Source organism: Sphingopyxis sp. (assembly GCF_036261875.1).
In the GTDB taxonomy this organism is placed as follows: Bacteria; Pseudomonadota; Alphaproteobacteria; order Sphingomonadales; family Sphingomonadaceae; genus Sphingopyxis.
In genome coordinates this window covers 1-56566 of the sequence record NZ_DATAJZ010000003.1, presented here as the reverse complement: position 1 = coordinate 56566, position 56566 = coordinate 1, and the positions used below count along the sequence as shown (strand labels likewise).

Genomic DNA, 56566 nt, shown 5'->3' with positions numbered 1-56566 from the left:
CGTCCTCCAACGGCCTCGCCAGCCTCGTCGACTTCGATCTGCGAGCCGAGAAAATATTCGAGATTGCCGCCGGGGCCAAAGATTGGCGCCACCAGCACGGCATTGCGGAAGGGCGTCCCGTCTTTCCGGTAATTGAGGATCTCGACGAGCGCCGGCCTCTGCTCCCGGATGGAGGCCCGCAAGGTCTCGGTCAGTTCAGGTTCGGTATCCGGCCCGGAGAGAAAGCGGCAATTGCGCCCAAGGATTTCGTCCGGCCCATAGCCGGTGAGCGCCGAGAAGGCAGCGTTGCACTCAACGATCGGATTGTCAGGTAGGCGCGGGTCGCTGATCACCGCGGCGATCGGGCTGGCCGCGATCATTGTCTTCAATGACATAGTATCTGCCTGCTCTCCCCTGGGTGCCCCAAGGGACATGTTGCGACACTTCCCCTCGCTCATGCAAGCCTGCGTCGATGACAATTGCGACGAACCGGAAAAAATCGCGCAGGACGCCTCGCACGTCGATAGCGCGGACATCCTTGCAGGCGGAGGTCGGACATTGTCCGTGCCACATCGGTGACCGCGAGGCCATGGTCTGATGCGGGTCGCGATCATCGGAGCCGGCATTGCGGGGCTCGCCTGCGCGCGTCGGCTGCGCGACGCAGGTCTGGAAGCCACGCTGTTCGACAAATCCCGCGGCATCGGCGGCCGCCTCGCGACCCGCCGCGCGGATCCTAGCAATCCCGAGGTCGCATTCGATCATGGCGCAACCCATTTCACGGCACGCTCGGAAGGCTTTACCAGGCTCGTAGCAGCGTGGGAGAAGGCAGGCCTCGCCGCGCGTTGGCCGGCCGCCGGCGCGGACAGCTGGGTCGGCACGCCGACCATGACCACGCCGCTCAAAGCTCTCGCGGACGATCTCGATGTCCGCCTGTCGCGACCGGTCACAGCCCTGACCAAATCGCCCGCGGGCTGGACGCTCCACAGCGAGGCAAAACGGCTCGGCAAATATGATGCGGCGGTGATCGCCATCCCCGCCGAGCAGGCAGCGCCGCTTCTGTCGCTTCACGATTTCGAGATGGCGCGCGCGGCCATGGCGGTGCGCTACAATCCCTGCTGGACCGCGATGTTCGCCTTCGATGAGCGGATCGAGGAGCTTCCCGATTTCCTCCGCGGCGCCGGCTCGCTTGTGACCGCTGCGCGCGACAGCGCGAAGCCCGGCCGCGCGCCGGGCGAGCGGTGGGTCGTGCAAGCCGACTGGACTTGGTCGGAGGCACATCTCGCCTGCGACGGCGCGAGCGTGGCGCCAGCGCTTCTCGCCGAACTTGGCAAGATCGCCGGACGCGACATGCCCACCCCAAGCCATATCGCGGCCCATCGCTGGCTATTCTCGCAGCCCTCGGGACAGGATCTGAAGCTGCTCTGGAACCCTGCCATTGGTCTCGGCGCCTGCGGCGACTGGCTCTATCACGGCTTTGCCGAATATGCGTGGCTGTCGGGCCATGTACTCGGCGCGGCGATTGCGGCAGAGGCGCCGCGATGATGCGCGCGATCGTAATCGGAGCCGGCATCGGCGGCCTCGCCCTCGCCATCCGGCTCCAGTCGGCGGGCCTCGATACGCTGCTCGTCGAAGCGCGCGACCGCCCGGGCGGCCGCGCCTATGTCTTCGAGAAGGATGGTTTCACCTTCGATGCCGGGCCGACGGTGATCACCGACCCGGCCTGCCTCGCCGAGCTCTGGGAGCTGAGCGGCCAGCGGCTCGAGCGCGATGTCGACCTCGTCCCGGTGTCGCCCTTTTATCGGCTGAGCTGGCCCGACGGATCGACCTTCGATTATGGCAATGACAAGGAGGCGCTCGCCCGTCAGATCGCCGCGCTCGATCCCGCCGATGTGGCGGGATATGAGCGATTTCTTCGCTATTCCGCGTCGGTTTACGAGGAAGGCTATGTGAAGCTCGGCGCCGTGCCCTTCCTCGATTTCCGCTCGATGCTGAAGGCGGCACCCGCGCTCCTGCGGCACCGGGCCTGGCGCTCGGTCTATAAAACCGTCGCGAGCTATGTTCGGAGCGAGAAGCTGCGCGAGGCTCTATCCTTCCACACCTTGCTTGTTGGCGGCAACCCGATGGCGACGAGCAGCATCTATGCGCTCATCCACAAACTCGAGCAGGATGGCGGCGTCTGGTATGCGCGCGGCGGCACCAATCGGCTCGTCGCCGGCATGGCCGCGCTGTTCGCGCGTCTCGGCGGTACGCTGAGGCTTGGCGATCCCGTCGCCCGCATCGAAACTAAGGGCGACCGGGTGACGGGCATCGTGACGCGGAGCGGGTTTACCGCACGCGCCGATCTTGTCGCCTCGAACGCCGATCTCATGCACAGCTACCGCGACCTGCTCGCGCATCCGCGCGGCAAGCGCGAGGCGAAGCGCCTTGCGCGCAAGAGCTGGTCGCCGAGCCTCTTCGTCCTCCATCTGGGGGTTCGCGGTACCTTCCCCGAAATACCCCATCATATGATATTGTTCGGTCCGCGCTACCGCGGGCTTCTCGACGACATCTATCGGAACGGCACCCTCGCCGAGGATTTCTCGCTTTACCTTCATCACCCGAGCGCAAGCGATCCGGGCGTGGCCCCCGCGGGCCACAGCAGCTTTTACGCGCTTGCGCCGGTTCCCCATCGCGGCCACGCCTCGCTCGACTGGGAGGTCGAAGGGCCCAAATTGGCGAAGCGCATCATCGCCGAGATCGAGCGGCGCCTGATCCCGGACCTTGGCGAGCGGATCGTCACGCAAATCCAATATGCCCCGCCGGACTTCGAACAGGATCTCGCCGCGCATCTCGGGAGCGCCTTCAGCCTTACGCCAACACTGCTGCAGAGCGCCTATTTTCGGGGGCACAACCGCGACGCGCGCATCGAGAACCTCTATTTTACCGGCGCGGGCACGCATCCCGGCGCGGGTATTCCGGGGGTCGTCGCGAGCGCGAAGGCGACGGCGAGCCTCATTCTCGGCGACTTCGGCATCAGAACTGCGGCAGCCCGCGATCCGGGCGCTCGCGACCGAATATTCTCCGGGCGTGATGACACGGCAGGAGATGTCATGCCCGGCTGATCGCAAGGACATTCCGGTTCTGCCGGCGGCCAGCGCCTTGCGACCCGCGTCTGGCCGCGGCGGGGGGCGGTGATTGCTCACCGCCCAACCTTCCCCTTGCTCGCGCTCGCAAAGCGGCTCTTCATTGCCTGAACTGCCCGAAAGGTCATCTTTTGCGGAGGTCGGAGCCTGCCAGATGAGGAAATCCGCGATCGCCCGCACCCCAGCCCGCCAAAAAGGGAACCGTCGCCATGCCGCCCGCCATATTGTGGCTCCGTCAGGACCTCCGCATCACCGACCATCCGGCGCTCCTCGCGGCGATCGCCGAAGGTCCGGTCATTCCGCTCTACATATTGGACGACGAGAGCCCCGGAACGCGCGCGATCGGCGGCGCGCAGCGCTGGTGGCTCCATCACAGCCTCACCGCGCTCGATGCGAGCCTTCGCAAACGCGGCAGCCGGCTCGTCCTGCGCCACGGCCCTGCCGCCGAAATACTCGAACGCGTCGCGGCGGAAGCCGAGAGCACAAGGGTTCACGCGACCCGCTGCTACGAGCCTTGGTGGCGGCGCTGCGAAGACGCGCTGGACGCCAGGCTTGCGCTGCGGCTCCATGACGGCAATTATCTCGCGCCGCCCGAGAGTATCACCAATGCGCAAGGCGCCCGCTACCGCGTTTTCACGCCTTGGTATCGCGCGCTTCTGGGGCGCATGCCGCCCGCCCTTCCCTATGCGGCGCCCGACCATATTCCGGCGCCTGGCGTCTGGCCGGCGTCGGACAATCTTGCCGATTGGGGGCTGACCCCGACCAGCCCCGACTGGACCACAGGATTTGGCGACTGGAGCCCGGGCGAGAAGGGCGCCTGGCGGGCGCTGCGCGACTGGCTGCCGCTCGCCGGCGACTATAAGTCCCGTCGCGATTTTCCCTCGCTCCCCGCGACATCGCGGCTGTCGCCGCATCTTCATTTCGGCGAAATAAGCCCCCGGTCGATCTGGCATGCGCTCGGCGAGCGCGACAATGCGGGTGCCGAAACCTTTCGGTCGGAGCTCGGCTGGCGCGAACATGGCATCAATCTCGTCGACCAGATGTCCGATTATGGTGATCGAAACGGGCGCCCCACCTTCGATAATTTCGGCTGGCGGAGCGGCCCCGAAGCCGACCGGGACTTTGCTGCCTGGACCCGGGGACGGACCGGCTACCCGGTGGTCGACGCGGGCATGCGCGAGCTCTGGCACACGGGCTGGATGCACAACCGCGTGCGGATGGTCACCGCCTCCTTCCTCGTCAAACATCTGCTGATCGACTGGCGCCGCGGTGAACGCTGGTTCTGGGACACGCTGCTCGACGCCGATCTCGGGTCGAATGCAATGAACTGGCAATATGTCGCGGGCACCGGCGTCGACGCGCCGGTCTTCTCGCGCATCATGTCGCCGCTGCTCCAGAGCGAGCGGTTCGCGATGGGCGATTATGTCCGCACCTATGTTCCGGAGCTTGCACATCTGTCGGATGCCGAGATCACCGCCGCCCATGGACAGGAGGCCGGGGTGCCCGCCTATCCCGCGCCGCTTATCGGCCATGAGGCGGCGCGGGCGCGCGCCCTGACTGCCTGGGAAGCGCTGCGCAGCTAGCGAACGAGGACCACCAAGCTAGTCGAAGGCGGCGCTTGCCACGCCGTGGCTGTTGTAAACAGGGCCTTCGCGCGACACACCGAACTTGCGGCTTGAGGAGGAACGTACACCAAACGCGCCGATATGCCCCAGCATTCCCCTGTACTGCGGCCCGGCCAGATGCGCTGCGAGCGCCGCTTCGCCGTCCCATTCCTCGAACACGTGGATGCGCGTCGCCACATGCGGATCAAAGGTCCAGGCGTAAGCGAGACAACCCGGCTGGGCGAGCGCGCCTTCGATCCAGCCGCGCGCACCCGCGAGCGCGTCCCCGCGCGTCTCGGGATCGATATCGATGACCGCCTGGATCAGGATCTTCATGACTGCACCTCACTTCTTGAAAGCTGCGGCAACGGCCGAAACCGCCGCTCTGTAAACAGCCACCGGCCATCGATTCGGCGGCAGACGTCGTCATAGATGCCAAGGGTCCGGTGAAGGGTGCCGTCGCGCAGGAAGACTTCCTCGGTGTAGGACCGCATGGCCGCGGTCTCGCCATGGACCTCGATCGAACCCGGCCAGGCGCGAAAGACGATGTCGGGAAAAGCGCGCATCGCCGCGCGCCAGGTGTCGACGATCTTCGCCTTGCCCTCGAATATCCCGAAACCCGGAAGCGACCATCGGCCGCCTTCGTCCCAAGTCGCGGCCCAGGCCTCGCTGTCGGCCCGGTTGACCGCATCGGCATAGGCGTCGAGCAGGTCGCGAAGCGCCAGCCGGTCTTCGAACGACCCCTCAAACGGCATGGAAGCCCCCTTTTCGCCCGGCTGCGTCGATGGTCCAGCCTGCCGCCGGTTTGCCTGCAGCCGATGGGAGGGAGAACTGCCGTTATCGCTAGCGGCGATGGGCCGCGGAGGGCGGGCCGGATAACCCGCCCCAAAGGACAGGTCGCCCCGGCGGGGCGGCGCGCCTAATTTCATGCCCGTCCTATCCCCCCGGGACGAACATTCGAAACGGAATGACCAATGGCTATTTCCCGTATCTCTCTTTCGCTCGCCGCAGCAGCGCTCGCGCTCGCCGGCGGCATTGCAGCCGCCAAGAACCCGATGGTCGGCGGCGCCGCGATGTATGAGACCAAGACCATCGTCGAAAATGCCGCCAATTCGAAAGATCACACGACGCTGGTCGCGGCGGTCAAGGCCGCTGGCCTCGCCGAGACCCTTTCGGGAGCCGGCCCGTTCACGGTCTTTGCGCCTACCAACGCTGCCTTTGCCAAGCTTCCCGCCGGCACCGTCGATACGCTGCTCAAGCCCGAGAACAAGGCGATGCTGACGGGCATATTGACCTATCATGTCGTGCCGGGCCGCCTGACCGCGACCGATATTGCCGCGCAGGCCAAGGCCAATGGCGGCAAGGCGGTGCTCACCACGGTGCAGGGCGCCATGCTCACCGTCTGGGAGAAGGATGGCAGCTGGTATGTGAGCGACGCCAAGGGCGGCACGGCGAAGATCGGCCCTGCCGACGTTCTTCAGTCGAACGGCGTGATCCACGTCATCGACGGCGTGCTGCTTCCCGCCTAATGACCTGTCGGGGCTGCGCGACGCTTGTTAGCGCAGCGCGGCCCCGACAATCAAAAGCCCTCAAAGCCAGCCCGAAAGCTCGCTCCTTATCAGGGCGGCGAGCATATCCATCCCGACATCGCTATCGTTGAGACAGGGCACATAAGCGAAATGGCGTCCGCCGGCGGCAAGGAACTGCTCGCGTCCGCGGATGGCGATTTCCTCGAGGGTTTCGAGGCAATCCGCGGCGAATCCCGGCGCGATCACGGCCACCGACCGGCCTTCGCGCCCTAGCGTTTCGAGCATCATGTCGGTTGCCGGCGTCAGCCATTTGGCCTGGCCAAAGCGCGACTGAAAGCTCGGAATAACATTCTTCCCCAGAACTTCGCCCAACCGACGCGCGGTCTTGAGGCACATGCAGTGATAGGGATCGCCGAGACGAAGGGTGCGCTCGGGCATGCCGTGGAAGCTCGCGACGATCGTATCGGGCATAAAGTCGAGGCCGCCGATCGCACGTCCGAGCGACGACGCCAGCGCCTCGACATGGCGATCGTCATCATAATAGGGCGGAAGGACACGCAGCGCCGGCTGCCAGCGCAGGCGCGCCATATGCGCCTGGACGGCATCGCCAACGCTCGCGGTCGTTGCGGCGCAATATTGGGGATAAAGAGGCGCAACGAGAATGCGGCGACATCCTGCCGCAAGAAGCGCGTCGATGCCGTCCGCGATCGAGCTGCTGCCATAGCGCATCGCATGCGCAACCACCGCACCACGTCCGAGCGAAGCCTCAAGCGCCCTTGCCTGGCGGCGGGTGATCGCGGCGAGCGGCGAGCCTTCTGAAGTCCAGATTTCGCGGTAGGCATGCGCGGATTTCCGCGGCCGAACCGCAAGGACGATCCCGCGCAGGATCGGTTGCCAGATCAGCGAAGGCAGTTCGACAACGCGCCGGTCGGAAAGAAATTCCGCGAGATAGCGCCGAACCGCACGGCTCGTCGGCGCGTCGGGCGTCCCGAGATTTACGAGAAGCACGCCGATGCGGTCGACCGGCACGGCGGGGTGACCCGTCGGCAATCGGGCGGGATCCGCTTCTTCGTAACGTTCCCCGATTCTGGCCGTTACCAGAGGCCCTTCGACAGTCATTGCAATCTCCGCGGACAAGACGCCTCGCGGCGACCATGCCGCGCGATGTGGATCGCATGTCTCCGACTTGCCCCGCGCCGCCAAGCTGCACCAAGGGGCAGACGGGATGCCATTTCCCGCCTCCCGGCAGGCCCCCGGGACCCGGCACCGCCCTGGCTGCCGCGACACGTCAGCCGACGTTCCGAGCGGCACCCTCGCTCTTGAAACGGCAAAACGGCTTTCCTAACTCATTCCCGGACGCGGGATTTTCCGCGTCCTAGGACAGAGAGAGCGCCGGCTCTAAGTCCCGGCGCATCTCATGCCCGAATTGCTTCAATCAGGAGGATTTGGAAATGAGAACCGATTTTGACTTCACCCCCTACCGCCGCTCGACGGTGGGCTTCGATCATCTCTTCGACCTGCTCGAGAAGGGGCAGCGCGGCGAGACGTCGGACGGCTTTCCTGCTTTCGACATCGTGCGCGACGCCGACGACCGTTTCCGCGTCACGCTGGCGGTGCCCGGTTTCAAGGCCGACGAGATCGAGATCGTCGCGCAGCAGAACCAGCTCAGCGTCACGGGCAAGCCGGCCGAGGAGGATGCGACACGCGCCTATCTCCACCGCGGCATCGCCCGCCGCGCGTTCGAGCGTCGCTTCCAGCTTGCCGACTATATCGAGGTCGGGCGCGCGAGCTTCGCCGACGGGCTGCTCACGATCGAACTGAGCCGCGTCGTCCCAGAGGCGATGAAGCCGCGCAAGATCGAGATCGGCAGCAGTGCCGGCAAGCCGCAGCGGATCGAAGCGCCGATGGATAAGGCGCTCGAAAGCGCCTGAGTTCGACAAGGGAGGCACGCCAACGGCGTGTCTCCCTCTCTTGCTGAAGCGCGATCGCCTCAGACCTGCTCCGGCGCGCCGCGTGTCCCTGGAACCGCCAGGCTAATCAAGCGAGTGAATGATGTCCGCCGCGCGCCACTCGGCGGGCCCGATCAGGGCGTCGTGCGCGATGCGGACCGAGTGGAGCGCGGCTTCGATCTGGCGCCTCCACATGGCAAGAAAATCGAACAGCACCGGGAAGTCCGGCGGCAGATCATAGTCCTGCCAGACGAAGAGCTGGAGCAGCGAGGGATGATCGGGCCGGTAATAATGGATCTCGGCGGTTGTCAGCCCATAGCTGTCCAGCTGCGCGATCAGCGCCCGGTCGGTCATGGCGCGCGCGCCTCGCCGCCGTCGAGCGACCGGAGCGCGGCGAGCACATCGTCGACCGGCACGGCGCGGCGCGCGCCGGGCGGCTTTCGGAGCGCGGGCTTGTTGCGGACCGCCGAGTGGTCCGATGCCCAGGATGCCAGAAGTGCGCGCTTGACCTCCGGCTCGAGGCTCGGGTGACGCGCCACGTCGAAGGGGTGAAGAAAACGGGAAAATGGCTCGGACATGATCGTGCCTCCTTCGTTATAGCCTTTCCTTTCCTGTCGTGCGGCAGGCTGCCGCGACCAGAGATTTTGGAAAGGAAGCGAGTCGAGTCAAGAGGTGTCAGCCCCTTGATAAGGGGCATTTGTTTTGCGCTGGCGCGAATGCGAAAAAATTTTCGTCGACCCTCTTGAAGCAAAAAATTCCGCTTCCTAGCTCATCGGCGCCGCGCGTCCCGGACAGGCGCGCCGGCTTGTCATATCGTTATGCAACATGGAGGTTATGCATGCATTTCCGTCCCTTGCACGACCGTGTGGTCGTCCGCCGCATCGAAGCCGAGGAGAAGACCTCGGGCGGCATCATCATCCCCGACACCGCCAAGGATAAGCCGCAGGAAGGCGAAGTCGTCGCCGTCGGTCCGGGCGCCCGCGCCGAGGACGGCACGGTCACCGCACTCGACGTGAAGGCCGGCGACCGGATCCTGTTCGGCAAATGGTCGGGCACCGAGGTCAAGATCGACGGCGAGGAACTGCTCATCATGAAGGAGAGCGACATCCTCGGCGTCATCGAGCAGGCCGCGGCGCTCAAGCAGGCGGCGTAACGCCCATTCATCACCCACTGAAAGGACAGCAAGAAGGAGGTCAAAATGGCTGCCAAGGAAGTGAAATTTGCGTCGGACGCGCGTGATCGCATGCTGCGCGGCGTGGATACGCTTGCGAATGCAGTGAAGGTCACGCTCGGCCCCAAGGGCCGCAACGTCGTGATCGACAAGAGCTTCGGCGCGCCGCGCATCACCAAGGACGGCGTCACCGTCGCCAAGGAGATCGAGCTTGCCGACAAGTTCGAAAATATGGGCGCGCAGATGCTGCGCGAGGTTGCGAGCAAGCAGAACGACAAGGCCGGCGACGGCACGACCACTGCGACCGTGCTCGCGCAGGCGATCGTCCGCGAAGGCTCGAAGGCGGTCGCCGCGGGCATGAACCCGATGGACGTCAAGCGCGGCATCGATCTCGCGGTGAATACCGTCGTCGAGGACCTCAAGGCGCATGCCAAAACGGTCGAGGCGAACAGCGAGATCGCGCAGGTCGCGACGATCTCAGCCAATGGCGACGAAGAGGTCGGCAAGATCCTCGCGGAAGCGATGGAGAAGGTCGGCAATGAGGGCGTGATCACGGTCGAGGAAGCGAAGAGCCTCGCGACCGAACTCGAGACGGTCGAGGGCATGCAGTTCGATCGCGGCTACCTCAGCCCCTATTTCATTACCAATGCCGAGAAGCTGAAGGTCGAACTCGACGATCCGTACATCCTCATTCACGAGAAGAAGCTGTCGAACCTGCAGGCGATGCTGCCGCTCCTCGAGAGCGTCATCCAGTCGGGCCGGCCGCTGCTGATCATCGCCGAGGATGTCGAGGGCGACGCGCTTGCGACGCTCGTCGTCAATCGCCTGCGCGGCGGGCTCAAGGTCGCCGCCGTCAAGGCGCCGGGCTTTGGCGATCGCCGCAAGGCTATGCTCGAGGATATCGCGGTGCTCACCAGCGGCAATGTCGTCAGCGAGGAACTCGGCATCAAGCTCGAGAGCGTCACGATCAACATGCTCGGCCGCGCGAAGAAGGTCGTCATCGACAAGGATAATACGACGATCGTCGATGGCGTCGGCGCGAAGTCGGATATCGACGGCCGTATCGCGCAGATCCGCCAGCAGATCGAGACGACGACCAGCGACTATGACCGCGAGAAGCTGCAGGAGCGGCTTGCCAAGCTCGCGGGCGGCGTCGCGGTGATCCGTGTCGGCGGCGCGACCGAGGTCGAGGTCAAGGAGAAGAAGGATCGCGTCGACGACGCACTCCACGCAACCCGCGCGGCCGTGGAAGAAGGCATTCTTCCCGGCGGCGGTATCGCACTGCTCCGCTCGCTGAAGGCGCTCGAAGGCCTCAAGGCCGCGAACGACGACCAACAGTCGGGCATCGACATCGTCCGCCGCGCGCTCCGCGCGCCGGCGCGCCAGATCGCCGACAATGCCGGCGAGGATGGTGCCTGGATCGTCGGCAAGCTGCTCGAGAGCGACGACTATAGCTGGGGTTTCAACGCCGCGACCGGCGAGTATCAGGACCTCGTCAAGGCCGGCGTGATCGATCCTGCGAAGGTCGTACGCACCGCGCTGCAGGATGCCGCGTCGGTCGCTTCGCTGCTGATCACCACCGAGGCGCTCGTCGCCGAGCTGCCGAAGGAAGAGAAGGCCGCACCGATGCCGGCGATGGACTTCTGACAGACCGGGGGCGGCGGGCCACCGCCGCCCCCGCATTTCCATACCGCCCTATTCACCCAACCACCGCGCACCGCGCCACGCCTCGTCAAGCGAGCGAAGGGCATTTCTGCGTTCGGGGGTTCACCCCAGGTCCGTGCACGAAACGGGCTTCCAACCGGCGATCTGCCCCAAGGGACATGTTGCGACGCCATGCTGCGCTCGGGCATGCGCCGATCCGGCGGTCCACCTCCCTCTCCTCCCCTCCCGGACCGCCAACACTTCGCCGTCAGGAGGCCAAGACCATGCTTCACGTGCCCCCTTCCAGCCCCACCGTTGACGGCGCGATACCCCCCGAGGTTCTCGCGTCGGTGGAGACGCTGCTGCGCTGGGTCGGCGAGGATCCTCATCGCGAAGGCCTGCTCGACACACCGAAGCGCGTCGCGCGTGCCTGGAAGGATTATTGCCAGGGGTATGACGAGGATCCGGCGGTGCATCTCTCGCGCACCTTCGAAGAGGTCGGCGGCTATGACGAGATCGTCTTGCTGCGCGACATCCCTTTCCAGTCGCATTGCGAGCATCATATGGCGCCGATCACCGGAAAGGCGTCGATCGCCTACCTCCCCCGCGACCGCGTCGTCGGCATCTCCAAGCTCGCGCGCGTGCTGAACGGCTATGCGCGCCGGCTGCAGGTGCAGGAGCGGCTGACCGCCGAGGTCGCCCGATGCATCTGGGACAATCTCCGTCCGCACGGCGTCGCCGTGGTGATCGACGCCCAGCATGGCTGCATGACCGGGCGCGGCGTGCGCACGCCCGGCGTCGGCATGGTCACGAGCCGGCTCCTCGGCTGCTTCCTCGACGACCAGCGGAGCCGCAAGGAAGTGCTCGCACTGATGGGATATTGATGCGCCGGTCGAGAATCCGGACCGGTCTCGCGAGCGTTACCCGCCCCCATGAGGCGCTCGCCGGAATTCTGTGCGGCGCCGCCTCGCGCGGGTCTCCTGCCGGGATTGCACCGACATGACGCGGTCTCCACAACCATCCGACGATCTTGGTCATCTTCCGAACAGCTTGCGTGGGCAGCCGGACGAAGCGGGTCATTTCGGGAAATTCGGGGGCCGCTTCGTCCCCGAAACGCTCATGCCCCTCATCCTCGATCTGGAGCGCGAATATCGAGCCGCAAAGCGCGACCCGGCCTTCCAGGCCGAGTTCGACGACCTGCTCGAACATTATGTCGGCCGTCCCAGTCCGCTATACTTCGCGCCGCGCTTGACGTCCGCGCTCGGCGGCGCTCAGATCTGGTTCAAGCGCGACGAACTCAATCACACCGGCGCCCACAAGATCAACAATTGCGTCGGCCAGATCCTGCTGGCGATCCGGATGGGCAAGACCCGCATCATCGCGGAAACGGGCGCGGGCCAGCACGGGGTGGCTACTGCAACCGTCTGCGCGCGCTTTGGCCTGCCCTGCGTCGTCTATATGGGCGCCGCCGATATCGCGCGCCAGGCGCCCAATGTCTTCCGCATGAAGCTGCTGGGCGCCGAGGTCGTGCCCGTCACGGCCGGCGCCGCGACCCTCAAGGACGCGATGAACGAGGCGCTGCGCGACTGGGTCACCCATGTCGAGGACACCTTCTACATCATCGGCACCGCAGCCGGTCCCCACCCCTATCCGGAGCTTGTGCGTGATTTCCAGAGCGTGATCGGAAGGGAAGCGCGGGCCCAGATGCTGGCCCGTGCCGGCCGCCTACCCGATCTCTTGGTTGCCGCGATCGGCGGCGGATCGAATGCGATCGGTCTCTTTCACCCGTTCCTTGACGACCCGATGGTGAAGATGCTTGGCGTCGAGGCGGCCGGCCATGGCCTCGACAAGGAACATGCCGCCTCACTGGCCGGCGGGCGTCCCGGCATTCTTCACGGCAACAAGACCTATCTGCTGCAGGATGACGACGGGCAGATCGTCGAAGGCCATTCGATCAGCGCAGGTCTCGATTATCCGGGCATCGGCCCCGAGCATGCATGGCTCAAGGACATCGGGCGGGTGGACTATACCTCCGCGACCGACGCCGAAGCGCTCGAAGCGTTTCAGCTGCTTTGCAGAACAGAGGGTATCATCCCGGCGCTTGAGCCCAGTCACGCCGTCGCCGCGGTTGCCAGGATCGCGCCGACGATGCCGAAAGATAGCATCATCATCGTCAACATGTGCGGACGAGGGGACAAGGACATATTCTCGGTGGCCCAGCATCTCGGCGTGGAACTTTGAGCGCGACGAAAGGTAGGGGCACGGGACATGTGATCGAAGACACTGGCGCAACAGATTTCGGATCTATGAGGGACGGATGATGATAAGGGTGTTTCTTGTAGAAGACGATCCGCTGGTGGCGATGATGCTTGAGGGGTATCTCGACGTGCTTGGACACGAGATCGTAGTAACCGCAGCGACCGTCGCGGAGGCACTGGATCTCGTCGCGAAGCAAGATTTCGACCTCGCAATATTGGATGTTCACCTTGCCGATGGCAAAACGAGCGAGGCGGTCGCTGCCGCGTTGAGCGATGCCGGGAAGGCGTTCATAGCGACGAGCGGAGATGCGACGATCATGGCGGCTGAATTTGATGGCCGGCCAGTTCTTCGCAAACCTTTCAGGATTGCCGAGCTCGAACGGGCAATCGCCGCTATAACGGGGTAGCCCGCGGTCACAGGCCGGAGCCTGCTCGACGGTCGTTATTCGGGCGCGACTTGGTGACGGGCCATGTGCGGCATGAAATCCATCTTGCCTATGGCAACACCTGCGTTGCGCAGCGGCGCGTAAGCCATCGTCACATGAAAGTAGAAATTTGGCATGATCCAGTCGCGGACTCAAAGCCGCGATTGCAGCCGCAGCATTCTCGTGGCAGATTGTCGTCGATGGGGTCGTTTCGTACTTTTTTGATCATCCTTTGGCTGGCGCTGGCCGCCTACACCGCTGTAGTCATTTCCCGCCATGGCCTTGGATTGTTACCGATCTTTTTCGGAGACGTGGCGAAGCTGGGATGGCCCGGGCAGTTCAACCTCGATTTTCTCTGCTTTCTCATCCTCTCTGCTCTTTGGACGGCTTGGCGGAATGGATTCAGTGCGATCGCCCTGCTCCTCGCGCTCATCGCCTTTTTCGGAGGCGCGGGTTTCCTGCTTCCCTACCTCGTCTTTCTCACAGTTCGTGAACGAGGAAACATGCCCCGGGTGCTGATCGGCGCGCGAACCCGAAGAGATGAGCCTTACAGCGGACGATGAGCGCGACGGCATTTCGTCGTCATCGAACGAACTGCGCTTCTCGCGGCGCCGCTTGGCCGATAGCGGTCAGGCGGCTATCAAGCCCGAACCCAAGAAAGCCGACATTCCGCAGAGACCGGCGCGAATAATCCTTGGATGCGGTTCGGGTTTAGACCCAAGGAAACAAAGGGCGGGCTCACTTCCCCGCGCCCGCCCTTCCCTTTTTAGCTCAGAATTCGCCGGCGACCCCAATTCGCGCGGCCGTATTGTGACGCCCAGCGTAAGAGACGCCGGCCGTGAATGCGAACGGGTTGTCGGTATTGAACCGGTGCGCGATCGACGCGCCGGCCGCCTGTTCGCCGCGGAATGTGGCAAGGTTGAACGTATAGCTCGTCCGTCCAGGCTCCGACGGCATCGTCGCCGCGACCAGCGCAACCGCGGCGGCGGTTCCGCGCTGCGCCTCGCGGCGGTCGCGGTCGGTGATCGCATAAAGGTCGCCGATCTGTGCACTGTGCGTCGCGGCAAGCGACTGGAGCGCGGGAAGCGCGGTTCCGGCCATGCTTTCCAGCGACATCAGCCGATTGTCCTGCACATTGTTCACCGTCTGAATCGCCGCAATCTGGTTGTCCTGCACCATATTCTGCGACACGGCGGCATCGGCGGTGATGTGAGCCGCCGCCGCGGCGGTCGCGACCGTCTGGACCTGACCGACGTTCGCCGCATCGGTCGCCGCGGTGCCCGCGGCGACGTTCACGATACGCCGCTGAAAGCCCGCCGAGCCGACCGACACGGTATTCGCCTCATCGGCAACCGAGCTGGAGCCGATCGCAACCGAGTCCGCCCCCAACGCTTTCGCGTTCACGCCCAGCGCGGTCGCCCCGAGGGCCGTGGTCTGACTGTTCACGCCCAAGGCGACCGAATAGCCGCCATTGGCGAAGGCCCCCGACCCCGTCGCCGTGTCACCCTCCTTGATCGCGCGCGCGCCATAGCCCGTGGCAGTCGAGAAATCGCCCCCGGCAGCCGCGCCTTGGCCGAAAGCGGTGCTTGCAAGGCCGCTGGCAAGGCTGTCGCGACCGACTGCGGTCGCATTTTGCCCGCCTGCCGCGGCGTTGGCGCCGATCGCCACCGATGCCGGCGACGCGATCGTGTCACGACCAATGGCGATGCTGCCATCGGCCAGCGCATTCGCATTGTTGCCGATGGCGATGGCCGACAAGCCAAAGGCGCTGGAGGCTTTGCCCAAGGCGACAGCGCCGTCGCCGATCGCCTGATTGTCGGCGCCGATCGCTACAGCGCCGGTCCCGGTCGCGACATTCGGATCGCCGATCGCGACGGCGCCGTTGCCGGTGGCAGTCTGTCCCTGTCCCAGCGCGACGGCGCCATTACCGCTTGCGGTGCTGCCGTCGCTTTGCAGGCTGCTATCGCCGCTGTTGCCGCTGCGCACCGCCGAGTTGGCGATCGCGGTCAGCGCCGCGGCACCCATGGCGGTATTCAATTGCCCCACATTGACAGCGTCGGACACGAGCGTCCCTGCCGCGACATTGGTGATCTGGCGCTGGAGGCCGGCGTTGCCAACCGATATGGTCGCACCGCGGTCTGCGACCGATCCCCAGCCCAGCGCAACCGACTGGTCCGCGGTCGCGCTGCTGCCCGTGCCGACGGCGGTCGAGCGCGTTTCTTCGGCAGCGGCGATGAATCCGACCGCCATCGCTTCGTTGCCCGTCGCCTTGGCCCCGCTTCCATAAGCGGTGGCGCCCGGCGCCGAAGCTTCGGCGCCAAGCCCGCACTCGAGCGTATTTTCGGGGTCGTCGGGCGTGCCGAGAACGCCATCGGCCCCCGCGTTCTGAACGCACGGGACGGTCGCCTGTGCATAGGCGTTCGGCGCGGCGCCGACGGCAGCAAGGATCGCAAGGGGCGCGGTCGCGCCAATGAGGGTGGTCATGCGTTTCATATCGATCTTTCCTTATGGATCGGCGCAATGCCGATCGGTTTCCGGGCGACCCCTCGCAGCGACCTTTGGTGGCGCCTTGTTCGCGGTCACCTCGTCGACGCCGCCGAACGCGGCGCCGCGGGTGCAGCATTTGGAAAGACGGGAATGGTCGCCCGATCCGGACAGGTCTCGTCTCCGAAAAAGCGGAAATTATCTCGCCGACCGCAAATAAATTAGGCATCTAGGGTGCGCGCCACATGGCGCGCCATGCGGGGAGATCGGCGATCAACGAGGAACCGGGTCGTGCTGGCAGCATCGACGGCGACGCCGACGCGCTCATCGCCACGCTGTATGACGAGCTCAAGATCATCGCGCGCCGGGAACATTATCGCGCGGGCGGCGGACAGACACTGCAAACGACGGCGCTGGTTTCAGAAGCCTATCTGAAACTCAGCAAGCGCAACGATTGGGAGAGCGAACGCCACTTCCTCGGCTGCGCGGCGACCGCGATCCGCCACATACTGATCGACGCCGCCCGCGCCCGCATGACGGCGAAGCGTGGCGCTCCCGACTATGCCTTTACCGAAAGCCTCGATTCGCTCGCCGCGGCGGCGCCCGAGGACGAGGATGTCGTGCGGCTGGGCGAGGCTTTGCAACGGCTCGCGCGCCTCGACCCCAATCTTGCGCAACTGATCGACTGCCGCTTCTTCGCCGGGATGACCGAGGAGGAAACCGCAAAAATCCTGGGCGTCAGCGACCGGACGGTGCGCCGCTGGTGGCTCCAGGCGCGCGCTTGGGTGCACAACGAAATGGGCGCGGGCTAGGTGCTCAAGCGCCGACGCAATGTGGCGAAGGATTTGAGGTAGGATTCGCCCGGCGCGCCGAGCGTCCTGAATATCTGTTCCGATGCGTCGGCCTCGCGCCGCGCCTCGGCCATCCGCCCCTGCTTCAGACGGATGATCGCCCGCGTCCGCGCCGCAATGCCCTGCGGCAGGCCGACCGGTCCCATCGAGGCGATCCGCGGCGCGGCTTCGGCAAGTAACGCTTCGGCCCGTCCGGTGTCGCCCGCCTCGGCCAAGGCTTCGGCAAGGCCGAGCGTGATGACGAGCGTCGGCACCGCATCGGGGCCAAGATTGTCGATCGCCATCGGCCGCGCCTCGCCAAGAACATCGCGCGCCGCGGCGAATTTCCCCAGCGCCAGTTCGGCGCGCCCCAGTTGCAGCAGATCGACCGCCAGCGCCGCAGACTTGCCGAACACCGCGCGGCGCCGGTCGGCGACGCTGCGGAACAGGCGCTCGGCCTCGGCCAGCCGGTCGAGCTTCATCAACCGCACGCCCTTCAATTGCTCGATCGCCAGCCCCTGTGCACTGCCCTGTTGCCCCGTCCGCGCCAGCGCCGCGTCGGCGGCGGCAAAGACCGCGGGCATCGCATCGAGCCGGTTCGCCTCGACCATATAGACGAGCAGGTTATTGTAGCGCGTCAGCAGTTCGCGATGATCCTCGGCATAAACGCGGTCGGCGTCAGGCAGGCTCGATCGCAACAGCCGGATCGCGGTGTCGTAATCGCCCTTGCGCCGCGCGAGCTGCGCCCGGCCGCTCATGCTTTCGAGGCGTTCCTTGCGGAAACGCGCCGGGTCGGCGGCAAAGACGGCATCGGCTGAATCGAGCAGTGGCGCCATGTCGTCGGTCCGCCCCATTGCGGCAGCGGTCGAGGCGAGGCGCAGCTTGATTTCCGCGGTCGCCACCGGATCGCCGGCGCCGATGCCGCGCGCAAGCGCTTGGCTGAGCAGCGCGTCAGCGCCGGCGGCATCCTCCAGATTGACGTAAAGATCGGCAAGCGTGGTAATCAGCGTCGCCGATTTCGCGCTCCGGTCGACCGACGCGACAAGCTGCGCCGCCGTCTGATCTAGCATCTGCTTGACCGTTGCCTCTTCGCCGACGGCGCTGCTGGCGGTGTCGCGGAACATGACGGTCAGCATGCGGTTGATCGATTCCGATCGCCGCGCTTCGGCCAATGCGACATCGCGCTCGATCGCCGTCTGACGCGCCTGCCAGGCGGCCGCACCGCCACCCGCCACGATGGCGAGCAGAGCGGCGGCTGCCGCTGCCGTCGCGACACGGTGCCGGCGCAGGTAGCGCCCGATCGTATAGCCCGCCGAACCCGAGCGCGCCGCAACGGGGCGCAGGGCGATATGGCTTCGGACATCGTCAACCAGGTCGCCGACACCGCGATAACGGTCTTGCGGTGCGCGGCGCATCGATTTGAGCACGATCGCGTCAAGATCACCCGCTACCTCGCGCCGCCCGAAGGGATAGCCGGGCGGCACGAGCGCGCTGGGCAGGGGCGGGTCTTCGTTCAGGATGCGCCGGATCACCGACGGCAGCGCCGATCCCGGCTCGCGCCACGGGCTGCGACCGGTAAGCAGTTCGAACAACAATACGCCCAGCGCATAGACGTCGGTGGCAACGGTCGGGGCGGCATTTCCGAGTTGTTCGGGTGCAGCATAATCGGGGGTCATCAGCGCGACCGTGGTTTGCGCCTCGCCCTCGCCTTCGATCTCCACAAAGCGCGCGATGCCGAAATCGAGCAGCCGCACGCGGCCGTCGCCGTCGACCAATATGTTCGACGGCTTGAGGTCGCGGTGGACGATCAGGTGGCCGTGCGCATAGGCCACCGCTTCGCAGACATCGCAGAAAAGCCGCAATCGCGTCGCAAGATCGGCGTCATGGGTCCGGCACCACGCGTCGATCGGCTCGCCGGTCACATATTCCATCGCCATATAGGGCCGCCCGTCTGGCGCGACACCGCCGTCGATCAGCCTCGCAATCCCCGGGTGCTCGAGTCCGGCGAGCAGGCGGCGTTCACGGTCGAACAACTCGCTGTGCGCAACCGATTCGGGACGGAGCAGCTTGATCGCCACTTGCTGGTCGAACATCCTGTCGCTGCGATGCGCGGCGTAGACCTCGCCCATCCCGCCGCGCCCGATCAGGCGGTCGATGGTAAAGCCGCCGATGACGGCGCCTTCGGAAAGCGAGCTGTACGCCCGGCACGGGGCGGTTTCGAACGACGACGGCGCCGCGCCGTCCAATATCCCCGAATTGCGCGACGCAGCGAGCAACGCCCGCAACTGCCCGCCAATGAAGTCGTCCTCCGCCGCCAGCCGGTGCTCCTGCGCCGTGGGGTCGAGATCGATCAATTCGACGAACAGCGCCTGGATATGGCTCCATTCGGACCGGCTCGGCTGCCGCACCATATCGCCCCTCCCCTGGCGCATCATCACGCTTCGGTACGAAGCAGCACCGCCGCGCGGCGGTCGTCAAGCACCAAGTTTGCGTGCGAGCGCGACCGCCTGCTCCTTCGAAGCCTCGCTCGCCGGCACCGTGATGATCGCGAATTTATCCTCGCCGATGAAGACATTGAGCGATTTGGTCATCCCAGCCCAAAAGGCGGCCTTGCCGAGTCCGTCGATCGTCTCGACATGACCACCAAAACCCTTGAGCGTCTGCTCCAGGCCATTGCGGGTCAGGTTGATCGATCCCTCGCTATTGTCGCCGATCGGCGACCAGCGCAGCATCAAGGTAGCCGATCCGCCATCGGCAAGCTGATAGCTGCATTCGGAGGTGACCGCGGTCGCGCCATCGCTTTGGCTGACATTGCCGAGGCGGGTTTCGGTGACCGCCTGTCCGAGGATCGCCGACATCGCCGCCTTGTCGACCACGGCGCAGGCGTCGGCGGCATTCCAGTCGCGCGGCGGTGCCGTCCCGCTCTTCGCTGCGACCGACGAAGCCTTACCCGCGCCGTCGCCCTTGTCCGCCGCTTCGCCGCCACATCCTGCAAGCGTCAGCGACGCCGCGACAGCAACCAGCATGATCGATCTGCTCATCCCCAAAATCCTTTCGTTCACAAATGACGTCAGCGGCACGCGCCGGGGCGGTTCGCCCGCCGGTCCGCGCTCATATAGGTGGCATAGCCAAGGCGGTCGGACTCGGTGAGGCCGCGCGCGAAGCCGATCAGCTTGCCGCCATCAGGCGTCAGCCCGACATAACCGCGCAGTCGTCGCGGCGCGCCGTCGGGGCCCGTCTCCACCATGTCGAGCGTCAACACCCGGCCGTCGATCCGGCCCGTGATCCGCCCCGCCTGATATTCGTAACAGCCGGTTACGGTATCGCCGCTCTGCGTCAGGTTGAGCGTGCCCCAGCCGCTCCATCCTTCATAGCGTCCGGTGACATCGGGCAATGTTGCCGTTGCGGTGAGCGGACGGCCATAGCCGTGAAAGCCGGTGAAGCCGGTATAATCGTCCCCATAATTGCTCGCGATCGTCAGCCGCACCCAACGCCCGACCGGGCGATGCTCAGGGTCGAAGCCGAAGCTTTGACCATCCTTCTTCATCTTCAGATCAGCCGCCAAGATCGGCACGAAACCACTGCGCGCCGACGTGTCGGACAGTTCGACGCGGATCGCGCGCGGTGACTTTTCGTCGCGATTGAGGAAGGCGGTGTCAAAGGCGACGCGCGACAATTCGGTTCGCTCCGCCAGTTCGAGCACGAACACGGCGGGCCGCCCCGCTTCGCCCGTCCAGTCGGTCGTCGCCGATCCGTCGATCAGGTTGAACGGGCTGCTGTCCATCGCCGTAAATTCGGCGTCGTCCGGAACCTGCACCAACCGCGCCCCTTGCGAAAAGGCGAACAAGTCGGTCGCGGGACCGGTTTGCGCCGCCGCCGGTGCGGCGAGCGCGAGCGCGACAATCATCGTTCCGAGATATTTCATTTCTTCTGCTTCCTTTTCTTTGCGGTTTCGACGACCGCGCGCAGCAGCGGCGAAACGCCGCCGGCGACGGGCGCCTCGATGCCCACGGCGCCGGTCAGCGGGTCGACCCGGTCGCCGATCCGGCGCAGGCCTTCCTCCGCATCGACCGCTTCCGCGTCGCGTTTCTCACCCAGCAAATCACGCCCCGCCGCAGCCGCGCCCAGATCGCCGAAGCGCCGCCGCGCCGCCGCCCGGCCAACCGGGTCGCTACCCGCCGACCAGCCTTCTTCTTCGGGCCGATCGGGGGCGCCGGCCTTGGCCGCGCCATCCGAATTGCCTTCGGGAGGCGCGTCCCGGTTGCTCCGATCCGACCCGCCATTGTCGTTGGCATTGCTGTCGTTGCGCGCCGAACGATCGTCGCCATCGGCTCCCGACTTGTCCTTCTGGCTGTTCGGGGCTTCGCGTCCCGAGTTGTTTGCGGGCGTCTCATTCTGGTTTCGATCGACCGACCTGTCCGATCCCGAGCCCGCCGAATTGCCCTGCGCGGGCAGGTTTCTTGCCGATCCGCCGGCGCTGTCGCGGCCGCCGCCTGAGTTTCCGTTTTCGGCGGGACCGCCGTTCGAGCGCCGGTTGCCGTTGCCATTGCTATTGTCGGACCGACCGCCGTTTGCACCGCCGAAGGAGTTCAGCGCGCCCTCGATCCCGGTGCTGCCGGAATTGGTGCCGCCCTGCGCCGAGTTACCGCCGCTGCCGCCGTTGCTGTTCCCGCCCAGCCCGGCCACCGAATTGAGCAGGCCGGCGCTGGACCCCAAATTGCCTTCGCCGGCAGAATTGAGGCCGACACCGCCAGCCGATCCGCCATTGCCGTTATCGGGTAAGGCGGCGGCACGACCATAGCCGCGTTCGACATCGGAGACCCGGACACCCTCATTGACGTCGCCGCTTAGTCCGGACGGCACTGCCCCGTTCGCACCACCGCTCTTTTTGCCCGTGGCGAACGAGTCCCGACCAGCAGCATTGTCCGAAGATGCAGCCCCTTCGACGGTGTCCGGATCCAAGACGGTCTTCGGCAGCGTATCAAACTGTCCACGGCGGGAATTGCCGGGATTGCCGATGATGGTCACGGGCTGTGCCGGCACGACCGGCACCGCAATGGAACTGCGCTGCTTGCCGGGCGGCGGTTCAGCGGGCCGCTGCTGCGCATCTCGTTGTTCGGGCGGTTGCTCGGTAGCGGCAAATTGGGCCAGGCAATCCGGCGCCAATCCAACTGTGGCACATACGGCCAATGCTACCCGGCCACCCGTCCCGATCCACTTCGTCATCGATTTTCTCCCGTCTGCCCTCGTGCCACGGCGCAAGTCGTCGGGCAGGCATTCTTCCCGAACCTTTCGCTAGACGAGAGAGGCTGGTGAAAGCGGACAGCACCGTGCGGGATTGTCCGATTTTTTTGGCGCCGAAGGCAGCAGCTCCGTTTCCGAGTTCCGCGCAGCCCGTTCCGAAACGATTGCCAATCGAAGCCGATCAAGAATCTGCAGTCTGCTTTCAGATCGCGACCGGCGCCTGTTCGAGCCTCCGATTTCAGGCGCGTTGCATACCGGCCGCTAGTTTGCTCGACTTGGCCGGTTGCGGTCAGGCAGCTTTCGAATGAGGAACTGACAAAGCTGTCGTGACACTTATCGATTTCAAGCGGATGTGGCCCCTCAGAATCCTGCCCGAATACCCAATCGTACCGTCAGTGGTCGCAGCGGCGTGATCTGCTTGCCGTCGGCGACGGTGAATGGGTTGCCATAGGAGAAGGTATTACCGCTGGCATCGAGCAGGTTCGTGGCATCCAGCGAGATGGCCCAGCCTTGCGATGCGACAAGCGACGCCGACAGGTCGACCTGGGTCGTTTCGCCATGTTCGAGGATGAGTGGCGCCGTCGTCCCCAGGCTCGACGCGCCGATCAGGCGGACGGTACCGTCGAGCTTGAAGGTAAGGCTGGAGGACAAGGGCCTCTCCCAAGCCGCGCTGAAACGCGCACCGGTCCGCGCAATATTAGGCAGCGGCCGTTCGTCGGCCTCTTCGAGCCCTTCGGCAGGGTTGGTCAGCGCGCTGCGATTGACGAACATCGCGCCATCGAAGAACAGGCGATCGGTCGCATGCCAGCGGCCGTTGATTTCAGCACCGTAGACCGTGCCGCGTCCGATATTTTCGGTAAAGGGCAGCCCGTCGACCCCGATCAGATCGGCCTGGATACTAGTCCAGATCGAATAGGAGGTCGTGATGCCGCCTGAGAAGCGGGACGTGGCAGTATCGGCTTCGCTCCCGAACCTGATTCCGAGCTCCGCGGTGTGGATCGAATCCGAATCGAAGCGCTGCGCGGTGTTGACCCGCCCCCCGGTGATCGCGATGCCGCCGCTCCGAAAGCCGCTTTGGTAGCGGAGAAAAGTTAGAAGTTCGGGGTTCGGTTTCCACGACAGCGCAGCGGTCGGGAGGACACGAACCTGCCGACGCTTCGGTTCGAAATCCTGATCCGAGCCACCCATCAACTCGCCGATCGTCTCAGCAAAGACGACACGTCCGCCGAGTGTCCCGGACAGGCGCGGAGCGATCTGCTGCGTCGCTTCGCCGAAGACGGCGACCTCGGTCTTCTGGTTGCGCAGCCGCGCGAGCGTGACGGGCGCGTCGAGCGGACCGAGACGACGGTCGATGCGGTCGATGTTGTGGACGAGACCGAGCCCCACGACCCAGCTGTTGCCGAACGGCCCGCGGTGCGAAAGTCGCGTCTCGTGGGTCAGCAGGCGAATTTCCTCATGCCCTTCGAAAATCTGCACCTCGGGATTGCCGCCAAATCCGGTCGCATCGAAGGTTTCCGACAAGCCATGGTCAACGATACCCGTCGATGAGATGAGCTTGAGATCGCTCCAGTCTTTGGCAATCTCGAACCCCGCCGCCTTGAAATCATTGTCATACGGCTGCGGGATATTTGCAGCATGGGTCCGACGCGGCTGATCGGACTCGGCATATTGGCCGTCGCGGGTGTCGATATTCTGGAGCAACGCGTTGACATCGATCGTCCAATTATCTCCCGGTTCAATTCGCAAGTTTGCGCGTGCGCCATCGATGCGGGTCCGGTTGGTATTCTCGGTCCCCAACGTGCTATTGTCGATATAGCCGCCTTCGACCTGTTTGTAGCCGACGACGCGAAGCGCCACCCGGTCGGTCAGGATCGGGAGATTGACCATTCCCTCGATATCATATCCCGGCTCGGCTCCTCGCGTGAACGATCGACCTGCGGTTGCCGAAGCGTGAAAGCCACCCGCGTCCGCCATTTTCGGAACGATCCGAATGATCCCGCCAAGCGCTCCGGCGCCATAGAGCGTGCCTTGGGGGCCCTCGATCACTTCGATGCGGTCGATATCATAGAGGCGCAGGTCAGGCTCGGGCGCATTATAGGTGAGCCGAAGGTCACCGAGATAGATACCAACGGTCGACTGGGTCGGTCCGGAAAAGCTGCTGTCGGCGATTCCGCGCACAAACAATTTGTTGCGGCCCGGCCCCAGATTGGTCGAGGTCAAGGTCGGGATGCGCGCGACAAAGGCAGCAGTGCCCTGACTCTCTCCAATACCGACGCTGCCTACCGACTCGATATGCGCGGTGCCCGGATAGCTGTCGAGCGGCTGGCCTTGCTTGGTCGCAGTAACGATGATTTCAACGGGCGGCGTCATCGTTGCCTCGATACGCGGCGCGGGGGGTGCAAGCTTCGGAGGCGCCACGGGCTTCGGCCTCGCCTGCGCCTGCGGCGCCGGAATGATACGAACGGTCTCGGCATCGACGATCCGGTAGGTAAAACCGGTACCTCGCAGCATCATGGTGAGCGCCTGTGCGATCGTCATCCGGCCGCGAACCGGCTTGCTGCGCACACCTGCCAGACGCTGATCGATGCCGCCGATAGAAATTTGCGTCTCGTTTCCGAGCGTGATCAAGGCATTGTCGAGACGCTGGGCCGGAATATTAAAGTTGCGGCTTTCCGCCGCCGCCGCCGCCGCCGGGCTCGCAGTAACGATGGCGATTGCCGCGGCAGGAAGAAAATGATTCCAGGTCACCGGATTAGCGCGTCAATTGCCATCCTTTGGCACTATGGCGGGCATGGACGCCAAGCAAGGACTCCAGTTGCCGGAAGAGCTTCGCTTCGTCGCGATCGATGCGGATAACGCCCGAAAAGCGCCGGCTTGTCAGATCCGGCGAAACAGTCACCGGCGTGCCAAGCGAACGCGAGAGATCGAGCGCGATCGTGGTGAGCGGCGCATCATGATAACTCAGCCTCCCCTGCCGCCACCCGCCGACCGAAGCCGGGTCGATGGCCGTCACCACCGCCTTGGACTTGCCGCGCTGGACACGGAGCTGTTTGCCCGCCGTTACCGTGACCGCTTGGGCGCCCGGATCATATTGGATGCTGCCTTCGGACACGCCGACTTCCAGGCCGTTTACCGACTGGCGCACGTTGAAGATCGTGCCGAGATCACGGAGCGTTCCGTCGCCCGTCTCGACGACGAACGGCCGCGCGCTGTCATGCTTGATCGTGAAGATCGCCTCGCCGCTGTCGAGGCGCGCGAAGCGTTCGGCCTTGCGATCGAGGTGAATAGTGGTGCCACCGTTGAGGCCGATCGTCGATCCATCGCCAAGAGCGATTTCGCGTGTTTCGCCGGGCTGGGTCGAAATCACTTCCACTCCAGGCGATCGAAAAAGCATAGGCGACAAGAACAGCGCGAGGACGAGACTCGCCGCGATCGAGAGAAAAGCGGTGCGCCGATACCAGGGCCGGGCACCGGGCTCGTTGTCATTGGTCAGCAGCGGCTCATATGCCTCGGGCGCACTGGTTTCGGCCAGTTCTTCCGAAAGACGCTCGTCGGCGAGCGCGACGGCATCATAGGCATCGGCGTGCGTCGGATCGGCTTCCATCCAGGCCGTGAACTCGGCCCACAGCGCGCCGTCGGCCGCCGGCCCTTGCAACCGTACATGCCATGCGACGGCCTCGTCCACGATGCTACCGGTCCCCATCATCAATTCCTTCGGCCACTTGACGTTGCGGCGCGTCGATATCCACATCCAGCTGCTGTTTGAGCTCCAGAACCGCGCGGTACCCCCGTTGCAAATGCTTCTCCACCGCGCTCACGCTGATCCCCATTTGGGCGGCGATCTGCTTTTGTGGCACGCCATCGATCCGCACGGCGCGAAACGCGAAGGCGGTGCGCTCGGGCAAGGCGTCGAGCACCGCATCGACCCGCCTCAGCTGGTCGCGGGCCACAAGCATGCGTTCGGCCGATGGCTGCGCATCGCGCGGTGCGGCCATGCTGCCGTCGATATGCCCCTTCGTCCATTCCTGCTCGCGCGCGATGCGGCGCTGCGCCGAGCGGCGCCGGTCGAGGACCAGATTCTCCGCGGTTCGATAGAGATAGGCGAGCGGCTCGGCGATCAGGCTCGCGTCGATACCGGCGAGCTTCAGCCACAGTTCCTGCAGGATGTCTTCACCGTCTCCATCGCCTCGAAGACGAACGCGCAAATAGCGCGACAAAGCTGGCCGATTGGCCATGAATATCGCTTCGAGCCCGCCGGATCTATTCATTAAACGCTGCGCTCTTTCGTCTTCGTCCTTGCGGCAAGGCATAGTGTCTGCCTCATATGGCGCGAATATGAAAGGCGTGAGGCTGCACGAAGCGGTTAAGGCGAACGGCGCGCTCATTGCGGACGATCCGTAACCCGCCACAGAGCGAAACCGAGCAGGCCCGCAGCGACCAACGCCTGCAGCAGGGCATGATAACCGGCACCCACGAGCCCTGCAGAGCGGGTAAACAGGGGCAGCAGCGGCATGAGGCCAAGTCCGGCGATTATATTTGCCCTCACCGACAAGCCGGGTCGCCCGATGGCGATCAGCGCTGCACTTGTCGGTGGCCCTGCCATCGCGACGACGCGGGCGAGCGTCAGCCAGAGCATGACCCCGGCAGCGTCGGCGAAGGCTTGCCCGCCGATCAATATTGCGATTTCGCGCGAAAAGAAAGCGAGGATGACGAGAAGAGGCAGCGCCGTGGCGAACGCAATGCCGATGCACCGGCCGAGCGCCTGCCGGATAACGAGACCCGCGCCGCCGCCAGCCGCGAGGCGCGCGAGCTCGGCATAGGCGGCTTGCCCCAACATTTGCGCAGGCTGCGAAATGACGATCGTCGCGCGGTGGGCGATCGAATAGAGGCCCGCCGCTGCCGGGCCGAGCATTGCCCCGACAATGAGCGGTGTCAGCCGTCCGGTCAGGTCGCCAAGCATGATATCGGCATTGGCGGTGAGCATGAAGCGGCCCAGCCCCTCATGCTCGCGCCGCGCGTCCGCGATGGCGCCTAGCAAGGGCTGATCGAGCATATGACGACGGGCGAGATAGATCGCCGCAATCCATAGCGACGCGCCCTCGAGAAGCGCAGCGACGAGCCACGCAACGAGGAAGGCCGTGAGCCCCAGATCGAAGACGATGATGATCAGCGTCCCGAGCAGCCGCATCACCGGGGTGACGATATTGTGAAGCGCGAGGAGGTCGAAGCGCCGTAGTATCTGCAAATAACCGCCCGGCGTCGCGCGCACTGTCGCCAGAACGGCAAAGCAATAGGGGACCGCGAGCGCCTGCGCGTCCGCCGACCATCCGAGCAGCGGGCCGACGAGCGGCACCGCAAGCGCTGCGACAATGACGGAGGCGACGCCCGCCGCCAGTTCGATGGCGCCGGCAAAGCGAAGCAGCCGGATGAGCTTCGCATGATCGGTCTCGGCGGGCTGGACCCCGTAGCGAACGATCGCGTGCCAGCCCGGAAAGGCGATGAGGCCGCCGATCAGCATCGCGAAATAATTGACGAGCACCAGCACGCCATATTGTTCGGGGCCGAGGACACGCGCGGCGACGACGACATAGATGAGACTGATCAGGCCGGCCGCAGCCTTGCCGCCAAGCAGGAGGCCGAGATTTTCGTAGATGCGGCGAACCGGTCCCGGCGGCGCCTTTGCGGTCTCAGTAAGCAAGGCGGCCATCGGGGGACCTGCCCTCGGGCATGACGCCGCGCGCGAGGCAAGCGATCGCACGGGCGGCGCGCGCCGACGATGGCTCGGCGGTGAGGTCGAACGTATGGTCGAAGAGTCGGCGCTGCACGGACCGATAGCGGCCCGGGTGATCCGCCACCGCTTCCTCCAAACCGCGACCGAGGTCGCCGGCTCCCGAGATCACCGGCCCCGATTGCCAATGGGCGAAATTGGGATCCCGGTCGGGGTCGATGCCGTGGCTGTTGAGGAAAAGACAGGGCCGCGGCGATTTCAAAAACTCGTAGATCTGGCTGCTTACGTCGCCGAGATAGATGTCCGCGCCGTTGGTGTAGCTCATGTCGGTCAGCGCGGCGCTGCCGAGATCGATATGGATATTGGGCGCCGCCGCATATCGCCTGTGCAGGTTGCCGGGCAGGCCGAAGCGGAGCTTGTCGATCGTCACCGCCATCCGCCGCTCGAACATCATGATGTGCGGCGCGAAAATCAGATTGTAACGATCGGAACCAAGGAAATAGTCGAGTACCGCGCGGCCCTGCTTGTACCAGGATGAGAGATGCGGCGAGACGTGCGGATTGTAGAGGACGATCGGCCGATTGCTGCCGCGAAACTTGATCGGCCGTCCCTGCCCTGCCGCGATATCGAATTTGGGATAGCCGGTGATCGTCAGGCGATCCGGGCACACGCCCGCTTCCCGGGTCAGCCTGTCCCGGATTTTCGGGCCTGCCGCCAGGATATGATCGAACAGCGCCGCGGACTTGCCGAAGCCGATCGCCCGGTCACCGGCGCCATGATCGGTCAGCACCATGCGGAGCGATGAAAGGCCGTAGCGCGTCTTGAGGATGAGCGACGTCCGCTCGGTCACGACAAGCAAATCGAGCGAGCGGAAGAAGTCGAGATTGTCACGATATACCAACAATTTGGCGGCCGGAAGAATCGATCCGAGCACTGCGTTGAGGCTCCGCGACGCAGCCGAATTCAGACCAAGCGCGACAAGCCGGATGCCAGCCGGCACAGTGCCGCCCATCAACCGGATCGCCTCGCGCGCCAGCAGATCACTGGTGGTCGCGACCATGATATCGGCGCCCGTGCCTGCGCGCGCCAGGGCCATAGCGACCGGCAAGCTGTGCGCCATCTGATGAATCTGGTCGTGGTTGAAGAGAAAGCCGATCCGCATAGGGAGAACGACGCCGCGGCGGCCTGATATCCACAGCAAGTGCGGAAAATAATTCGGGCGGCGTCGTTCCTGCGGAGGAAGTCGCCCATGACATCATCGCGTCCGCTCTCGATCTTCGATCTCGATCGCACCTTGACCATCCACGGGACCTGGTCGCCGTTCCTGCTTTTCGCTGCGCGGCGGCATGCGCCGTGGCGCCTCGTCTTCGTCCCGCTCGTGGTCGCCTTGATGGCGGCGTACAAGGCCCGCTTGCTGTCGCGCAAACAGCTCAAGCAGGCGATGCAGCGCCTTATGCTCGGAAGCGCTGTCGATCTCGACACAATAACCGATCTCGCGGGCGCCTATGCCGAGCAGAGTCTTGCACAAAATATCCATCGGGATGGCGTTGTGAACATCGCAGCCGAGAAAACAGCCGGGCGCCGCGTCGTCATCGCATCGGCCGCGCACCTGTTCTATCTCGAGGCCATCGCCGAGCGGCTCGGCGTCACCGATGTGGTCGGTACGGGGTCGATGTGGCGCGGGCGCGACCTCACGCCCCGGATCGCCGGCGCGAATTGCTACGGCGCGGACAAGCGTCGCATGCTCGAACATTGGCTGGCGAGTCAGGAGATCGATCGCGTGGACGTCCACATCCGCTTCTTTTCGGACGATCTTTCCGACCTTCCTACCTTCGAATGGGCCGATGAAGCGGTGGCGGTCAATCCGTCGCGCCGGTTGCTCCATATGGCCTTGCGACGGGGATGGACGGTCTATGACTGGCGTCAGCCAAAAGCTGCGCCCGTGCGAAGCCTGCACGAGCGGCGCTCCATTCGCGGCTGACGGGCAACCCTCATCTCCGACAATTGCGTGTCGCGAAGCGCAGCAGGTTCCACCAGACGGGGGCATGGGGAAGCCAATGAAAGGCGTTCGCCTCGCGTGAGCCGTCATCCGGCTGCGCCGACGGCTTTGGCGGATTGCTGTGCTGCGGACCCGGTGCCGTCATCGACCAGCCGACAATATCGGCTGCCGGTCGGTGGGCAGCCGCATCATCAGGCGGTCGAGGCCGAACCAGCGCGACAGATGCCGCGCGGGTTGGCTCGCCGACACCAGCATCGCCTCGATGGCGCCGGGCCCGCGACGGATCTGGGCGCGAAGCATCGCGAGCGCAACACAGGCAAAGCCAAACAGGATCGCGACCTGAAACAGGGGCGCTAACGCGTTGGCGCCATCCTCGATCGCGACGATCGTCTGGACGAAGCCCACAATCAGCATGATGCCGAGGCCCAGCCCAAGCGCGGACGTCGATCGCTTGGGCGGAACACCGAGGGCAAAACCGAAGAGCGGGACAAGAGCGATAAAGGCGGCGGTCACAAACCGGCTACCGAACGCTGCGCGGGCTGCCGCGCGTTCGGGCTCGGTCGGGGCGTGAGACGCGGCGCGCCACAGATCGCCGAACATGAGCCGGTCGTTTCGATGGCGCGGCGTCATATGGACGGGCTTGGCGGCCATCAACTCTATGGGCATCGCCATCGCTTGAAACGACGTGACTTCGAGTCGGCCGCTGGGGGACGTCACGACCACATGGCCATCGAACAGGCGCAACAAGACCCCCTCGTGCCCGCCATTGATCACCCGCCCTTCGCGCGCGGCAGCCGTCAGGCTGCGGCTCTGCACAAGAAGTCCGCGAAAAATGCCCGTGCTCCTGTCGACGGCATCGACATGAAACATCGTCCCGGGCCTGGGACGCAGAAACTCGCCCGGCGCGATCGACAGGCCGAGATTGCCAAGCGCGATCGACGTGCCGAGCGCATCGAGCCGCTGCTCGCCGGCCGGTTCTATATAAGCGCGAAGGCCGACATGCAGCAGCGCTACCGCCAGCCCGAACATCAGCGGCGCGCGGAGCAAGCGACGGGGGGAGAGACCGATCGACGCAAATATGTCGAGTTCGCCCTGAAGAGCGAAGTCGCGAAAGACGACCGCGACCGATACGAACACGGCAATCAGCAGGCCAAGCCCGAGATATTCGGGAACAAGATAGAGCATCAGCTTGATCAGCACGGCGACGGGCTGCTCGACATTGCCAAGCAACGCCATCAGCCGGCGGCTGTTCTCGAGTGTCAGCAACAAGACAATTACAGCGCTGACGGCGAGAAAGGGCCGTGCGAGCCGCCGCGCGATATAAAGATCGATCGCGGACATCAGGCCGCCCGGCGGAGCGACGCGAACGAACGATAGCGGCCGAACAGCGCGCCGAAATGATCGTCGATCAGCGGCACGCCCCCGGCGCGCCGGGCGACGGCCGCAGCGAGCGCTGCCGGATCGCGCGCGAGGAGCCGTCCGATCGCATGCGCCGCAGCGCCTGCATCGCCCGCTTCGTAGAGTTCGCCATTGTCGCTGCGCACGAAGTCCGACGCGCCGCCTTCGTCGGGGACGATCAACGGCAGACCCGATGCCGCGGCCTCCGCCGCGACAAGGCCGAAGGTTTCGGCTTCGCAGCCGTGGATCAGCGCGTCGGCGCTGGCCATCACGCGTGCCAGCAAGGCGCGATCGGCGACCGGCGCAAGGAGATGGACGTGCGGATTACTGCCGATCTGGCGGACGAGCCGTGCACGGTCGCGGCCGTCACCGACAAGGACCAGGCCGATCGGACGATGCTGTGACGCCGCGAGGCAGGCATCGATCACCAGCGGCCAACGCTTTTCGCCGCTGTGGCGGCCAACCCCGATCAACAGGGTCGCGCTTTCCGGGAGCGCGCAGCGCGCGAGAAGATCCCGCCGCAGGCCGGGATCGCGGTGCGCCGGCGAGAAGAGCCCCGGATCGACTCCCATGGGTATCGTCTCGACTCCCGCCACACCGCCCGCCCTGAGCCGCGCCGAAAGATGGCGATTGGCGCTGACGACGCTGTCGAAGCGCGCACCCAGCCGGCGCAGATGGCGCCAGAAGAGATCGAAGCTCTTGTCGATCGTCTTGCGGCTGCCGAACCGCCCGAACCAGCGATAGGCATAGGCAGCTAGCGGATCGGCATGCATGATCAGGGCCCGCGGCGCATCGCCCTGCCAGTCGGCGACGATATTGGCGGTGCGCCAGGGCGATGAGGCTTCGACCACATCGGGGCGTTCGGCGTCGAGGCGCGCATGAACGGCCGCGGCGTCGTCGAAATAGCGATAGCGCCGGTCGACGAGCAATTGCGGGCTCGCAATATGGACGATCGTGCCGCCGCCCGCCCGCCGCTCGACCCGATCATGCGAGCCTGGCGCAATGACGACGATTTCATGTCCCATCGCGGCGCCGATCGCGAGCTTGCGGTCGATATAGGTTTTCACCCCGCCGCCGTGCGGCGTATAAAAGGCGCAGACGTCGACGATCTTCATTTGCGTTCCAGTGGCTTATATCTCAGCCCGCTCAGATAATTCATGACGACCTCGGTGCGTGTTGGCCCCGCGCCCACCACGACCGACGCGGCAGCCGCCTTCGGCTTTGACCAGCCGAGCTTCGGATTGCCGCCGAACCCGAGCCCGTCGGACAATTTGTCCCATTTGAGATTATGGTTGCGATCGTGCAGGACCGACAGGCTGTACCGGCCGGGTGCCGGGACGCGCAGACAGAGGGTGACGGGCCCCGATGGCGGCAGTTCCAGGTCCACTCGCCGGAACAATTTTTGCGCGTTGATCAGGACCGCATCGTCGGCAAGGAAATCACTGTCGTTCGCCGGATAGAGTTCGGCGCGTACCAGGCCCTTGCGATCCTTGAGGCCGATCACCGATACGAGGACCGCCGGACCCGTTTCATTCGTCCGGCACGCGGCCCCGGCCTTGCCCAGCGACGGGTCGGGTTTGACGGGGGCTGCCGCCACCAGCAACAGCGCCATGGGTGCAATCGCCATTTTCACGACCGATGCGCCTTCGCAAGTTCCGAGAGCGTCAAAACGGCGCCGAGAAGAAGGTGCACGAGCAGGATCAATCCGGCGATCATTGCGATCAGCGGCCCGATCGCGCCGTCGTGCCCGATCAGGAAGAGCGCAACGCTGGCGAAAACAATATCCTTGTTTGGCACGAAAGGCAGGCGCGTTACGAGCAGTTGCAGTGTGGCGAGGAGGAGCAACGAGCCCATGGGCACGGCCGGCAAGGCGCTGTGCCACATCACGCCCGAGAGCAAGGTGGTCAGCAGCAGCCGGCCGGCATGGACGCCAAAGATCATCTTCAGGTCGGAGCGGGATAGCGAGAAGATGCGGTGGCTGAAGGCGAGCAGGGCGAGCGAGAGCCCCATGATGACCGCCGCCGACAGCGCAACGGTGTGGCCATGGAATTCGGGGGCCACCTCTCCGATGACCGGCCAGGCAAGCGCGAGCATCGCCAGGGTCATTAGATTGCCGGCGACCGCCGACAGGATGCTGACATCCTTGATCGCGCCGAAAGGCGCCGCCGCCATCTTTGCATGGCGCCGCGCCCAGCCGTAGAAATAGGCCTCACCGCTATAGCCGAACAATATCTCGTTGCTGACGAGCTTGCGCAGCAGCGCAGCGAAACCGGTGCGCGGAATGTTCCACAGGCGCCGGAATATCAGCCATTCGGAGGCCGGCAGCGCGAAATAATAAGCAGCAAAGGCAATCCAGAAGACCGGCGACGCGGGGACACCCCGCACGAGTCCGGCCAAGCCGATGCTCGAAAGCTTCGAGCCGAGCGCGGCAAGGAGCGCGAGCGACAGGCCGAGAGAAAGATATTTTTGCCAGGGATGTTGCTCTTGGAGGAGAGGACGAAGGCGCTCTGCCCATCTATTTGGCGTTGCACCCAATGCTTGAGAAGCCATCGATCACCTTTTGGCAGGGGTCACTGAGGGACTGACGCCAAGCCCCCGGTAAATCCGCACCAGCGATTCAGAAAAATCGGCCGGATGCCAGGTCTGCGTAGGCGGCCGGCTGGTGCGACCGCGTAAAAGCACCGAGCGCGCGAATAATCTCGCGCATCAACCGCGGCGAATCGACGTCGTGCGGATGGACCGCGAGACGGACCGTCGATGCACGTGCGAGCAGCGTCGTTGCGAGGCGCGACCACAGGATCGAGCTCGCGATGCGCAGGCGCGACCGGCTCGCGTAGGTCACGACCGGCCCGCGCGCGAAAACCGCGAAATTCTGGGGATTCCAGACGCGAAAATGATCTTCGATCAAGCGTATATCCTGCGCCGCGAGCGCGGCGAGACTATCCTCTCCATAGAGCCACGCAGGCGCGACAAACCCGTCGATCGGCCGGCCGATCACCTGTTCGATCATATCGCGGCCTTCCCCTATTCGCGCTTCGGCCTCGCGCGTCGAGAGGCCGAGGAATTCACCCTCGCCGGCCGTCATGCGCGAAGCCTTCCAGCGGGTGGCCGCGCCTGCATGGCGGCTCTCGTCGATGTGAGTGAAACCATGCAGGAATATTTCGCAGCCCGCGTCGGCCCAGCCGCGCAGGCGGCGGGCGAACTTCGGATCGTCCGTCAACAGGCCCTGCCGATGAAAATCGGGAACGACAAGGAGGGCGTAGCGTCCCGGACCCACGGCCGCTTCGACGATCGGAACGAGGCGGTCCAGACGCTCGGCATGAACCGGCGTGACATCATGGATCGAGGCCAGCAGGCGGCGCGCGGTCATCGAGCCAGCCGGTCAAAGAGCGCCAGATATTCGGCCGCCGAGGCACCAAGCCTGTGGCGATCCGTGATCTTGCGCGCTGCATTTGGTGCAGGAGGCGACCGGCGGAGCTGCGCGACGATCGCCCCGGCGATGGCTTCGGGTTGCCGCTGGCGAACGATCGCCCCCAGTTCGGGCGACGGGAAGATTTCGGGCAAGGCGAGCGAACAATCGGTGGTCACGATCGGGACCCCCGCCGCGATCGCTTCGACGAGGACCGCGGGATAGCCTTCATAATGCGAGCTCATCAGATAGAGGTCCGCCTGCGCAAGATAGGGCGCGATATCGGGAACATGGCCCGGCATCTCGACGCGCGCCGCGACACCCAGCCTTTCGGCTTCGCGATCGAGCCGTCCGCGCAGCGGCCCTTCGCCCAGGATCAACAACCGTGCCCTCAGCGCCGAAGGGAGTTCGGCGAAGGCACGGAGGGCGGTGATCAGATCCTTCTGCGGCGCGAGCCGCGCGGCGCAGAGGATGAGCGGCGCGGGTTCGAGGCCGGCACGGCTGTGCGGGGCGGCGGCATCGTCCTCGAGGATGGGCTCGGCGATTTCAATCACGGCATGGCCCGGAAATACCGACCGCGCTTCGTCAAGCAACGAAGGCGACATCGCGACCAGCATGTCGATCGGCGCGGCGGCGAGCCGGATCGCCGCATCGGCGAGCCCGCATATGTGGTGGCGAATCCCTGCCCGGCGGATCGGGTTGCTGAGCTTGTTGACGAAAATTGGCCGCTTGGCGAAGCGTCGGCGCGCGAGGAAGGCGAGGATGATGAGGTGAAAATTGCCCGGCGAAAAGATGATATCGGGCGCCTCGGCCCGCACGATCCGCGCCATCCGCCACCCGAGTTGCATGCGCGACCAGGGGCTGCGCAATGTTTCGGGCGAGCAGGTCCTGACCGCGACGCCGGGGCCGACGAGCGCGCGTGCCGCGCCCGTCTGCGTTCCGCAAATGATCGTCACCCGCCGCCCCAGTTCCGCCCAGCGATTGGCGAGGCGAATGGCGATGCGTTCGCTGCCTCCGGTCGAGAAATCATGGAGGATGATCGCGATATGCTCGGCATGGGTCATGGTCAGAATTTCTGCCTCAGAAAGATCTGGACGCGCGCGTCCTGGCGCTGGATGTCGCGATCTTGCTGATCGCGAAAATCGATGCCCACCGACAGGCGTCCGGGCTCCCCTGCGGGATATAGACTGGCCGTCAGCCCCCAGCCGCGAACCTCGCGAGGCGCGCCGCCGGCAAGGTCGGTGATGCGCTCGACGGCCGTCCGCCTGTTCGCAGGACCGGTGTCGAACAGCGTGCCCGCCAGATCGAGGCGATCATCGCGGGTCCAGTGCAGGGCGACGGCGCGCTCGTCGGTACGATAATAGCGGTGCGGGCCGACGATGAACGCCGGATGCCACCGCTGGGCGACATAGGTGCCTGCGAGCGTCAGCGTGTCGCGATCCGAGATATCCCGGGACAGGTCGGCACCGATCGCCATCATCGCGAAGCGCTGATACTCGAAACTTTGCCCGGCCATTCGCGCGGACTCCGACCGTCCGCGCATGGCGGCCAGATGAAAGGCTCCGCCGTCCCATTCGCGGCCGCCCGATTGGCTCCTGATGGTGCCGAGCATCGCGACGTCGCCGTTCAGCATGATGATGGGAGAAGGAGCTGCCGGGATATGATCGGCCGAAAAGGCCGCAACCGGTGACCGCATCGATGTTCGCCCGTAATGTACGGGCGCGCTATGCGTGACAGCAATATTCGGCGCTGCCTCCTGCGCCATCAGGGCGCATGGATCGAGCATGGCTGCAACCGCTGCGGCACGGATCGCTAAAGCCCTCATTCCATATCCCCCGAGTTCGCGGGGCACCTGCCAGCCAGATGCCTGAAGGGTCAGACGCCATGGGCCTCGCGTTTCCACACCTGACACGGGGAAGTGCGGATCGCGCGGCTCCGCGGCGTCATTCAGCCGATCTCGAACCGGAAGGAGCAACGCGGATGAGCAAGAAGGTGGCAGGCGTGACTATGCTGATCGCGATGGCGCCGATGCTGTTTGTCGCGACGGTCCCGCCAGCCGCTTCCGCTGCGCAGCCGTACACGTCCCCGCAGCCCGTCACCGCCGGGCTCTCGATCATGGCCTATAATGTGAAAGGCCTGCCCTGGCCTATAACCTCCGACCGCGCGGTCGACTTCGCGCGCATCGAGGAGCGCCTTCTCGCAATGCGGGCACGCGGCGCGCAACCGCATGTGGTCATCCTGCAGGAAGCCTTCACTGCGCCAGCCAAGGCGATCGCCAGACGCAGCGGCTATCGTTATGTCGTCGAAGGTCCGTCTCGCGATCTTCCGAGCCCGGTCCAGCCGCGACTGGGCGATCGCCCCTTCATCGACGGCGCCAGCTTTTTCAAGGGCGAGCGGTCGGGCAAGCAAGTCTCTTCAGGGCTCATGCTTGCGTCGGACTATCCCATCCTCTCGGTGCGCCGCGAGGCCTTTCCCGCCTTTGCCTGCGCCGGGTATGACTGCCTCGCCAACAAGGGCATATTGATGGTGACCATTGCCGTTCCCGGAAGTGCGACGCCGGTGACCGTGGTCACCACGCATATGAACAGCAAGAAAGCCTCCGGCGTCAGCCAGGAGCGCTCGCTTTATGCCTATCGGCGACAAGTCGAAATAATCGACGATTTCTTGACGCGATACCGCAACCCCGACCTGCCGGTCATTCTGGCGGGCGATTTCAACGCGAGCTCGGCCGAGCGACGGAGCTTTCTCACAGCTCACAGCGCGGCCAACTGGACCACCAAACGCCGGCTGCCGATCGACAATGCGCTCCAGCATTGCCTCAAGCCCGGCGAACCATGCGGACGCGCCGTGCCCTCGATCGTCGCGACGGTGTTCCAGAGAGGGCGCGACTGGCAATTCTTCTCACCGGGCTATCGCGCCTCGATCCAAGCGATTGCGATGGCGGTGCCGTTCGGCCGTGAGCGCGACGGCACGATGCTCTCCGATCATGTCGGCTATGGGGTGACCTATCGCCTGACTCAGGCGCTCACCGCGCATTCCCTGCGGCATCGCTCGAACGGCTGACGCGGCGGAGGGTGCGCCTCAGGCGGCTGGTGCGGATTCGCGCCGCGTGAGCGCCAGCAGCACCGCGGGAAGAAAGAAGAGCACCAGCGGCACGGCGGCGATCAGGCCGAAGATGATCGCGGTCGCCAGCGGCTGCTGAAGGCCGGCGCCCCGGCTGATCCCCAGCGCGAGCGGCGCGAGTGTCAGGACTGCGATGAGGGCCGACATCAGGATCGGACGTAGCCTCTTCTTGCCGGCCTCCAGCAACGTCGCAGCCGTCATGGGGCTGTCGCGGTCGATTTCTGCGAGGAAAAAGATGACGAGCTCGGCGACCATGCCGACGACCATGGTGAGCCCCATGAGCGCCGAAATATTGAGCTCGATTCCCATGATCCACAGGCCGATCATCACGGCTGCCGCAGTGAGTAGCACCGTGGCAATCGCCGCGACCGTCCAGCCGGCGCGCTCGAACAACAGGGTGATGAGCAAGGCGCTGAGCAGCAAGGCGGCGCCGAATACCAGCGAGAGATCGGCGAAGCTCTTTTGCTGCTCGGCATAAAGCCCGCCATAGTCGACGCGGACCGAGGCGGGCAGCTTGAGCCGTCCGACCGCGCTCTTGATCTCGGTCATCGCCGAGCCGAGATCGCGCCCCTCCAGCCGCGCGGTCACGGCAATATAAGGCGCCAAATTCTCGCGCGTGAGCTGCTTTTGGCCGCCCTGCGTCGACACGGTCGCGACCGCCGCAAGCCGGATGCTGCTCCCGTCGGGCGCAACCAGCGGCAGGTTTTCGATTTGCGCGACGTCGCTGCGTAAATCCTGCGGCGCGCGCACGCGCACGCCAATGAGCTGCGCGCCGATGCGGACCTGCGTCGCCGGGGTGCCGCCCACGGCAGTTTCGAGCTGCGAAGCGATGCTGTTGGGGTCGAGGCCATATTGGGCCGCGGCGCCCGGATCGACCGCGATGCTGATCGCGTCGCCCGCGACGCGCAGGCCGTCGATGACCTCGACCACGCCCGAAATCTTACCGATACGATCGCCGATAGCCTTCGCCGCGGTTTCGAGCGCTGCCGGATCGTCGCCGAACAATTTGACTTCGATCGGCTGCGGCACCGCAGTCAGGTCGCCGATGAGATCCTCCATGAGCTGGATCAGTTCGACTTCGAGACCTGGCACTTGAGCCGCGATCTTCTCGCGCATATCGGTCATCACCGCTTCGATATTCCGCCGCGAGCCGCCCTTGAGGCGAATGAAATAATCGCCCTCGTCCGCCTCGGTCAGGCCACCGCCGAGCTGAAGTCCGGTCCGCCGCGAATAGCTGGCGACCTCGGGCGTCGCGCGAATGATCGTCTCGACGCGTTGCAGCAGCGCGTCGGTATCTTCGAGCGATGCGCCCGACTGCGCCTTATAGTCGATGACGAACCCGCCTTCGTCCATCTTGGGCATGAAGCCCGAGGGCACGTTACGCCACGCCATATAACCGCTGACCGCCAGCAGCGCCGCGACCACGACCGCGAACAAGGCCGGCCGCCCGAACGCGCGCGTGCTGGCGCGACCGTAGCGATCGAGCAGCGGATCGAGGATCTTGTTGGCGCGATCGGCGGACTCGGCGTCCTTCTCGCGGAGCCAATAGGCTGCGACGAGGGGGATGACGAAGCGCGCGAAGAGCAGGGAAATGACCAGCGCCGCGACCATCGTAATCGCAAGCGCCTTGAAGAAGCCGCCGGTCACCCCGCTGATGAAGGCGAGCGGAAGGAAGACGACGATCGTTGCGGTGGTCGAGCCGAGCAGCGGCATGCCCATTTCGGCTGCGGCGGAGAGCAGCGACCCGGGTTCGGCCAACCGCTGCTCCTGCATCCGCCGCATCATATGTTCGAGCATCACCACCGCATCGTCGACCACGAGCCCGACCGCCGCAGCCATGCCGCCAAGCGTCATCATGTTGAAGCTCATGCCGAACGCGAAGAGCAGTAGGCAGGTGGCGGCGAGCACCGCGGGCAGCATCAGGCCGGTGATGACCATCAGCCGCCCCGATCGCAGGAAGACGAAAAGCACGATCCCGGCGAGCAGCGCGCCCATCAGGATCGCGTCGCGCACGGCATTTGCCGCGCCGACGACCAGTTCGGACTGATCGTAGAAGGTGGTGACCTTGACCGATGGCGGCAGATGCAGTTCGGCGATCCGCGCATCGACCGCTTTGACGATCGCCACCGTATCGCCCTTCAGCGCCTGGCGGACGTTGACGAGGACAGCCTGCTTGCCGTTGGAGGTTACGCGGTTGAACGCCGGGGCCGTCGAGGGCGAGATCGTCGCGATCTGCCCGAGCGTGACGACCCCTGCCCCGCCTGCGGCGGCCTTGACCGGGATCGCGCCAAGATCGTCCGCATTGGCGACGCGGTTCTCGATCAGCACCAGATAGAGACGGTGGCGATCCTCGATCTTGCCGAGCCCACGGACCATATTGGCCTTGCCGAGCGCGGTGACGACATCGGTGAGGCTGATCCCGAGCGATTGCAGCCGAGCGGGATCGACATCGACCGCGAATTCGCGCGGACTGCTTCCCAATATGTCGACGCCGGCGACGCCCTCGACCGAAGTCAAGGCAGGCAATATCTTGAGATCGGCGATCGCACGAAGCGCCTCGGGGCTGAGGCTGTCCGAGGTCAAGGCGAAGCCGGTGACCGGGAAGATCGTCGGGTCCGAGCGGCGAACGTTGAAGCTAGTGCCCGGCGGCAAGGTCGGCAGCAACGTCGCGAGCGCGCCCTGCGTCGACTGGGCGGCCGCCACCATATCGTCGCCCCACTGGAAATTGAGCGCAACCTCGGCGCTCCCGCGACTCGTGACCGAGCGGACATTGGTCACGCCAGGCACCGCGCGGAGCCCGATTTCGATCGGGCGGGTGATCTCGGCTTCCATCTGCGCGGCGTCGCGGTCGCCGGCGTCGACCGACACGACGACGCGCGGATAATCGATGTTCGGGAACAGCCCGACCGGCACGCGCGTCGCCGATACCACCCCCGCGAGCGCGAGCAGGATCACCGCGAGCCAGATCGACCGCGCATGCTTGCTGATGACGTCGGTCACTTCTTCGCGCCCTGGATGCGGGTCTTCATCCCGTCCTCAAGCGCGGTTACGCCAGCCGTCGCGACGCGTTCGCCGGCCTTCAGCCCGGAGGTGACGCTGATCCGGTCGCCGGTGCGCGGCCCGACGACGATATCGCGTCGCTTGGCGATAGTGTTCGCGATGACGAAGACGAAGGGCTGCCCCCCGTCATCGAGCAGCGCCGCATAGGGAATGGTGATGCCGCCCGAGATATTGGCGAGCAACACGCGCCCGGTCAGGCTTTCGCCCGCACCGACGCCGCGCTCATTCGGTATCTGGACATAGACCGACGCCAGCTTCGTCACCGAGTCTACCACGCTGTCGACCGACAGCACAGGGACGTTGAAGGCCCGCTTGCTGCCAGCCGCGGTAACCTCAACATAGCTCCCCTTGGGAATGCGCCGCGCGATCGCGGGATCGACGCCGAAGCGCGCGCGCAAGTCGCCTTCCTTGACCAGCGATACGATCGTCGTACCGGCCGCGACGAGTTCGCCCGCGCTTGCTCCGATCACCTCGACCGTGCCGCTTGCCGGTGCACGAAGCACCAGTGCCCCGTTGCGGGTGGCGAGGCTCGCGCGCGATGCGTCGGCGGCCTGTTTCGCGGCACGTGCGGTTTCGACCTCGGCATCGCTCACCAACCCGTCGGCGCGAAGGCGCCGCGCCCGGGCGTGCGCCAGATTTGCGGCATTGGCATTGGCCGAGGCGGTGGCGAGATCGAGCCGCGCGGTCGGGCTTGGGCTCAGCCGTACCAATATCTGGCCGCGCGTCACGTGGCTTCCTACCGGCGCATCGACGGCCTGAACGATCGCCTCCATCGGAGCCGAGAGCGTATATTTGCCCGCGCCATTGGCCTCGGCCGCGCCATAGAGCATGATCTTCTCGTCGATATCGCCGGTGGTCACGGCCGCAACGTCGATCGTCGCGACCGGATCGGCGGTCGCGGCCGTATCGGTCGAGGATTGGCAGCCGCCCAGAAGACAGGCGAAGACGAGCGGCAGAGCGAGGGACGTCCGGCTGATCATAGGGTCCAGGATTCCTGCGGGGCGCCGACGAGCAGTTCGAGCGCAATGGTTTGTTCGGCGATCGCCTGCTGCGACTGGAGAAGGAGCAATTGCCGATCGCGAAGGCTTTGCTCGGCGACCTCGGCGGTCGCCAGCGCAAGGTCGCCGCGCTGCGCTGCGCGGCGGCTCGCTTTCGCAAAGTTTTCGATGGCAGGCATACCAGCGTGAAGGATCTCATATTGCTGGCGCGCGATCGCGAGCCCCGACACCGCGGCGGCGATATCGGCGCGGGTCTGGAAGAGGCGCGCATCATATTCCTGATGGAGCGCTTCGCGCGTGGCCTCGGCGACCGCGATACCCCCGCGATTGCGGTTCCATAGCGGGAGCGTGAAGCCGATCGACGGGCCGAGCAGCTTGTTGCCGCCCGTATCGCGCGCGCCGTTGATCGTGAGATCAAGGTTCGGGAACTGATCGAGAATCGCGCGGCGGACAGCAGCTTCCTGCGCATCATAGCCGGCACGCAGCGCGTCGAGATCGCTGCGATTGGCAAGAGCGAGAGCGAAGAGGCGATCGGTCCCAGGCACCCCGGCCGGCATCGGCACCGGCGCGAGCCGCAGGGCATAGTCGGGCGGCAGACCGAGCAAGCGGTGCAGTTCGGATCGCGCGGCCGCGAGACCGGTCTGGGCGCTACGGAAATTGCTCTGCGCATCGAGCGCGGCGATGCGCGACGACTGGACCTGATCGGGCGAAATGTCGCCGCGGCCCGCCGCCTTCAGATAGCGGCCGAGAAGCGCTTCGCTCGCGTCGGCGCTGGTCGCCGCATTGGCAAGCGCCTGCTCGAGCGAGAGAACCCGCACCGCCTGCAGCCGCGCGTTGCAAGCCGTCTGCCATTCGGCCCAGGCAAGGTCGAGCCGCACCTGCCGTGCCTCGGCGACGGCCTGCGCGCGCTGCACCTTTTGCGTGCGCAGTGCATTCAGGCTGAAGCCCAGCGCGCCGGCGATATTGTCGAGCGGGTCCGGCCCCGAAAGAATATGGTCGACGCCGAAGCTGAAGGTCGGGTCGGGAAGCAGTCCCGCGGCAAAGACCTGCGCGTCACCGACACCGGCGCGCGCGCGCTGCGCCTTGAGATCGGGATTGGCGATCACCGCGAGGATCGCGATGCCATTGGGGTCGAGCGGCGCCGAAAGGTCGAGCGCGACGGGCTTCAGATAGGGCCGGTCAATCGTCGTAGCGTCGCGCGACAGGATATCGGTTAGCGGGGCCTGAAGCGACGGCGCAGCACCGGCATCGACGAGGAGCGGCTTTGGCTCGTAGTGAGCGCACGCCGCCAGCGGGAAGAGCAGCAACAGTGTCGATGAGGCCCAGAACCGCTTGATCATGCTCGAACGATAGCCCTTTCGTGCCTGGACGCACGCCATTAACAACTCGACATCATTAACATTGGGATCGTGCGGAATCGACATTGGGCTGTTGACGCCGCTGAAACGCAGAATCCGCACCCCATAAGGAAAAATGGGGCCGACGCTCCGGCGGCGACACACTCAGGCCGGCCGGAACGCGATGAGCACGACGCCCACAGTGATCAGGCCGCCCCAGAGCCACGCACGTCCAACGTCTCCTTCCCCGGCGCAGGCATGAGCGCGGGGGCCTATCGGAACGAACTCGCGCCGGCGCCGGCATTTCGGTTCGCCTGCTCGCCGCGCAGTCACTGTTCGGCATTTACGGGCGCCATTTCGGCGGCGGCGGCCTGATAACGACTACGCTTTGCGGGCTGCCAGTGAACATCCGCCCCCGCGAACTGTTCGCGATCCGCACCGCGATACTAGTGGCCACGAACTTCGCCGCGGCGTTCGTGTTCATCCATCCGTCCGGTTCCCCATCATGTCCATAATCAGACGACTGCTTTCAGTGTCGGCCAACCACGGACTGAGCGGCCAACATGAGGCGCGAAGAAGTCATTCTGATTACCTATCGCGAAATCTGGTCTCGCATCGGAATAGCGATGCGACGACGAATGGGCGCGTCGTCCTGGCATATTTCCTTTCAAGGAGACCGATTGCTACCAGGACGATGCCGGTTCTCCTTTCCACTGAGCCTTCCAGCGATCGAGTTGTGGAAGAAGGGCGGCGGGCAGGCTGGAGACAAACGCCTTGTCCATTGGATAGTGAGGCATCGCCTCAGCAACGGCGTCGAGCAGCAGCATGCCCTGCTTCTCATCCTTCGGCCGCTTGAGCGGATTTCGACCAGCCTTCTCAGCCATCCAGAGCTTGTGCAACGCGAAATACCGTGGGTCGGGGGCCACGATACGCGCCGGCGCGTTGTCACGAGCGATGACGACATGATCAACCTGTCGCCCCAGCAGAAGCCATTCTTGCTCGGGGAGAGGGATTGGCTTGGGCTGATCCTTGCGAAACATCCCGTCGATCGTGCTGGGGGCGGCCAGGATCTCGACTTCATAGGCCTTGGCGTTGCGTGCCTGAAATTGGCGTTCGGTGTTGACGGTATAGGTCCGGTCGACAGCCTTCAGCATCATCCAAACCGACGATAGCTCGTCAGCAGGGGGCGCGGCCGTCCATGCAAGATCAAAGTCGAGTGTTTCCTCCGGAACGTCGCGGATCGCGCCGCCTGCCTCAATATGATAGGCGGGCATTGCGTTCGTGCCGACCACCATGAGGTGGCTGCCGAGGAGGTGACGGCGATCGGCCTCGCGCAGGATTTTCCCTGCTTCCGGATCGAGCATCGGTAATTGGAGCGAGCGATAGATACGCGCACGCTCGGCGAGCATTGTTCGACTGGACGCTATGCGCGCTTTGACCTCTTCCTTGTCGCTCTTGTAGGCATCGAATTGCGCCTGCTTCTCGTCGTTCAACCGACCGAGGCTCTTCATATTGCCCTCCCGATCGGTGAGTTCATAGAGATAAGCGTTTCCGGACACCTCCTTGATGCGCAGGTTATATGGCATTTCGGCGAGCGCGCGCTCGGCGTCGCGCCATACCTCATATTGCTGGCGAATGTTGATCAGGTTTCGCGCCTGCTCATCGCTGAACGGAGTGACCGCTTTCATGTTACCCTGCTTTTTCTAATATTCATTATATGCAGGGTAAAACGGCATTTTTCAAGGAAATACCCTGCATTTGCAAATTCAGATCGAAAAGCAGGGTAAATCCGTATTCGTCCCTGGGCTTCGATCTCGAAAAATATGCGGCGAATTGCAGGGATATGTTGCACATCGCCCACCATCGAGGTTGAGGCGCAAACCAAGCGTAGTATCGCGAGTTTTCGAAGAGAGTTTTAACCTCGCTGCGTCGTGCTGCGTTATCGCGCGCCATAACGGTAATATGCGATTTTTCCCGTCGGGCTGATTTTGGGGTCTGGAGGCGCCCCCCGGTGCCGCCGGGAGACTCTTGTGACCCCTACCAAGCTGCTGATCGGCCAAATCCTTGTCGTTTTCGCGATCGTCATCGCGGGCGTGTGGGCTGCTACCCAATGGTGTGCGGCCCAGCTTGGCTATCAGCCGCAGCTTGGATCAGACTGGTTTGTCCTGTTCGATACACCGATCTATCGGCCGTGGTCCATCTTTCCATGGTGGTATCACTACGACGCCTACGCGCCGGAGATATTCGATCGCGCGGGGATGATCGCCGGGGCGAGTGGGTTTCTGGGTTGCGCATCGGCCATCGCCGGATCGCTCTGGCGGGCGCGGCAATCGCGCCATGTCACCACCTATGGCTCCGCCCGCTGGGCGACCACGCGAGAGATCGGCCGCGCCGGCCTGTTCCACGATGCGGGCGTGTTCCTCGGCCGCAAGCGCGGACGCTATCTGCGCCATGATGGCCCCGAGCATGTCATGGCTTTCGCCCCGACGCGCAGCGGCAAGGGCGTTGGGCTCGTCATCCCGACGCTGCTGAGCTGGACCGGTTCGGCGGTCATCCACGACATCAAGGGTGAGAACTGGCAGCTTACGGCAGGCTGGCGAGCGCAGTTTAGTCATGTGCTGCTGTTCAATCCGACCGATCCTCGGTCCGCCAAATATAACCCCCTGCTGGAAGTCCGTCGCGGCGATAACGAGGTTCGCGACGTTCAGAATATCGCCGATATTTTGGTCGACCCCGAAGGCGCGCTCGAACGTCGAAATCACTGGGAAAAAACCTCCCACAGTCTGCTGGTCGGCGCGATCCTCCACATCCTTTATGCGGAGGAAGAAAAGACACTCGCGCGCGTCGCGACCTTTCTGTCCGATCCCCAGCGCCCGTTCACCGCGACGCTGCGCCGGATGATGACCACCAATCATCTCGGCACCAAGGAGGCGCCGCAGGTTCACCCGGTCGTCGCATCGGCGGCGCGCGAGGTTCTGAACAAATCGGAGAACGAGCGCAGCGGCGTCCTCTCCACCGCGATGTCGTTTCTTGGTCTCTATCGCGACCCGACCGTCGCGGCGGTCACATCGCGCTGCGACTGGCGCATCGCCGACCTGGTCGAGGCCGACCATCCTGCCTCGCTCTATCTGGTCATTCCGCCGTCGGATATTTCGCGGACAAAGCCTCTCGTTCGCCTCGTTCTCAATCAAATCGGGCGTCGGCTGACCGAGAAGCTCGACGCTGACCCAACGCAGGGGCGCAAGCATCAGCTTTTGATGATGCTCGATGAGTTCCCGGCGCTCGGCCGTCTGGACTTCTTCGAGAGTTCGCTTGCCTTCATGGCCGGTTATGGCGTCCGCGCTTTCCTAATCGCTCAGTCGCTCAATCAAATCGAAAAGGCATACGGCGAGCATAATAGCATTCTCGACAACTGCCACGTCCGCATTGCCTTCGCGACCAACGACGAGCGGACCGGCGGCCGCATTTCCAATGCGCTCGGGGTCGCCACCGAACAGCGCGCGATGCGCAACTATGCCGGCCATCGCCTCGCGCCCTGGCTCGCGCATGTCATGGTCAGCCGGCAGGAGACGGCGCGCCCGCTTTTGACGCAGGGCGAGGTGATGCAGCTTCCGCCCGCTGATGAACTGGTGCTGGTGTCGGGCATGGCGCCGATCCGGGCGAAGAAGCTGCAATATTACAAGGATGCCAATTTCCGCTCGCGGCTCGTGCCGCCGCCCGCGCTTGCGATCGGCGACTATCCCGACCGCCCGCAGGGCCGTCCCGACGGCTGGACCGGGCTGGTCAGCGCGCCGGATAACCGGCTCGGCAAGGCCGACGAGGACAGCGGCGCGGACGAGGACGGCGGGTTGCAGCAGCAGCGGCATCCTTCGATCGACGAAACGCCGCCGCAGGCCGAACCCGCGATGCAACTCGAACTGCCAGACCTCGAACGCGACGACTCCGACGCGGCGGCCGACAAGCGTGTCATGGACCGCGTTCGCGCTTCGCTGGTCCGCGGCCATGCGATGAATCAATCGCAATCCCAAGACCTGTTGCCGGGGCTGTAGGCGATGAAGGTCCGGCAAAATCTCTATATCGATAGCGACTTGAGCGACGCGCTCGACGCGCTGGTGATCCGGCGCGGCGGCAACAAGTCGCGCATCGTCAACGAGGCGCTGCGCGACTGGCTCGCTCGCCGCGCGACCAAGGAGGTCGACGACCTCCTCAAAGTCCGGCTCGACCGCATATCGCGCGAAATTGCCGCGGGCCGCCGCGACATGGAGGTGGTGCTTGAGGCGCTGGCGCTGTTCGTGCGCTATCAGCTCACCGTCACCGCGCCGCTTCCCGAAGCCGACGCCGCCGCGCTCGCGACCGGCAATCAGCGTTTCGAGCGATTTATCGCCCAGCTTGGCCGCCAGATCGCGGGTGGCAAGCGGACACTCGACACCCAGAACATCATCGAGGCACAGCCATGACCGAGGCGCTTTCCGACGCCAATAATTCCTTTGGGCGCCGCCGTGCGATGCTCCGCACCGCAATGGGCCCGGGCATCGCCGCGGCACTGTCCGACCCCGCCGTTATCGAGATCATGGTGAACCCCGACGGGGTGTTGCGGCTCGACAAATTGGGCGAAGGCCGGACCGACACCGGCACGCGCTATGACCCGGCACAGATCGAGCGCATCATTCGCCTGGTCGCGAGCCATGCGCGCACCGAAGCCCATGCGGCGGCCCCGATCATTTCGGCCGAGTTGCCCCCACACGGTGAAGGCGCGGGCGAAAGGTTCGAAGGCGTCTTGCCGCCGGTCAGTCTCGCGCCCTGTTTCTCGATCCGAAAGCCCGCCGCGCGCATCTATACGCTGCTCGACTATGTGAAGGACGGCATCATGCCCGCCGACACGGCGCGGCTCTTGTCGATGGCGGTTGTCGAGCGCCGGAATATCCTCGTCGCGGGCGGCACGTCATCGGGCAAGACGACGCTCGCCAATGCGCTGCTTGCCGAAATGGCCGGCCTCGACGAGCGCGTTATCCTCATCGAGGACACGCGCGAGCTGCAATGCGCGACGTCCGATGTGGTCGCGCTTCGCACCCGCGCGATCGGCCCGAGCGGAACCGGCGCGGTCACGATGGCCGATCTTGTGCGATCGACGCTCCGTCTTCGCCCCGACCGCATCGTCGTCGGCGAAGTGCGCGGCCGCGAAGCGCTCGACATGCTCAAGGCATGGAACACCGGGCATCCGGGCGGCATCGCGACCGTCCACGCGAACAGCGCGACCGCCGCGCTCTATCGGCTCGAACAGCTCGTGCAGGAGAGCGTCGTCACCGTTCCGCGGCGGCTGATCGCCGAGGCCATCGACATGATCGTGTTCATTTCCGGGCGCGGCCTCGCGCGCCGCGTGGACACGATCGCGCGCGTCGGCGGCCTCGACGCGCAGGGCGGTTACGCCGTCCTCGACCTCACCTCCGATTCCACCGCATTTGAAGGAGAATGACATGCGCCTGTCCCGCGTCCGCCAACCGAACAAGGCCGTAACCGCCGCTGCTGCGGCATTGCTCGGCATCGCCATTGCCGCGACCGCGCAGGCCGCCGGATCGGGGATGCCGTGGGAGGAACCGCTGCAACAGGTGTTGGAGTCCGTCCAAGGCCCGGTCGCCAAGATCGTCGCGGTGATCATCATTATCGTGACCGGCCTGACCCTCGCATTCGGCGAGACGGCGGGCGGTTTCCGCCGGCTGATCCAGATCATTTTCGGGCTGTCGATCGCGTTCGCCGCGTCGAGCTTTTTCCTGTCCTTCTTCTCGTTCGGCGGCGGGGCGCTCGTCGCATGATCGGCGCGGGCCAACACATCGAAGGCTTCGAGGCGCCGATACACCGCGCGCTGGCCGAACCCATCCTGCTCGGCGGTGCGCCGCGCGCCATCGCAATCGTCAATGGCACCGTCGCCGCCGCGCTTGGCCTCGGCTTGCAGCAATGGATTGCGGGGCTGGTGATGTGGGCGGCGGGTCACACGCTCGCGGTATTCGCGGCGAAGCGCGACCCCGATTTTGCGCCCGTCCTCGCTCGGCACCTCCGCCAACGGGGGTATCTGACATGCTGAACCTTCGCGAATATCGCAGCACCGCCGACCGCCTCGCCGATCATCTGCCGTGGGCCGCGCTCGTCGCGCCCGGCGTCGTGCTGAACAAGGACGGCAGCTTTCAGCGCACCTTGCGCTTTCGCGGCCCCGACCTCGAAAGCGCGACGGAGGCCGAACTTGTCGCCGCCTGCGCGCGGGCGAACAATGTCCTCAAGCGGTTCGGGTCGGGATGGGCTTTGCACTTCGAGACCGAACGGCGCGAGGCGCTGGGCTATCCCGACAGCGACTTTCCCGATGCGGCGTCCTGGCTGGTCGATCAGGAGAGGCGCGCGGCGTTCGAGAGCGCGGGCGCGCATTATGAGAGCCGCTATTATGTAACGCTGACATTCCTGCCGTCGCCCGATCAGGCCGACAAGGCGGGCCGCGCGCTGGTCGAACGCAGCGACGATGTGAAAGGCCGCGACTGGCGACAGGCGCTCGCCAGCTTCATTGCTGAAACCGACCGCGCGCTGGACCTGTTCGCGGGCTTCATGCCCGAGGTCCGGGCGCTGACCGACGCCGAGACGCTGACGTTCCTCCACGGCACCATCTCGACGCGTCGCCATGCCGTCGCGGTTCCCGAAACCCCGATGTATCTCGATGCCATATTGATCGACACGCCGCTGACCGGCGGGTTGGAGCCGATGCTTGGCGACGAGCATGTGCGGACGCTGACCATATTCGGATTCCCGAATGTCAGCCGCCCCGGAATCCTCGACGCGCTGAACCACGAGGATTTCGGCTATCGCTGGGTGACGCGCTTCATCGCGCTCGACAAGACCGACGCGACCAAGGCGCTGACGAAGCTGCGCCGCCAATGGTTCAACAAGCGCAAGTCGGTGACGGCGATGCTGCGCGAGGTCATCTATAATCAGCCGGCGCAGCTTCTCGATTCCGACGCCGACAACAAGGTCGTCGATGCCGACCTGGCGCTACAGGCGCTCGGCGCCGATCATGTCGACTTCGGTTATCTGACGACCACGATCACCGTCGCCGATCCCGATCGCGCCCGCGTCGAAGAAAAGGTGCGCGCCATCGAGCGGATCGTCAACGGGCTGGGATTTACCTGCATCCGTGAATCCGTCAACGCTGTGGAGGCGTGGCTGAGTTCGCTGCCCGGTCACGTTTACGCCAACGTCCGGCAACCGATCGTCCACACGCTCAATCTGGCCCACCTGATGCCGCTGTCGAGCGTTTGGGCGGGACCGGCGCGCAACACACACCTCGACGGCCCACCGCTTCTCTATGCGGAGACGAGCGGATCGACGCCGTTCCGGCTCTCGACCCATGTCGGCGACGTCGGGCATTTGGCTGTAGTCGGCCCGACCGGCGCGGGGAAATCGGTGCTGTTGGCGCTGCTCGCCTTGCAGTTCCGACGCTACCCCGATTCCCAAGTCTATATCTTCGACAAGGGCTTTTCGGCACGGGCCGCGGTGCTGGCGATGGGCGGCGCGCATCATGCGCTCGGCCTCGGCAGCGAGGATGAGGCGGGCGGCATTGGGGGCGGCCACCCCATCGCCTTCCAGCCCCTGCGCCATATCGATCGCGCCGACGAACGGGCATGGGCCGCCGAATGGATCGGCGCCTTGCTCGCCCATGAAATGATCGTGGTGACGCCGGAGGTCAAGGAAGCGGTCTGGTCGGCGCTGACCAATCTTGCCACCGCGCCGGTTGAGGAACGAACGCTGACCGGCCTCTCGCTGCTGCTGCAATCGGCGCCGCTGCGTGTTGCGCTCGCGCCTTATACGCTCGAAGGACCATTCGGGCGACTGCTCGACGCCGCCGAGGACGACCTGGCTATTGCCGATGTGCAATGCTTCGAGACCGAGGCGCTGATGGGGCAAGCGGGCGTCGTCGCCCCGGTGCTGACCTATCTGTTTCACCGGCTCGAAGAAAGGTTCACCGGGCGGCCGACGCTGCTCATTCTCGACGAAGCCTGGGTGTTCCTCGACCATCCCTTGTTCGCGGCGCGCATCCGCGAATGGCTCAAGGTACTCCGCAAGAAGAATGTCAGTGTCGTGTTCGCGACGCAGAGCCTCGCGGACATTGCGGATTCGACGATTGCGCCCGCAATCATCGAATCCTGTCCGCAGCGCATTCTGCTTCCCAATGACCGCGCCATCGAGCCGCAGTCGCAGGCCGCTTACGTTCGCTTCGGTCTCAACGCGCGGCAAATCGAACTGGTCAGCCGGGCGATCCCGAAGCGGCAATATTATCTGCAATCGGCGCGCGGCAATCGGCTGTTCGAGCTGGGGCTAGGTCCGGTCGCGCTCGCGCTGTGCGGCGCGTCCGGTCCTGACACACAGAAGCGCATCGACGCGATCCGCTCGAAAATCGACCCGCTCGATCTGGGGTGGCGCGACCCGACCGCGTTCGCGCGGGCCTTTCTCGCCGACGCCGGTCTCGAATGGGCCGCGGACCTGCTCGCAGAATTTTCTCACCCCCAAGCCCCCCAGAAGGAGACAAGTGATGCGCATTCCCCTCAATGACCACATCGTCACCGGCCTGCTCGGCCTCGGTGCCATCGGCTCATTTGCGACCGCCATCGCCATTCCGGTCCCGCCGGCATCGGCCCAGATCAGCGTATTCGACCCGGCTAATTATTCGCAGAACCTGCTCACCGCCGCGCGCACGCTCCAGCAGATCAATCAGCAAATCCAGTCGCTCCAGAACGAGGCTCAGATGCTCGTCAATCAGGGCAAGAACCTTTCCCGCATCGACTTCCCGCAGCTCGACCAGCTTCGCCAGACTCTCGGCGAGATCGACCGGCTGATGGGACAGGCGCAGGGCATCGACTTCCGCGTCGATCAACTGGGCGAGCAGTTTAAGCGGCAGTTCCCGAGCAGCGTTGGCGACGTGATGAAGCGCGACCAACGCATCGCGGCCGCGAAACAACGGCTCGACAATGAGATGGCCGCGTTCCGGCAGACGATGGAAGTGCAAAGCGGCATCGTCGAGAATGTGCGCGACGACGCGCAGGCGCTCGCTGCGATCGTCGCCAAGAGCCAGGGCGCCGAAGGCAGCTTGCAGGCGCAACAGGCGACCAACCAGCTTCTTGCGCTCGCGACCAAGCAGCAATTTCAGCTTCAAAACCTGATGGCGGCGCAATTCCGCAGCCAATCGCTCGAAGCGGCGCGGCGCGGACAGAGCGAGCGCGAGGCCCGCGCGCGGACGACCCGCTTCCTCGGCGACGGCAAGGCTTACACCCCGCGCCAATGAGCTTGGGACGGCGCTGCGCCCCAGCTCCCCGGCGAGCGCCGTCCCGTCGCGGGGACCGCATGGCTCCCCCCTCTCGCGTCAGCGGTTCCCGCGACCCCAATCCATTGCCTTTCAGGAGTCCCGCGCGTGCAGGATTTGAATGTCATCGACCAGTTCATGCAGGCGTTCATCGCCTATATCGACAGCGGCTTCGGGCTGCTCGGCGGTGATGTCGGATTCCTGACCACCATCCTGATCGGCATCGACATCACGCTCGCCGGCCTGTTCTGGGCGCTCGGCGGCGAGGACGACGTCATCGGCAAGTTCCTCAAGAAGATTCTCTATGTCGGCGCCTTCGCGCTGATCCTGAACAGCTTTCCGCTGCTGACTGCCATCATCTTTCGCAGCTTCGCCGGGCTCGGCCTGACCGCCGGCGGCAGCGCGATCGGCGCGCAGGACTTGCTGATGCCGGGACGGCTCGCGGGAACCGGCTTCGAGGCGGCCTTTCCGCTCCTGGTGCAAGCGAAAGAGCTCGTCGGCCCGATCGACTTCTTCGACAACTTCGTCGAGATCGCGGTGCTGGTCATCGCATGGGTCATCGTCATCGCGGCCTTCTTCATTCTCGCGATCCAGCTTTTCATCACGATATTGGAGTTCAAGCTGACCAGCCTCGCGGGCTTCGTGCTGGTTCCCTTCGCACTCTGGAATCGCACCTCATTTCTCGCCGAACGGGTGCTCGGTAATGTCGTCAGTTCGGGCATCAAGGTCATGGTGCTGGCGGTCATCGTCGGTATCGGTTCCAACTATTTTGCCGACTTCACCGGCGCGATTGCCGGCGAGGAGGTGTCGATCGAGCAGGCGGTATCGCTGATGCTCGCGAGCCTGGCCCTGTTCGGCCTCGCTATCTTTGGTCCCGGCATTGCGTCCGGGTTGGTCGCGGGCGCCCCGCAGCTCGGCGCCGGTTCCGTCGTCGCGACAACCGCATTGGCCGCAGGCGGCTTCGCGATGGGCGGAGCCGGCGCTGTTGCCGCTACGCGGGGCGTTGCCGGCGCCGGTCTCGGCGCGCTTCGCGCCGGAACGGCGATGGGGAGCGCAGCTTCGACGGCTTACAAGCTGGGCCAGGAAACGTCCGGCACCTCGACCATCGGCGCCGGTATCGGCGGCATGGCGAGCGCCGCCAAAGGGGCTGCCGCCAACCGGATGCACAATGCCCTCGGCCTTCGCGCTGCTGCCGCGCGCGGTCAGCAAGCCGCCTGGGCCGCGGGAACCAGCGGTGCATCGAGCGCCAACGCCAGCGCCGCAAGTGGCGACGCATCGCCGCCGGCATGGGCGCAAAAACTCCACGCCACCCAGGCTAGCCGTCACCGCCGTCAGATGGCGATCCACGCCGTTCAATCGGGCGATCGTGGCGGCGCCGGGATCACACCGGACATCAAGGAAAGGGATTAAGTCATGAGATTCAAACGAGCCGTGCAGCGCTATGGGCAGACGCCCGAACCTGAAACTCCCTATCAACGCGCCGGACAACTATGGGACGAGCGCATCGGCGCCGCCCGCGTTCAGGCGAAGAATTGGCGGCTGATGGCGTTCGGTGGGCTGCTGCTCACCGCGGGCCTGTCGTCCGCGCTGATCTGGCAGTCGATGCAGAGCCATGTTGTGCCCTATGTCGTCGAGGTCGACACTCTCGGTGAGGCGCAGGCGGTCGCGCCGGCAGACATGGAGTATCAGGCGACCGACCCGCAGATTGCCTGGCACCTTGGCAAGTTCATCGTCAATGTCCGCTCGCGTTCGCTCGATCCGGTGCTCATGCGTGAGAACTGGCTATCGGCATACGACTTCGCCACCGAACGCGCGTCGCTCTTCCTTGGCGAATATGCCCGCGCCGATAATCCGTTCGCGGATGTAGGCCGTCGCACGGTGTCGGTACAGGTGACGAGCGTGGTCCGCGCATCGGATAGTAGCTTTCAGGTCAAATGGACCGAGCAGGCTTATGAACGCGGCAGCCTGTCGGGCACTTCGCGCTGGACCGCGATGCTGACCGTGAAGGTGCAGCCGCCACGCTCGGCCGAGGTGCTGCGCAAGAACCCGCTCGGCCTTTATATCGACGCGATCGACTGGTCCCGCGAACTCGACACCGATGTTCTGAAACCGCTCGATCGCTTCCCGAGACCGGACGAATTGGTCGCGCCGGAACCGCCCGCCGATATGCCGATCGACCCCGAACCGCCGCAGACCCCCGAAAGGAATGAACCATGATCCGCGCCGTCATCCTGTCGGTTAGCGTCCTTGCGCTTGCCGTTCCCGCCGCCGCCCAGCCGACCGCAAAGGTCGCCGCCGCCAACAAGGCCGCGCTGCGCGAGCCGTCGAACGCCGGATTCGTCGGCGCGGTGCAGGTCTATCCCTATAGCGACGGGACGCTCTATCGGCTCTATGCCGCCCCCGAGCGCATCACCGACATTGCTTTGCAGCCTGGCGAGGCGGTCACGTCGGTTGCCGCGGGTGATACCGTGCGCTGGACCGTTGGCGACACGACCAGCGGCAGTGGCGCAGAGCAGCGCACCCATATTTTCGTGAAGCCCTATTCGGCAGGACTTCGCTCGAATCTCGTCATCACGACTGACAGGCGCGTCTATCACATCGAACTCGAAAGCCGATCGACCGGCGCGATGGCGGCGCTGTCGTGGACCTATCCGAAAGACGAGCTGATCGCGCTGCGCCGCCAGCAGGACGCGGCAGCAGCAGCCGCGCCGATCGCGTCGGGCCTCGCGGTCGATCGCCTCAATTTCCACTATGCGATTTCCGGCGACAAACCTGCATGGCGTCCGCTGCGCGCGTTCGATGATGGGCGGCAGACCTTTATCGAGTTTTCGCCGAGCATTGCGGTTGGCGAGGCGCCGCCGCTGTTCGTCATTGGGGACGACGGCGAGGCGCAACTTGTGAACTACCGGGTCGCGGGCCGCTACTATGTCGTCGATCGGCTGTTCGGCGCGGCCGAGTTGCGCCTTGGCGGCAAGAAGCAGCAGATCGTGCGGATCGAGACGGCGCAGCCGAAGCGGAGGAAAGGCAAATGATCGACCCGGCTATCCCGCCCGTCAGCACCGCACCGGCCAAGGCCGACCCCGAAACGCTCGCCCTTCGCGCCGCGCCGGGTCGCGTGACCCGCTTTCGGCGCGGCGCGATCGTCGCCATTGCCGCTGTCGGATCGACCGCGATTGTCGGCGTCACATGGCTGGCGTTGAAGCCTGCGAGTATCGGCATCATCGCACCCGCCGACGACAAGCTGCATGGCGCGAAGGCGCCGCCCGATGCACTCGCGGGCGCTCCCGTCAGCTATGGCGACGTGCCGCAACTCGGGCCGCCGCTCCCCGGCGACCTTGGCAAGCCGATCCTCGACCATCAGCGCAAAATCGGGATGGCGCCGATCGAGTCCGCGGACGAGGCGGCGCGGCGCACGGCGCAGGAGGCCGAAGCCGAACGCCAGCGCATCGCGGTCGAACAGCGCGCGGCCCGCGAGTCCGGCGTCATGCTGCAAGTCGCCGGCAACACCGCATCTGCTCGCCCGGTCGCGGTCACGGCAGAACAGACGCCCGAGTTGCCAGCGTCGCCGCAGGCCGCAGACGATCCGAACGGACAGCAGCGCAAGAACGCAATGATCGGCAAAGCGAACGCGGGCGGCGACGTAAACCCGCACAGGCTGACCGCGCCCGTCTCACCCTGGACCGTGCAGGCGGGCAGCGTCATCGCGGCGAGCCTCATCACCGGGCTTATTTCCGATTTGCCGGGGCTGGTGACGGCGCAGGTCACGGAAAATGTCTATGACAGCGTGACCGGCCAAAGCCTGCTTATCCCGCAAGGCTCGCGGCTGGTCGGCAGTTACGATAGCGTCGTCGCGTTCGGCCAAAGCCGCGCGCTGGTGGTCTGGCAGCGCATCATCCTTCCCGATGGTTCGTCAATCCGCATCGACAATGTTCCCGCGACCG

53 protein-coding genes (1 of these 53 cut by a window edge) are annotated in these 56566 nt (G+C 65.1%); 25 read left to right on the top strand and 28 right to left on the bottom strand.

What is annotated here, in order from left to right:
• Window positions 1-359 carry the 5' portion of a PAS domain-containing protein gene (locus VHO04_RS00630; RefSeq protein ID WP_237835923.1) on the bottom strand. Its footprint begins 214 nt before the window's first position, so 359 of the gene's 573 nt are visible here — the first part of the coding sequence; its start codon is at window positions 357-359; its stop codon lies off the left edge, out of view.
• Between the two features lie 217 nt (window positions 360-576).
• On the opposite strand from VHO04_RS00630, the gene VHO04_RS00625 reads away from it, so the two are divergent.
• The 3 genes from VHO04_RS00625 to VHO04_RS00615 all read left to right on the top strand — a co-directional run bounded on the left by VHO04_RS00625 (window position 577) and on the right by VHO04_RS00615 (window position 4684).
• Window positions 577-1521 carry an NAD(P)/FAD-dependent oxidoreductase gene (locus VHO04_RS00625; protein WP_329626550.1) on the top strand — a complete coding sequence of 315 codons (945 nt, stop codon included), beginning with the start codon at window positions 577-579 and terminating at the stop codon, window positions 1519-1521.
• Window positions 1518-3080 carry a phytoene desaturase gene (locus VHO04_RS00620; protein ID WP_237835921.1) on the top strand — a complete coding sequence of 521 codons (1563 nt, stop codon included), beginning with the start codon at window positions 1518-1520 and terminating at the stop codon, window positions 3078-3080. The genes VHO04_RS00625 and VHO04_RS00620 overlap by 4 nt, the downstream gene beginning before the upstream one ends.
• A 230-nt stretch (window positions 3081-3310) precedes the next feature.
• Entirely contained in the window at window positions 3311-4684 is a 1374-nt protein-coding gene (locus VHO04_RS00615) for a deoxyribodipyrimidine photo-lyase (RefSeq protein WP_329626549.1), read from the top strand.
• An 18-nt stretch (window positions 4685-4702) separates the two neighbouring features.
• Here the strand turns inward: VHO04_RS00615 and VHO04_RS00610 are convergent, their stop codons facing one another.
• Window positions 4703-5041 (bottom strand): putative quinol monooxygenase, encoded by a 339-nt coding sequence (locus tag VHO04_RS00610; RefSeq protein ID WP_329626548.1) that lies wholly within the window; start codon window positions 5039-5041, stop codon window positions 4703-4705.
• Window positions 5038-5460, bottom strand: a complete 423-nt coding sequence (locus VHO04_RS00605; RefSeq protein ID WP_242777676.1) for a nuclear transport factor 2 family protein — start codon at window positions 5458-5460, stop codon at window positions 5038-5040. Before VHO04_RS00605 ends, VHO04_RS00610 begins: the two co-directional genes overlap by 4 nt.
• Window positions 5461-5679: 219 nt before the next feature.
• On the opposite strand from VHO04_RS00605, the gene VHO04_RS00600 reads away from it, so the two are divergent.
• A complete protein-coding gene (locus VHO04_RS00600) occupies window positions 5680-6234 on the top strand; it encodes a fasciclin domain-containing protein (RefSeq protein WP_242777674.1) in 555 nt (184 codons plus the stop codon).
• 60 nt (window positions 6235-6294) lie between these two features.
• On the opposite strand, the gene hemH is transcribed toward VHO04_RS00600, so the two are convergent.
• Window positions 6295-7263 carry a ferrochelatase gene (gene hemH, locus VHO04_RS00595; protein ID WP_329626547.1) on the bottom strand — a complete coding sequence of 323 codons (969 nt, stop codon included), beginning with the start codon at window positions 7261-7263 and terminating at the stop codon, window positions 6295-6297.
• A gap of 422 nt (window positions 7264-7685) precedes the next feature.
• Here hemH and VHO04_RS00590 point away from each other — a divergent pair, with 422 nt between their 5' ends.
• A complete protein-coding gene (locus tag VHO04_RS00590; protein WP_192648991.1) occupies window positions 7686-8165 on the top strand; it encodes an Hsp20 family protein in 480 nt (159 codons plus the stop codon).
• 102 nt (window positions 8166-8267) lie between these two features.
• Here VHO04_RS00590 and VHO04_RS00585 read toward each other — a convergent pair whose 3' ends face one another.
• Together VHO04_RS00585 and VHO04_RS00580 are read right to left on the bottom strand one after the other, a co-directional pair.
• Entirely contained in the window at window positions 8268-8537 is a 270-nt protein-coding gene (locus VHO04_RS00585) for a protein usg (RefSeq protein ID WP_329626546.1), read from the bottom strand.
• The gene (locus VHO04_RS00580; RefSeq protein WP_058538762.1) at window positions 8534-8761 is read right to left on the bottom strand and encodes a hypothetical protein; all 228 of its coding nucleotides are present in this window, start codon (window positions 8759-8761) and stop codon (window positions 8534-8536) included. Before VHO04_RS00580 ends, VHO04_RS00585 begins: the two co-directional genes overlap by 4 nt.
• A gap of 260 nt (window positions 8762-9021) precedes the next feature.
• Here VHO04_RS00580 and groES point away from each other — a divergent pair, with 260 nt between their 5' ends.
• From groES to VHO04_RS00555, 5 genes are all read left to right on the top strand, one after another.
• A complete protein-coding gene (gene groES, locus VHO04_RS00575) occupies window positions 9022-9336 on the top strand; it encodes a co-chaperone GroES (protein WP_329626545.1) in 315 nt (104 codons plus the stop codon).
• Window positions 9337-9381: 45 nt separating this feature from the next.
• Window positions 9382-11001 (top strand): chaperonin GroEL, encoded by a 1620-nt coding sequence (gene groL / locus VHO04_RS00570; protein ID WP_329626544.1) that lies wholly within the window; start codon window positions 9382-9384, stop codon window positions 10999-11001.
• A 281-nt stretch (window positions 11002-11282) separates the two neighbouring features.
• Window positions 11283-11882, top strand: coding sequence for a GTP cyclohydrolase I FolE (folE, locus tag VHO04_RS00565; protein ID WP_237835911.1), 600 nt, complete (start codon window positions 11283-11285; stop codon window positions 11880-11882).
• A 115-nt stretch (window positions 11883-11997) separates the two neighbouring features.
• Window positions 11998-13239: a tryptophan synthase subunit beta gene (gene trpB, locus VHO04_RS00560; RefSeq protein WP_237835910.1), complete on the top strand. Its 1242-nt coding sequence runs from the start codon at window positions 11998-12000 to the stop codon at window positions 13237-13239.
• A 76-nt stretch (window positions 13240-13315) separates the two neighbouring features.
• Window positions 13316-13663 carry a response regulator gene (locus tag VHO04_RS00555; RefSeq protein WP_237835909.1) on the top strand — a complete coding sequence of 116 codons (348 nt, stop codon included), beginning with the start codon at window positions 13316-13318 and terminating at the stop codon, window positions 13661-13663.
• Between the two features lie 35 nt (window positions 13664-13698).
• On the opposite strand, the gene VHO04_RS00550 is transcribed toward VHO04_RS00555, so the two are convergent.
• Complete coding sequence (locus VHO04_RS00550) at window positions 13699-13791, bottom strand: hypothetical protein (RefSeq protein ID WP_329626543.1); 93 nt, start codon at window positions 13789-13791, stop codon at window positions 13699-13701.
• Between the two features lie 6 nt (window positions 13792-13797).
• Here VHO04_RS00550 and VHO04_RS00545 point away from each other — a divergent pair, with 6 nt between their 5' ends.
• Window positions 13798-14244 (top strand): hypothetical protein, encoded by a 447-nt coding sequence (locus tag VHO04_RS00545; protein ID WP_242777658.1) that lies wholly within the window; start codon window positions 13798-13800, stop codon window positions 14242-14244.
• A gap of 208 nt (window positions 14245-14452) precedes the next feature.
• On the opposite strand, the gene VHO04_RS00540 is transcribed toward VHO04_RS00545, so the two are convergent.
• Window positions 14453-16165 (bottom strand): YadA-like family protein, encoded by a 1713-nt coding sequence (locus tag VHO04_RS00540; protein WP_184101380.1) that lies wholly within the window; start codon window positions 16163-16165, stop codon window positions 14453-14455.
• Between the two features lie 245 nt (window positions 16166-16410).
• Between VHO04_RS00540 and VHO04_RS00535 the strand changes: the two genes are divergently transcribed.
• Entirely contained in the window at window positions 16411-16977 is a 567-nt protein-coding gene (locus VHO04_RS00535) for an ECF-type sigma factor (protein ID WP_184101378.1), read from the top strand.
• On the opposite strand, the gene VHO04_RS00530 is transcribed toward VHO04_RS00535, so the two are convergent.
• From VHO04_RS00530 to VHO04_RS00490, 9 genes are all read right to left on the bottom strand, one after another.
• Window positions 16974-19406, bottom strand: a complete 2433-nt coding sequence (locus tag VHO04_RS00530; protein ID WP_329626542.1) for a serine/threonine-protein kinase — start codon at window positions 19404-19406, stop codon at window positions 16974-16976. The genes VHO04_RS00535 and VHO04_RS00530 overlap by 4 nt on opposite strands.
• Window positions 19407-19469: 63 nt before the next feature.
• The gene (locus VHO04_RS00525; RefSeq protein ID WP_184101373.1) at window positions 19470-20036 is read right to left on the bottom strand and encodes a hypothetical protein; all 567 of its coding nucleotides are present in this window, start codon (window positions 20034-20036) and stop codon (window positions 19470-19472) included.
• Between the two features lie 29 nt (window positions 20037-20065).
• Window positions 20066-20920, bottom strand: a complete 855-nt coding sequence (locus tag VHO04_RS00520) for a hypothetical protein (protein WP_184101371.1) — start codon at window positions 20918-20920, stop codon at window positions 20066-20068.
• Window positions 20917-22221: a hypothetical protein gene (locus tag VHO04_RS00515; RefSeq protein WP_184101369.1), complete on the bottom strand. Its 1305-nt coding sequence runs from the start codon at window positions 22219-22221 to the stop codon at window positions 20917-20919. Before VHO04_RS00515 ends, VHO04_RS00520 begins: the two co-directional genes overlap by 4 nt.
• A 378-nt stretch (window positions 22222-22599) precedes the next feature.
• Entirely contained in the window at window positions 22600-24987 is a 2388-nt protein-coding gene (locus VHO04_RS00510) for a TonB-dependent receptor (RefSeq protein WP_329626541.1), read from the bottom strand.
• A gap of 4 nt (window positions 24988-24991) precedes the next feature.
• A complete protein-coding gene (locus tag VHO04_RS00505; protein ID WP_329626540.1) occupies window positions 24992-25945 on the bottom strand; it encodes a FecR family protein in 954 nt (317 codons plus the stop codon).
• Complete coding sequence (locus VHO04_RS00500; protein WP_257549230.1) at window positions 25929-26624, bottom strand: RNA polymerase sigma factor; 696 nt, start codon at window positions 26622-26624, stop codon at window positions 25929-25931. Before VHO04_RS00500 ends, VHO04_RS00505 begins: the two co-directional genes overlap by 17 nt.
• Complete coding sequence (locus VHO04_RS00495; RefSeq protein ID WP_257549228.1) at window positions 26621-27946, bottom strand: lipopolysaccharide biosynthesis protein; 1326 nt, start codon at window positions 27944-27946, stop codon at window positions 26621-26623. The genes VHO04_RS00500 and VHO04_RS00495 overlap by 4 nt, the downstream gene beginning before the upstream one ends.
• Window positions 27927-29129 (bottom strand): hypothetical protein, encoded by a 1203-nt coding sequence (locus tag VHO04_RS00490; protein ID WP_257549226.1) that lies wholly within the window; start codon window positions 29127-29129, stop codon window positions 27927-27929. The genes VHO04_RS00495 and VHO04_RS00490 overlap by 20 nt, the downstream gene beginning before the upstream one ends.
• Before the next feature lie 87 nt (window positions 29130-29216).
• Between VHO04_RS00490 and VHO04_RS00485 the strand changes: the two genes are divergently transcribed.
• Window positions 29217-29948: an HAD family hydrolase gene (locus VHO04_RS00485; RefSeq protein WP_257549224.1), complete on the top strand. Its 732-nt coding sequence runs from the start codon at window positions 29217-29219 to the stop codon at window positions 29946-29948.
• Window positions 29949-30107: 159 nt separating this feature from the next.
• Here the strand turns inward: VHO04_RS00485 and VHO04_RS00480 are convergent, their stop codons facing one another.
• From VHO04_RS00480 to VHO04_RS00450, 7 genes are all read right to left on the bottom strand, one after another.
• Window positions 30108-31307, bottom strand: a complete 1200-nt coding sequence (locus VHO04_RS00480) for an LptF/LptG family permease (RefSeq protein WP_329626539.1) — start codon at window positions 31305-31307, stop codon at window positions 30108-30110.
• The gene (locus VHO04_RS00475) at window positions 31307-32479 is read right to left on the bottom strand and encodes a glycosyltransferase (protein ID WP_329626538.1); all 1173 of its coding nucleotides are present in this window, start codon (window positions 32477-32479) and stop codon (window positions 31307-31309) included. The genes VHO04_RS00480 and VHO04_RS00475 overlap by 1 nt, the downstream gene beginning before the upstream one ends.
• Window positions 32476-32991, bottom strand: coding sequence for a DUF2141 domain-containing protein (locus tag VHO04_RS00470; protein ID WP_329626537.1), 516 nt, complete (start codon window positions 32989-32991; stop codon window positions 32476-32478). The genes VHO04_RS00475 and VHO04_RS00470 overlap by 4 nt, the downstream gene beginning before the upstream one ends.
• A gap of 2 nt (window positions 32992-32993) precedes the next feature.
• A complete protein-coding gene (locus tag VHO04_RS00465) occupies window positions 32994-33914 on the bottom strand; it encodes a hypothetical protein (RefSeq protein WP_329626536.1) in 921 nt (306 codons plus the stop codon).
• Between the two features lie 67 nt (window positions 33915-33981).
• A complete protein-coding gene (locus tag VHO04_RS00460; RefSeq protein ID WP_329626535.1) occupies window positions 33982-34734 on the bottom strand; it encodes a polysaccharide deacetylase family protein in 753 nt (250 codons plus the stop codon).
• Complete coding sequence (locus tag VHO04_RS00455) at window positions 34731-35837, bottom strand: glycosyltransferase (RefSeq protein WP_329626534.1); 1107 nt, start codon at window positions 35835-35837, stop codon at window positions 34731-34733. Before VHO04_RS00455 ends, VHO04_RS00460 begins: the two co-directional genes overlap by 4 nt.
• Window positions 35838-35839: 2 nt before the next feature.
• Complete coding sequence (locus VHO04_RS00450) at window positions 35840-36469, bottom strand: hypothetical protein (protein ID WP_257549209.1); 630 nt, start codon at window positions 36467-36469, stop codon at window positions 35840-35842.
• A 284-nt stretch (window positions 36470-36753) separates the two neighbouring features.
• Between VHO04_RS00450 and VHO04_RS00445 the strand changes: the two genes are divergently transcribed.
• Window positions 36754-37836, top strand: coding sequence for an endonuclease/exonuclease/phosphatase family protein (locus VHO04_RS00445; protein ID WP_257549207.1), 1083 nt, complete (start codon window positions 36754-36756; stop codon window positions 37834-37836).
• Window positions 37837-37854: 18 nt separating this feature from the next.
• Here VHO04_RS00445 and VHO04_RS00440 read toward each other — a convergent pair whose 3' ends face one another.
• From VHO04_RS00440 to VHO04_RS00425, 4 genes are all read right to left on the bottom strand, one after another.
• Window positions 37855-40896, bottom strand: a complete 3042-nt coding sequence (locus VHO04_RS00440) for an efflux RND transporter permease subunit (RefSeq protein ID WP_329626533.1) — start codon at window positions 40894-40896, stop codon at window positions 37855-37857.
• Window positions 40893-41936 (bottom strand): efflux RND transporter periplasmic adaptor subunit, encoded by a 1044-nt coding sequence (locus VHO04_RS00435; RefSeq protein ID WP_329626532.1) that lies wholly within the window; start codon window positions 41934-41936, stop codon window positions 40893-40895. Before VHO04_RS00435 ends, VHO04_RS00440 begins: the two co-directional genes overlap by 4 nt.
• Window positions 41933-43294 (bottom strand): TolC family protein, encoded by a 1362-nt coding sequence (locus VHO04_RS00430; RefSeq protein ID WP_257549201.1) that lies wholly within the window; start codon window positions 43292-43294, stop codon window positions 41933-41935. The genes VHO04_RS00435 and VHO04_RS00430 overlap by 4 nt, the downstream gene beginning before the upstream one ends.
• 680 nt (window positions 43295-43974) lie before the next feature.
• Entirely contained in the window at window positions 43975-44979 is a 1005-nt protein-coding gene (locus VHO04_RS00425; RefSeq protein ID WP_329626531.1) for a GSU2403 family nucleotidyltransferase fold protein, read from the bottom strand.
• Window positions 44980-45321: 342 nt separating this feature from the next.
• On the opposite strand from VHO04_RS00425, the gene VHO04_RS00420 reads away from it, so the two are divergent.
• The 11 genes from VHO04_RS00420 to VHO04_RS00370 all read left to right on the top strand — a co-directional run.
• Window positions 45322-47340 carry a conjugal transfer protein TraG gene (locus VHO04_RS00420; RefSeq protein WP_329626530.1) on the top strand — a complete coding sequence of 673 codons (2019 nt, stop codon included), beginning with the start codon at window positions 45322-45324 and terminating at the stop codon, window positions 47338-47340.
• A gap of 3 nt (window positions 47341-47343) precedes the next feature.
• On the top strand, window positions 47344-47748 hold the full coding sequence (locus VHO04_RS00415; protein ID WP_329626529.1) for a ribbon-helix-helix protein, CopG family: 405 nt from the start codon (window positions 47344-47346) through the stop codon (window positions 47746-47748).
• The gene (trbB, locus tag VHO04_RS00410; RefSeq protein WP_329626528.1) at window positions 47745-48764 is read left to right on the top strand and encodes a P-type conjugative transfer ATPase TrbB; all 1020 of its coding nucleotides are present in this window, start codon (window positions 47745-47747) and stop codon (window positions 48762-48764) included. Before VHO04_RS00415 ends, trbB begins: the two co-directional genes overlap by 4 nt.
• A gap of 1 nt (window position 48765) precedes the next feature.
• Window positions 48766-49101, top strand: coding sequence for a TrbC/VirB2 family protein (locus VHO04_RS00405; RefSeq protein WP_329626527.1), 336 nt, complete (start codon window positions 48766-48768; stop codon window positions 49099-49101).
• Complete coding sequence (locus tag VHO04_RS00400) at window positions 49098-49370, top strand: VirB3 family type IV secretion system protein (RefSeq protein WP_329626526.1); 273 nt, start codon at window positions 49098-49100, stop codon at window positions 49368-49370. The genes VHO04_RS00405 and VHO04_RS00400 overlap by 4 nt, the downstream gene beginning before the upstream one ends.
• The gene (gene trbE, locus VHO04_RS00395) at window positions 49364-51877 is read left to right on the top strand and encodes a conjugal transfer protein TrbE (RefSeq protein WP_329626525.1); all 2514 of its coding nucleotides are present in this window, start codon (window positions 49364-49366) and stop codon (window positions 51875-51877) included. The genes VHO04_RS00400 and trbE overlap by 7 nt, the downstream gene beginning before the upstream one ends.
• Window positions 51858-52607 (top strand): P-type conjugative transfer protein TrbJ, encoded by a 750-nt coding sequence (gene trbJ, locus VHO04_RS00390; protein WP_329626524.1) that lies wholly within the window; start codon window positions 51858-51860, stop codon window positions 52605-52607. The genes trbE and trbJ overlap by 20 nt, the downstream gene beginning before the upstream one ends.
• A gap of 126 nt (window positions 52608-52733) precedes the next feature.
• The gene (gene trbL, locus VHO04_RS00385; protein WP_329626523.1) at window positions 52734-54035 is read left to right on the top strand and encodes a P-type conjugative transfer protein TrbL; all 1302 of its coding nucleotides are present in this window, start codon (window positions 52734-52736) and stop codon (window positions 54033-54035) included.
• A gap of 3 nt (window positions 54036-54038) precedes the next feature.
• Window positions 54039-54842: a conjugal transfer protein TrbF gene (gene trbF / locus VHO04_RS00380; RefSeq protein WP_329626522.1), complete on the top strand. Its 804-nt coding sequence runs from the start codon at window positions 54039-54041 to the stop codon at window positions 54840-54842.
• Entirely contained in the window at window positions 54839-55657 is an 819-nt protein-coding gene (gene trbG / locus VHO04_RS00375) for a P-type conjugative transfer protein TrbG (RefSeq protein ID WP_067105497.1), read from the top strand. The genes trbF and trbG overlap by 4 nt, the downstream gene beginning before the upstream one ends.
• Window positions 55654-56566: TrbI/VirB10 family protein (locus VHO04_RS00370; RefSeq protein WP_329626521.1), on the top strand; the 913-nt coding region annotated here is incomplete at its 3' end. The genes trbG and VHO04_RS00370, both read left to right, overlap by 4 nt.

Excerpts from the sequence above, each read along its gene's own strand:
- VHO04_RS00625 (WP_329626550.1), top strand. The coding sequence starts at position 577 with ATGCGGGTCGCGATCATCGGAGCCGGCATTGCGGGGCTCGCCTGCGCG.
- VHO04_RS00620 (WP_237835921.1), top strand. The coding sequence starts at position 1,518 with ATGATGCGCGCGATCGTAATCGGAGCCGGCATCGGCGGCCTCGCCCTC.
- VHO04_RS00615 (WP_329626549.1), top strand. The coding sequence starts at position 3,311 with ATGCCGCCCGCCATATTGTGGCTCCGTCAGGACCTCCGCATCACCGAC.
- VHO04_RS00610 (WP_329626548.1), bottom strand. The coding sequence starts at position 5,041 with ATGAAGATCCTGATCCAGGCGGTCATCGATATCGATCCCGAGACGCGC.
- VHO04_RS00605 (WP_242777676.1), bottom strand. The coding sequence starts at position 5,460 with ATGCCGTTTGAGGGGTCGTTCGAAGACCGGCTGGCGCTTCGCGACCTG.
- VHO04_RS00600 (WP_242777674.1), top strand. The coding sequence starts at position 5,680 with ATGGCTATTTCCCGTATCTCTCTTTCGCTCGCCGCAGCAGCGCTCGCG.
- VHO04_RS00590 (WP_192648991.1), top strand. The coding sequence starts at position 7,686 with ATGAGAACCGATTTTGACTTCACCCCCTACCGCCGCTCGACGGTGGGC.
- VHO04_RS00585 (WP_329626546.1), bottom strand. The coding sequence starts at position 8,537 with ATGACCGACCGGGCGCTGATCGCGCAGCTGGACAGCTATGGGCTGACA.
- VHO04_RS00580 (WP_058538762.1), bottom strand. The coding sequence starts at position 8,761 with ATGTCCGAGCCATTTTCCCGTTTTCTTCACCCCTTCGACGTGGCGCGT.
- groES (WP_329626545.1), top strand. The coding sequence starts at position 9,022 with ATGCATTTCCGTCCCTTGCACGACCGTGTGGTCGTCCGCCGCATCGAA.
- groL (WP_329626544.1), top strand. The coding sequence starts at position 9,382 with ATGGCTGCCAAGGAAGTGAAATTTGCGTCGGACGCGCGTGATCGCATG.
- folE (WP_237835911.1), top strand. The coding sequence starts at position 11,283 with ATGCTTCACGTGCCCCCTTCCAGCCCCACCGTTGACGGCGCGATACCC.
- trpB (WP_237835910.1), top strand. The coding sequence starts at position 11,998 with ATGACGCGGTCTCCACAACCATCCGACGATCTTGGTCATCTTCCGAAC.
- VHO04_RS00555 (WP_237835909.1), top strand. The coding sequence starts at position 13,316 with ATGATGATAAGGGTGTTTCTTGTAGAAGACGATCCGCTGGTGGCGATG.
- VHO04_RS00550 (WP_329626543.1), bottom strand. The coding sequence starts at position 13,791 with ATGGCTTACGCGCCGCTGCGCAACGCAGGTGTTGCCATAGGCAAGATG.
- VHO04_RS00545 (WP_242777658.1), top strand. The coding sequence starts at position 13,798 with ATGAAAGTAGAAATTTGGCATGATCCAGTCGCGGACTCAAAGCCGCGA.
- VHO04_RS00540 (WP_184101380.1), bottom strand. The coding sequence starts at position 16,165 with ATGACCACCCTCATTGGCGCGACCGCGCCCCTTGCGATCCTTGCTGCC.
- VHO04_RS00535 (WP_184101378.1), top strand. The coding sequence starts at position 16,411 with ATGGCGCGCCATGCGGGGAGATCGGCGATCAACGAGGAACCGGGTCGT.
- VHO04_RS00530 (WP_329626542.1), bottom strand. The coding sequence starts at position 19,406 with ATGGTGCGGCAGCCGAGCCGGTCCGAATGGAGCCATATCCAGGCGCTG.
- VHO04_RS00525 (WP_184101373.1), bottom strand. The coding sequence starts at position 20,036 with ATGAGCAGATCGATCATGCTGGTTGCTGTCGCGGCGTCGCTGACGCTT.
- VHO04_RS00520 (WP_184101371.1), bottom strand. The coding sequence starts at position 20,920 with ATGAAATATCTCGGAACGATGATTGTCGCGCTCGCGCTCGCCGCACCG.
- VHO04_RS00515 (WP_184101369.1), bottom strand. The coding sequence starts at position 22,221 with ATGACGAAGTGGATCGGGACGGGTGGCCGGGTAGCATTGGCCGTATGT.
- VHO04_RS00505 (WP_329626540.1), bottom strand. The coding sequence starts at position 25,945 with ATGATGGGGACCGGTAGCATCGTGGACGAGGCCGTCGCATGGCATGTA.
- VHO04_RS00500 (WP_257549230.1), bottom strand. The coding sequence starts at position 26,624 with ATGAGCGCGCCGTTCGCCTTAACCGCTTCGTGCAGCCTCACGCCTTTC.
- VHO04_RS00495 (WP_257549228.1), bottom strand. The coding sequence starts at position 27,946 with ATGGCCGCCTTGCTTACTGAGACCGCAAAGGCGCCGCCGGGACCGGTT.
- VHO04_RS00490 (WP_257549226.1), bottom strand. The coding sequence starts at position 29,129 with ATGCGGATCGGCTTTCTCTTCAACCACGACCAGATTCATCAGATGGCG.
- VHO04_RS00485 (WP_257549224.1), top strand. The coding sequence starts at position 29,217 with ATGACATCATCGCGTCCGCTCTCGATCTTCGATCTCGATCGCACCTTG.
- VHO04_RS00480 (WP_329626539.1), bottom strand. The coding sequence starts at position 31,307 with ATGTCCGCGATCGATCTTTATATCGCGCGGCGGCTCGCACGGCCCTTT.
- VHO04_RS00475 (WP_329626538.1), bottom strand. The coding sequence starts at position 32,479 with ATGAAGATCGTCGACGTCTGCGCCTTTTATACGCCGCACGGCGGCGGG.
- VHO04_RS00470 (WP_329626537.1), bottom strand. The coding sequence starts at position 32,991 with ATGGCGATTGCACCCATGGCGCTGTTGCTGGTGGCGGCAGCCCCCGTC.
- VHO04_RS00465 (WP_329626536.1), bottom strand. The coding sequence starts at position 33,914 with ATGGCTTCTCAAGCATTGGGTGCAACGCCAAATAGATGGGCAGAGCGC.
- VHO04_RS00460 (WP_329626535.1), bottom strand. The coding sequence starts at position 34,734 with ATGACCGCGCGCCGCCTGCTGGCCTCGATCCATGATGTCACGCCGGTT.
- VHO04_RS00455 (WP_329626534.1), bottom strand. The coding sequence starts at position 35,837 with ATGACCCATGCCGAGCATATCGCGATCATCCTCCATGATTTCTCGACC.
- VHO04_RS00450 (WP_257549209.1), bottom strand. The coding sequence starts at position 36,469 with ATGCGGTCACCGGTTGCGGCCTTTTCGGCCGATCATATCCCGGCAGCT.
- VHO04_RS00445 (WP_257549207.1), top strand. The coding sequence starts at position 36,754 with ATGAGCAAGAAGGTGGCAGGCGTGACTATGCTGATCGCGATGGCGCCG.
- VHO04_RS00435 (WP_329626532.1), bottom strand. The coding sequence starts at position 41,936 with ATGATCAGCCGGACGTCCCTCGCTCTGCCGCTCGTCTTCGCCTGTCTT.
- VHO04_RS00430 (WP_257549201.1), bottom strand. The coding sequence starts at position 43,294 with ATGATCAAGCGGTTCTGGGCCTCATCGACACTGTTGCTGCTCTTCCCG.
- VHO04_RS00425 (WP_329626531.1), bottom strand. The coding sequence starts at position 44,979 with ATGAAAGCGGTCACTCCGTTCAGCGATGAGCAGGCGCGAAACCTGATC.
- VHO04_RS00415 (WP_329626529.1), top strand. The coding sequence starts at position 47,344 with ATGAAGGTCCGGCAAAATCTCTATATCGATAGCGACTTGAGCGACGCG.
- trbB (WP_329626528.1), top strand. The coding sequence starts at position 47,745 with ATGACCGAGGCGCTTTCCGACGCCAATAATTCCTTTGGGCGCCGCCGT.
- VHO04_RS00405 (WP_329626527.1), top strand. The coding sequence starts at position 48,766 with ATGCGCCTGTCCCGCGTCCGCCAACCGAACAAGGCCGTAACCGCCGCT.
- VHO04_RS00400 (WP_329626526.1), top strand. The coding sequence starts at position 49,098 with ATGATCGGCGCGGGCCAACACATCGAAGGCTTCGAGGCGCCGATACAC.
- trbE (WP_329626525.1), top strand. The coding sequence starts at position 49,364 with ATGCTGAACCTTCGCGAATATCGCAGCACCGCCGACCGCCTCGCCGAT.
- trbJ (WP_329626524.1), top strand. The coding sequence starts at position 51,858 with ATGCGCATTCCCCTCAATGACCACATCGTCACCGGCCTGCTCGGCCTC.
- trbF (WP_329626522.1), top strand. The coding sequence starts at position 54,039 with ATGAGATTCAAACGAGCCGTGCAGCGCTATGGGCAGACGCCCGAACCT.
- trbG (WP_067105497.1), top strand. The coding sequence starts at position 54,839 with ATGATCCGCGCCGTCATCCTGTCGGTTAGCGTCCTTGCGCTTGCCGTT.